Origin of the sequence: Seinonella peptonophila (genome assembly GCF_900129355.1) — a bacterium.
Taxonomy (GTDB): domain Bacteria; phylum Bacillota; class Bacilli; order Thermoactinomycetales; family Thermoactinomycetaceae; genus Seinonella; species Seinonella peptonophila.
The window spans coordinates 865,072-917,212 of the sequence record NZ_FQVL01000001.1; the positions used below are offsets into that span (position 1 = coordinate 865,072).

At 39.6% G+C, this 52,141-nt stretch carries 52 protein-coding genes and 1 other annotated feature (1 of these 53 cut by a window edge); of the genes, 23 read left to right on the forward strand and 29 right to left on the reverse strand.

Annotated features, from left to right (window positions below; translation table 11 throughout):
* From BUB71_RS04165 to BUB71_RS04175, 3 genes are all read right to left on the reverse strand, one after another.
* Positions 1 to 334: the start of a PepSY-associated TM helix domain-containing protein gene (locus BUB71_RS04165; RefSeq protein ID WP_245815511.1), read on the reverse strand. Its footprint begins 1,022 nt before the window's first position; only the first 334 of its 1,356 coding nucleotides appear in the window; its start codon is at positions 332 to 334; its stop codon lies beyond the left edge, outside the window.
* Between the two features lie 110 nt (positions 335 to 444).
* Positions 445 to 1,641 carry an MFS transporter gene (locus BUB71_RS04170; RefSeq protein ID WP_073152401.1) on the reverse strand — a complete coding sequence of 399 codons (1,197 nt, stop codon included), beginning with the start codon at positions 1,639 to 1,641 and terminating at the stop codon, positions 445 to 447.
* Between the two features lie 44 nt (positions 1,642 to 1,685).
* Entirely contained in the window at positions 1,686 to 2,429 is a 744-nt protein-coding gene (locus BUB71_RS04175) for a class I SAM-dependent methyltransferase (RefSeq protein ID WP_073152404.1), read from the reverse strand.
* Between the two features lie 132 nt (positions 2,430 to 2,561).
* Between BUB71_RS04175 and BUB71_RS04180 the strand changes: the two genes are divergently transcribed.
* Positions 2,562 to 3,776 carry an MFS transporter gene (locus BUB71_RS04180; protein WP_073152407.1) on the forward strand — a complete coding sequence of 405 codons (1,215 nt, stop codon included), beginning with the start codon at positions 2,562 to 2,564 and terminating at the stop codon, positions 3,774 to 3,776.
* Between the two features lie 337 nt (positions 3,777 to 4,113).
* Here BUB71_RS04180 and BUB71_RS04185 read toward each other — a convergent pair whose 3' ends face one another.
* A complete protein-coding gene (locus BUB71_RS04185) occupies positions 4,114 to 4,911 on the reverse strand; it encodes a GNAT family N-acetyltransferase (protein WP_073152410.1) in 798 nt (265 codons plus the stop codon).
* Positions 4,912 to 5,623: 712 nt separating this feature from the next.
* Here BUB71_RS04185 and BUB71_RS04190 point away from each other — a divergent pair.
* Both BUB71_RS04190 and BUB71_RS04195 read left to right on the forward strand, forming a co-directional pair.
* The gene (locus tag BUB71_RS04190) at positions 5,624 to 6,058 is read left to right on the forward strand and encodes an Hsp20/alpha crystallin family protein (RefSeq protein ID WP_073152413.1); all 435 of its coding nucleotides are present in this window, start codon (positions 5,624 to 5,626) and stop codon (positions 6,056 to 6,058) included.
* A 472-nt stretch (positions 6,059 to 6,530) separates the two neighbouring features.
* On the forward strand, positions 6,531 to 7,706 hold the full coding sequence (locus BUB71_RS04195) for an endonuclease Q family protein (protein ID WP_073152416.1): 1,176 nt from the start codon (positions 6,531 to 6,533) through the stop codon (positions 7,704 to 7,706).
* Between the two features lie 732 nt (positions 7,707 to 8,438).
* On the opposite strand, the gene leuB is transcribed toward BUB71_RS04195, so the two are convergent.
* The 5 genes from leuB to ilvB form a co-directional block, all read right to left on the reverse strand.
* Positions 8,439 to 9,515, reverse strand: coding sequence for a 3-isopropylmalate dehydrogenase (gene leuB, locus BUB71_RS04200; RefSeq protein WP_073152419.1), 1,077 nt, complete (start codon positions 9,513 to 9,515; stop codon positions 8,439 to 8,441).
* Positions 9,516 to 9,612: 97 nt separating this feature from the next.
* Positions 9,613 to 11,163 carry a 2-isopropylmalate synthase gene (locus BUB71_RS04205; RefSeq protein ID WP_073152423.1) on the reverse strand — a complete coding sequence of 517 codons (1,551 nt, stop codon included), beginning with the start codon at positions 11,161 to 11,163 and terminating at the stop codon, positions 9,613 to 9,615.
* A 130-nt stretch (positions 11,164 to 11,293) separates the two neighbouring features.
* Entirely contained in the window at positions 11,294 to 12,286 is a 993-nt protein-coding gene (ilvC, locus tag BUB71_RS04210; protein ID WP_073152426.1) for a ketol-acid reductoisomerase, read from the reverse strand.
* 23 nt (positions 12,287 to 12,309) lie between these two features.
* Positions 12,310 to 12,807 carry an acetolactate synthase small subunit gene (gene ilvN, locus BUB71_RS04215; protein ID WP_084731083.1) on the reverse strand — a complete coding sequence of 166 codons (498 nt, stop codon included), beginning with the start codon at positions 12,805 to 12,807 and terminating at the stop codon, positions 12,310 to 12,312.
* A 2-nt stretch (positions 12,808 to 12,809) separates the two neighbouring features.
* Positions 12,810 to 14,549 (reverse strand): biosynthetic-type acetolactate synthase large subunit, encoded by a 1,740-nt coding sequence (gene ilvB, locus BUB71_RS04220; protein WP_084731043.1) that lies wholly within the window; start codon positions 14,547 to 14,549, stop codon positions 12,810 to 12,812.
* Positions 14,550 to 15,106: 557 nt separating this feature from the next.
* Between ilvB and BUB71_RS04225 the strand changes: the two genes are divergently transcribed.
* Both BUB71_RS04225 and BUB71_RS04230 read left to right on the forward strand, forming a co-directional pair.
* A complete protein-coding gene (locus BUB71_RS04225) occupies positions 15,107 to 15,523 on the forward strand; it encodes a MarR family winged helix-turn-helix transcriptional regulator (protein WP_073152432.1) in 417 nt (138 codons plus the stop codon).
* Positions 15,524 to 15,583: 60 nt separating this feature from the next.
* The gene (locus tag BUB71_RS04230; protein ID WP_073152436.1) at positions 15,584 to 17,158 is read left to right on the forward strand and encodes a hypothetical protein; all 1,575 of its coding nucleotides are present in this window, start codon (positions 15,584 to 15,586) and stop codon (positions 17,156 to 17,158) included.
* A gap of 41 nt (positions 17,159 to 17,199) precedes the next feature.
* On the opposite strand, the gene rplT is transcribed toward BUB71_RS04230, so the two are convergent.
* The 6 genes from rplT to mqnC all read right to left on the reverse strand — a co-directional run bounded on the left by rplT (position 17,200) and on the right by mqnC (position 21,573).
* Positions 17,200 to 17,553: a 50S ribosomal protein L20 gene (gene rplT, locus BUB71_RS04235; RefSeq protein ID WP_073152439.1), complete on the reverse strand. Its 354-nt coding sequence runs from the start codon at positions 17,551 to 17,553 to the stop codon at positions 17,200 to 17,202.
* Positions 17,554 to 17,577: 24 nt separating this feature from the next.
* The gene (gene rpmI / locus BUB71_RS04240) at positions 17,578 to 17,775 is read right to left on the reverse strand and encodes a 50S ribosomal protein L35 (protein ID WP_073152442.1); all 198 of its coding nucleotides are present in this window, start codon (positions 17,773 to 17,775) and stop codon (positions 17,578 to 17,580) included.
* A gap of 22 nt (positions 17,776 to 17,797) precedes the next feature.
* Positions 17,798 to 18,313 carry a translation initiation factor IF-3 gene (gene infC / locus BUB71_RS04245; protein WP_073152445.1) on the reverse strand — a complete coding sequence of 172 codons (516 nt, stop codon included), beginning with the start codon at positions 18,311 to 18,313 and terminating at the stop codon, positions 17,798 to 17,800.
* 15 nt (positions 18,314 to 18,328) lie between these two features.
* Positions 18,329 to 18,437, reverse strand: a sequence feature (ribosomal protein L20 leader region).
* A 34-nt stretch (positions 18,438 to 18,471) separates the two neighbouring features.
* Positions 18,472 to 19,338: a putative sporulation protein YtxC gene (gene ytxC / locus BUB71_RS04250; protein ID WP_073152449.1), complete on the reverse strand. Its 867-nt coding sequence runs from the start codon at positions 19,336 to 19,338 to the stop codon at positions 18,472 to 18,474.
* 75 nt (positions 19,339 to 19,413) lie between these two features.
* Positions 19,414 to 20,007 (reverse strand): metal-dependent hydrolase, encoded by a 594-nt coding sequence (locus BUB71_RS04255; protein ID WP_073152453.1) that lies wholly within the window; start codon positions 20,005 to 20,007, stop codon positions 19,414 to 19,416.
* 453 nt (positions 20,008 to 20,460) lie between these two features.
* On the reverse strand, positions 20,461 to 21,573 hold the full coding sequence (gene mqnC, locus BUB71_RS04260) for a cyclic dehypoxanthinyl futalosine synthase (protein WP_073152456.1): 1,113 nt from the start codon (positions 21,571 to 21,573) through the stop codon (positions 20,461 to 20,463).
* A 332-nt stretch (positions 21,574 to 21,905) separates the two neighbouring features.
* Here mqnC and BUB71_RS04265 point away from each other — a divergent pair, with 332 nt between their 5' ends.
* Positions 21,906 to 23,255 carry a hemolysin family protein gene (locus BUB71_RS04265; RefSeq protein WP_340148292.1) on the forward strand — a complete coding sequence of 450 codons (1,350 nt, stop codon included), beginning with the start codon at positions 21,906 to 21,908 and terminating at the stop codon, positions 23,253 to 23,255.
* Between the two features lie 22 nt (positions 23,256 to 23,277).
* On the opposite strand, the gene BUB71_RS04270 is transcribed toward BUB71_RS04265, so the two are convergent.
* Together BUB71_RS04270 and BUB71_RS04275 are read right to left on the reverse strand one after the other, a co-directional pair.
* Complete coding sequence (locus tag BUB71_RS04270; protein WP_175552276.1) at positions 23,278 to 24,267, reverse strand: sporulation protein; 990 nt, start codon at positions 24,265 to 24,267, stop codon at positions 23,278 to 23,280.
* Between the two features lie 26 nt (positions 24,268 to 24,293).
* The gene (locus tag BUB71_RS04275; protein WP_073152463.1) at positions 24,294 to 25,484 is read right to left on the reverse strand and encodes a M24 family metallopeptidase; all 1,191 of its coding nucleotides are present in this window, start codon (positions 25,482 to 25,484) and stop codon (positions 24,294 to 24,296) included.
* A 263-nt stretch (positions 25,485 to 25,747) separates the two neighbouring features.
* Here BUB71_RS04275 and BUB71_RS04280 point away from each other — a divergent pair, with 263 nt between their 5' ends.
* From BUB71_RS04280 to pstB (BUB71_RS04300), 5 genes are all read left to right on the forward strand, one after another.
* A complete protein-coding gene (locus BUB71_RS04280) occupies positions 25,748 to 26,638 on the forward strand; it encodes a phosphate ABC transporter substrate-binding protein PstS family protein (protein WP_073152466.1) in 891 nt (296 codons plus the stop codon).
* A 251-nt stretch (positions 26,639 to 26,889) separates the two neighbouring features.
* Complete coding sequence (pstC, locus tag BUB71_RS04285) at positions 26,890 to 27,867, forward strand: phosphate ABC transporter permease subunit PstC (RefSeq protein WP_073152871.1); 978 nt, start codon at positions 26,890 to 26,892, stop codon at positions 27,865 to 27,867.
* Positions 27,867 to 28,757, forward strand: a complete 891-nt coding sequence (pstA, locus tag BUB71_RS04290; RefSeq protein WP_073152469.1) for a phosphate ABC transporter permease PstA — start codon at positions 27,867 to 27,869, stop codon at positions 28,755 to 28,757. Before pstC ends, pstA begins: the two co-directional genes overlap by 1 nt.
* A 90-nt stretch (positions 28,758 to 28,847) precedes the next feature.
* A complete protein-coding gene (pstB, locus tag BUB71_RS04295) occupies positions 28,848 to 29,606 on the forward strand; it encodes a phosphate ABC transporter ATP-binding protein PstB (RefSeq protein ID WP_073152875.1) in 759 nt (252 codons plus the stop codon).
* A 21-nt stretch (positions 29,607 to 29,627) separates the two neighbouring features.
* Complete coding sequence (gene pstB / locus BUB71_RS04300; protein WP_073152879.1) at positions 29,628 to 30,392, forward strand: phosphate ABC transporter ATP-binding protein PstB; 765 nt, start codon at positions 29,628 to 29,630, stop codon at positions 30,390 to 30,392.
* 37 nt (positions 30,393 to 30,429) lie between these two features.
* Here pstB (BUB71_RS04300) and BUB71_RS04305 read toward each other — a convergent pair whose 3' ends face one another.
* Genes BUB71_RS04305 through BUB71_RS04315 form a run of 3 tightly spaced genes read right to left on the reverse strand, consistent with a single transcriptional unit; the run spans position 30,430 to position 32,294 of the window.
* Positions 30,430 to 31,422 (reverse strand): DUF4097 family beta strand repeat-containing protein, encoded by a 993-nt coding sequence (locus tag BUB71_RS04305; protein WP_073152472.1) that lies wholly within the window; start codon positions 31,420 to 31,422, stop codon positions 30,430 to 30,432.
* Complete coding sequence (locus BUB71_RS04310) at positions 31,415 to 31,978, reverse strand: DUF1700 domain-containing protein (RefSeq protein ID WP_073152475.1); 564 nt, start codon at positions 31,976 to 31,978, stop codon at positions 31,415 to 31,417. The genes BUB71_RS04305 and BUB71_RS04310 overlap by 8 nt, the downstream gene beginning before the upstream one ends.
* A complete protein-coding gene (locus BUB71_RS04315; RefSeq protein ID WP_073152478.1) occupies positions 31,965 to 32,294 on the reverse strand; it encodes a PadR family transcriptional regulator in 330 nt (109 codons plus the stop codon). Before BUB71_RS04315 ends, BUB71_RS04310 begins: the two co-directional genes overlap by 14 nt.
* Positions 32,295 to 32,484: 190 nt before the next feature.
* Here BUB71_RS04315 and BUB71_RS04320 point away from each other — a divergent pair, with 190 nt between their 5' ends.
* The 5 genes from BUB71_RS04320 to BUB71_RS19405 all read left to right on the forward strand — a co-directional run bounded on the left by BUB71_RS04320 (position 32,485) and on the right by BUB71_RS19405 (position 35,590).
* Complete coding sequence (locus tag BUB71_RS04320) at positions 32,485 to 32,670, forward strand: gamma-type small acid-soluble spore protein (protein WP_073152481.1); 186 nt, start codon at positions 32,485 to 32,487, stop codon at positions 32,668 to 32,670.
* Positions 32,671 to 33,165: 495 nt separating this feature from the next.
* The gene (locus BUB71_RS04325) at positions 33,166 to 34,077 is read left to right on the forward strand and encodes an alpha/beta hydrolase (RefSeq protein ID WP_073152484.1); all 912 of its coding nucleotides are present in this window, start codon (positions 33,166 to 33,168) and stop codon (positions 34,075 to 34,077) included.
* 422 nt (positions 34,078 to 34,499) lie between these two features.
* A complete protein-coding gene (locus BUB71_RS04330; protein WP_073152487.1) occupies positions 34,500 to 34,853 on the forward strand; it encodes a YflT domain-containing protein in 354 nt (117 codons plus the stop codon).
* 18 nt (positions 34,854 to 34,871) lie between these two features.
* Entirely contained in the window at positions 34,872 to 35,012 is a 141-nt protein-coding gene (locus BUB71_RS19400; protein WP_175552277.1) for a DUF5670 family protein, read from the forward strand.
* A 437-nt stretch (positions 35,013 to 35,449) separates the two neighbouring features.
* Complete coding sequence (locus BUB71_RS19405; protein ID WP_175552278.1) at positions 35,450 to 35,590, forward strand: DUF5670 family protein; 141 nt, start codon at positions 35,450 to 35,452, stop codon at positions 35,588 to 35,590.
* 509 nt (positions 35,591 to 36,099) lie between these two features.
* On the opposite strand, the gene BUB71_RS04335 is transcribed toward BUB71_RS19405, so the two are convergent.
* Positions 36,100 to 36,999 carry an SDR family oxidoreductase gene (locus tag BUB71_RS04335; RefSeq protein ID WP_073152490.1) on the reverse strand — a complete coding sequence of 300 codons (900 nt, stop codon included), beginning with the start codon at positions 36,997 to 36,999 and terminating at the stop codon, positions 36,100 to 36,102.
* 402 nt (positions 37,000 to 37,401) lie between these two features.
* On the opposite strand from BUB71_RS04335, the gene BUB71_RS04340 reads away from it, so the two are divergent.
* Together BUB71_RS04340 and BUB71_RS04345 are read left to right on the forward strand one after the other, a co-directional pair.
* Entirely contained in the window at positions 37,402 to 37,713 is a 312-nt protein-coding gene (locus BUB71_RS04340; RefSeq protein ID WP_073152493.1) for an antibiotic biosynthesis monooxygenase family protein, read from the forward strand.
* Between the two features lie 85 nt (positions 37,714 to 37,798).
* Positions 37,799 to 38,998, forward strand: a complete 1,200-nt coding sequence (locus tag BUB71_RS04345; RefSeq protein ID WP_073152496.1) for a low temperature requirement protein A — start codon at positions 37,799 to 37,801, stop codon at positions 38,996 to 38,998.
* A gap of 2 nt (positions 38,999 to 39,000) precedes the next feature.
* Here the strand turns inward: BUB71_RS04345 and BUB71_RS04350 are convergent, their stop codons facing one another.
* Positions 39,001 to 39,336, reverse strand: a complete 336-nt coding sequence (locus tag BUB71_RS04350) for a winged helix-turn-helix transcriptional regulator (protein WP_073152499.1) — start codon at positions 39,334 to 39,336, stop codon at positions 39,001 to 39,003.
* 343 nt (positions 39,337 to 39,679) lie between these two features.
* Between BUB71_RS04350 and BUB71_RS04355 the strand changes: the two genes are divergently transcribed.
* Positions 39,680 to 40,381, forward strand: a complete 702-nt coding sequence (locus tag BUB71_RS04355) for a hypothetical protein (RefSeq protein ID WP_073152503.1) — start codon at positions 39,680 to 39,682, stop codon at positions 40,379 to 40,381.
* Between the two features lie 278 nt (positions 40,382 to 40,659).
* Here BUB71_RS04355 and BUB71_RS04360 read toward each other — a convergent pair whose 3' ends face one another.
* The 4 genes from BUB71_RS04360 to BUB71_RS19410 form a co-directional block, all read right to left on the reverse strand.
* On the reverse strand, positions 40,660 to 41,700 hold the full coding sequence (locus BUB71_RS04360) for an LLM class flavin-dependent oxidoreductase (protein WP_073152506.1): 1,041 nt from the start codon (positions 41,698 to 41,700) through the stop codon (positions 40,660 to 40,662).
* 133 nt (positions 41,701 to 41,833) lie between these two features.
* Positions 41,834 to 42,880 carry an LLM class flavin-dependent oxidoreductase gene (locus tag BUB71_RS04365; RefSeq protein WP_245815522.1) on the reverse strand — a complete coding sequence of 349 codons (1,047 nt, stop codon included), beginning with the start codon at positions 42,878 to 42,880 and terminating at the stop codon, positions 41,834 to 41,836.
* 255 nt (positions 42,881 to 43,135) lie between these two features.
* Entirely contained in the window at positions 43,136 to 43,396 is a 261-nt protein-coding gene (locus BUB71_RS04370) for a beta/gamma crystallin-related protein (RefSeq protein ID WP_073152513.1), read from the reverse strand.
* A gap of 146 nt (positions 43,397 to 43,542) precedes the next feature.
* On the reverse strand, positions 43,543 to 43,704 hold the full coding sequence (locus BUB71_RS19410; protein WP_175552279.1) for a hypothetical protein: 162 nt from the start codon (positions 43,702 to 43,704) through the stop codon (positions 43,543 to 43,545).
* A gap of 430 nt (positions 43,705 to 44,134) precedes the next feature.
* Between BUB71_RS19410 and BUB71_RS04375 the strand changes: the two genes are divergently transcribed.
* From BUB71_RS04375 to BUB71_RS04385, 3 genes are all read left to right on the forward strand, one after another.
* The gene (locus BUB71_RS04375; RefSeq protein WP_139278969.1) at positions 44,135 to 45,298 is read left to right on the forward strand and encodes a hypothetical protein; all 1,164 of its coding nucleotides are present in this window, start codon (positions 44,135 to 44,137) and stop codon (positions 45,296 to 45,298) included.
* A gap of 295 nt (positions 45,299 to 45,593) precedes the next feature.
* On the forward strand, positions 45,594 to 46,730 hold the full coding sequence (locus BUB71_RS04380; RefSeq protein WP_073152519.1) for a hypothetical protein: 1,137 nt from the start codon (positions 45,594 to 45,596) through the stop codon (positions 46,728 to 46,730).
* 108 nt (positions 46,731 to 46,838) lie between these two features.
* On the forward strand, positions 46,839 to 47,135 hold the full coding sequence (locus tag BUB71_RS04385; RefSeq protein WP_073152523.1) for a hypothetical protein: 297 nt from the start codon (positions 46,839 to 46,841) through the stop codon (positions 47,133 to 47,135).
* Positions 47,136 to 47,357: 222 nt separating this feature from the next.
* Here the strand turns inward: BUB71_RS04385 and BUB71_RS04390 are convergent, their stop codons facing one another.
* Together BUB71_RS04390 and BUB71_RS19415 are read right to left on the reverse strand one after the other, a co-directional pair.
* Positions 47,358 to 47,639 carry a hypothetical protein gene (locus tag BUB71_RS04390; RefSeq protein WP_073152526.1) on the reverse strand — a complete coding sequence of 94 codons (282 nt, stop codon included), beginning with the start codon at positions 47,637 to 47,639 and terminating at the stop codon, positions 47,358 to 47,360.
* A 249-nt stretch (positions 47,640 to 47,888) separates the two neighbouring features.
* Positions 47,889 to 48,056, reverse strand: coding sequence for a hypothetical protein (locus BUB71_RS19415; protein WP_175552280.1), 168 nt, complete (start codon positions 48,054 to 48,056; stop codon positions 47,889 to 47,891).
* Between the two features lie 611 nt (positions 48,057 to 48,667).
* Between BUB71_RS19415 and BUB71_RS04400 the strand changes: the two genes are divergently transcribed.
* Positions 48,668 to 49,909 (forward strand): hypothetical protein, encoded by a 1,242-nt coding sequence (locus tag BUB71_RS04400; protein ID WP_073152532.1) that lies wholly within the window; start codon positions 48,668 to 48,670, stop codon positions 49,907 to 49,909.
* Between the two features lie 189 nt (positions 49,910 to 50,098).
* On the opposite strand, the gene BUB71_RS04405 is transcribed toward BUB71_RS04400, so the two are convergent.
* Positions 50,099 to 51,544, reverse strand: a complete 1,446-nt coding sequence (locus tag BUB71_RS04405; protein WP_139278970.1) for a hypothetical protein — start codon at positions 51,542 to 51,544, stop codon at positions 50,099 to 50,101.
* Between the last annotated feature and the right edge of the window lie 597 nt (positions 51,545 to 52,141).

Below are 52,141 nucleotides of genomic sequence, written 5' to 3' on the forward strand. Positions count from 1 at the left end.
CACTCTTTCCTCCTTGGATCAGTCCAATTTCGGTTGTACGCTTTGGATCATGATAAATTGTAAATGATGTAACTGAGCTTTTTGGATAGCTCTTTTTCACCTTCTTCACTTGCTCAGAAGGGGATAGTGTAGATGAACCTTGTTCATGAACATAATATTTGTCTTTATAGATAATCGATTCAATTTGGGGCTTAAATAAATAAGTCGCCCCACTAATCGCTAATATAATTAAAAATGGAGTAAATATAATTCCAGCATAAAAGTGCCATCTCCAAACGACTTGATAGAAAGAAGTCGATCCTCCTTCTTTTTCTCTTCTCAGCAAATGACCCAAATCCTCTCTCTTAACATTGCTGCCCATTTCGATTTCATATTCTATACAAATAAGTGGGCAATAAAAATAGCCCTTTTGGGCCATAAAAGGTAGCCTTTCAGCACTTCGGATTAATCTGAGAACTCTTTTAGATGAGTCATCTTCTGCTTGATTGAATTTTTTTTATGTCGATAAAATAACCATAAGATTACCAATACACCGATCAGTGTAAAATCTGCAAAGAACCAATAAACGACCGTTACTGGGAAATAATCTAATAATAGCCCTCCTACAAACAGAAAAAAAAATGTTCCGATTCCGTTCGCAACTGCATTATAAACCGCAATCGCCGTTGTTTGAACAGTTTGAGGTGCTAAGTACCCAACCATCTGTACAGAGGCAGGAATAAACAAGCCGATTGAAAAGCCTTGGAGAGATGTAATCCAAGGTACCCAATTTACAGGTATCGCAATTGCATAAGAGTAGTACTGAATCGCGGAAAGAACAGCTGAGGATAATATAATCGGTAGATAACCATATTTGCCAATCAACCTACTCGCCACTTTCATAAAAGGAGCTTCACTTCCCGCCCCTATTAAGAAACAGACACCAACGCCCGCTAATGTACCACCCACAAATTGATAGAAAATGCCAAAAAAGTTGTTATTCGCAAGCATGGGGCCGAGTACACAAAAAGTAGCAACTAAAAAGAGTAAGTAAGCAGGCAAGCGAAATAAAACTCTTAAATCTTGCCACATTTGACTTTGTTCCCTTGGTAAAGGTTCTGCATAGGGGAGATACCAACTGAGCAAAGCTACAATCATTAAGGCAAAGGCATAAAGATAGAATATGGCTAACAGCGAAGTATATCCACCTAACCAACCCATTAACCAAGCAGCCAATGCGAAACTAATGGCGCCCCAGAGACGAAAATCGCCATAATTTTTTTCAATTTTTTTTGTAAAGCTTACAACTAAACTATCTGATAAGGGGTTGATTGCACTCTGAAAGACGGAAAATAGAATAAACAAGAGCATAATAATCGAAAATTGATGTGTAAAAGATAGAAATAGTAAAGTGACAGCACTCATTAACGAAGTGATGATCAAGATCAGATGTGGCTTCTGAAAAAAATCATTGATCAATCCCCAAATCGGCTGAAACACCATTAATAACAGTGGAGAGATCGACATCATGACGCCCATCTCAAGCCCTGAAAAGTGTTGTTCTTTTAAATAAATCCCAAGCATTGGATAAAAAATTCCATATCCAGCGTATAAGAAAAAAAAGAAGGCGCTAATGATAAATGAATGTCTATGATGGGTCATATCCGTCTCTCCCATTGTTGTCATCATTCTTTTTGTTTTCATATTTATTTAAGTATATTTTTCACAGCTGAGATCAATAAAAACATGGGTCTTCGGTTTTCATCTTTCATTTCGGGGATTTCTGCTAGCATTTCTTCAGACGGCCTAGGCTCCTCTACTGCTTGAATCTGAAAACCAACCTGAATTAAATCGTTCAAGTAAGTGGAAATGGTTCGATGATACTTTATAACGTTCTCAGCTAAAAAGGTTGTCTCACGGACTCCCTCTAATTGATAGTGATCAATGGGCCAATGCAATCTGTTTCCATGTTCATCATAGTACCAGTCCTGCTCATTTCGAGAGGTAAAAATTGGATGCTCAACTGAAAAGACAAAGATACCACCAGGTTTTAAATATGAAAAAACCTTTTTACATATTTCTTCAAAAGACTTAACATAATGAAAAGCCAAGGAACTGATGATAACATCAAATTGTTCAGCAGAAAAATGGATATCTTCCAATGGCATATTTAGATACGAAATATAGGGATCATCTGTCATTTCTCGAGCTTTATGCAACATTTTTTCTGAAATATCGACACCGATTACTGAATTCGCTTTCTGCTCACGAGCATAACGACAGTGCCAACCAAACCCACACCCCAAATCAAGCACATTTTGGTTTTCTAAATTGGGCAACAAAGACTTAAATACATACCATTCCCCTGCTCCTGAAAGCCCTTTAACTGATCGAACCATTTTTTTATATTCAGAAAAAAAATTTGGATCATCATACTTATTTTGCTTCATGGTTATTGTCTCCTTATACATTTGTTATCCATTTTAATCATTAACTAATATCAAAATCTTCCATTTTATAACACTCGATTAGCAATAAATATTTTACTATATTAACGCTTATGATGGGGAGTTAATATAAAGATGAAGTCTTTTACATTATTAAAAAATAAGCCCTTTCTGCTTATATGGATATCAGAAATATTTGGCGTATTAGGCTTTTCCATGTTTCTCATCACCCTTTCATGGTATGTCGTGGATCAACTTCACCTTTCTCAAAATCTTGGTTTAGTATTTGCCGTCTCGTCCGTTCCTCGTCTTTTTACAATGGCACTAGGTGGCGTTTTAGCAGATAAAGTGCAAAAATCACAGATTATGTTTGTGAGTGGAATGGTTCAAACAGCTTTATTAGGTATTCTACTCTTTTTATTTATAAATGGTTCGTTAACCTTTACATCGATACTCATCATCTCTTTCTGTTCTGGTTTTACAGATGGTATTTTTTATCCTGCTCTCTCATCTTCTATCCCCAACCTTGTTAAAAAGGCAGAGTTACAATCTGCAAATACATTGATTCATAGTACACAGGAGTTTGTCTTCTTGATCGGGCCAGTGATCGCAGGTATGCTTATTTCTTATTATTCTTATGCAGCAACTTTTGGGGTTGGTATGATTGCAATGTTTATTCATGCAATCACAGTTCATCCTGCTATTATCCAAGATCCAAAGCCGAATCACTCAGACAAAGGAATTCACTTTATAAATGAGTTTCGAGAAGGGCTACATTATGTGTTTGAATCCCCCATCTACAAAACGGGTATTTCAATCGTCATTGTAGTAAATCTCTTTGTGTTTGGCCCTATTCTATTAAGCTTCCCCATCATTACAAAAGAATTATCAGGAACTGCTCTACAACTGAGCTTTCTAGAAAGTGGATTTTCGATTGGCTCATTAATTGCTACCTTATTTTTACTCTTTGTAGCACTACAAAAAAAACGTGGCAAATGGATATTCTTTTTTCTATTTTCAAGCCTTCTATGCCTACTTATATTTAGTCAAGTAGAAAGTTTATATATCTTAATTTTCATGGGAAGTCTCATTGCCTTTAGTGCTTTTATGGTATTTTTACCCACAGACGTGATCATTCAAGAACGAACTGATCCTGCAAAAATGGGACGGGTAATGGGGATCGTCTTCCTATCGCAAACCGCTTTTGACCCGATCAGTCAATCGATTATATCTTTTCTAATGACCGCAGGATATTCGATTCGTACTATCTTATCTTTTTCAGCCGTCATTGGTCTTCTGGTTAGCTTCTTGATTCTTTTTCGAGCAAAAGCCTGGCGTTCTCTTCAATAATAAACGAATGATATGGAGAAATAAGATCGGATAATGAAAATGAGCGAAGGTGTAGATGACATAGATAACCTCCAAGAGATTGATATTGTGTTAAATTTCTACATAATAATATTTTATAATCTAATAAAAAGAAAGCCCGAATAGGGTGTATTTTGAAAGGTTACAATTGTCGGGTATCAGGTGAGCTGGGCCTGCCAAAGTAGCGCGGAGCCGGATGACGAATTACATAAACTTGCATAAAAAAGGAGGGATGGAGAGAAGTAGTTAAAATTAGACAGGTCATATGTGATAGAGCGAACCAGATAGCCCGCTCTATCAATTATCTTACGTCACTTTATCATAAATAATCTTCTGTTTTCCTAGCAACATAATAGTAAATAGATTCATCTGAAAATCGATTCTTCAGTAAGTCAAATACTTCCCAATTCAAATGTAAAAGTTGATGAAAGATGGATCTAGTAAAGAATCGCCAAGAGTGCGTCTCTTTATTTGAACGAATCGTTGAAAAATTGGATGGAATTGGGATTAGAACATAAGTAGATTTATTTAGAATTTCTGGCTCCAATTGATCTTGTGTTCGATTTTTATGATCAATCATATAAGTATGATTGATACTAGTATCAAGCTGTTCAGCGAGATGACTTGACTGTGTATGAGTAATATTCCAATGTGCTAAAAAACGATCAATTGGTAGTTTTGATTGATTATTTTCATAGCAATTTATAAGATATTCGGTAACAACAGCCCCCATCTTATGTAGATATAGATGAGCATTGATGCTTTCTAATGGCTCAAATGTCCAGATTATTTCATCATATCCTAATTCTAATGCTTCTAACTGGAGGCGCTTCATCAATGCCTCTCCAATTTTTTGTTGTCGATAATCAGAGCGTACACCGATATTCTGTAAGATCAGATATACTTGTTTTTGCTGGTAACCAGGAAAGCTATAGAGATAGCCTACACATTGATCCTTCACATAAGCACCAAGAATAATTCCGCCATGTGCTGCTATAAATTTCATATGATCTAATGCGACTTCCCCATCATCTGGCCATAGCGCTTTGCGTAATTTCGCAAGATTCTTTAATTCTTTATATGTGTTGACTTTTCGTATTTCCACATTATGGATCATCTATCATCACCACTTTATGCTCCTCTCAAAGAAAAAGTGAGCTTCACCTCACTTTATCATTCATTATATTCATTCCGATTCAGCTATTCAAAAGATCGATAACTATCCTTTATAATGAAGGAAATATGGGGTACTGGGTTAATTGTCTTGACGCAACAACTTTCAATAAAGTAATATTTAGATATTCAAGGTAGTTTACCCGTATTTCGGGTTTCGCATATGCGGAGAGACCGGAGGCATTCATGACCTAGCGTTCTCGTAATCAGCACGGAACGGGATATGAATTCTTAGGAGCCCATATGGTCAAGCGATGTACTTAGCCGGCTGAAGCCGGCGACAATGACTTTCGAATATTTTTCACGGCCCCTGCTTAGATACCTCCTCGAATCCCATGGATATGGGCTTCAATCATCAAGGGGAGGACTGGACAGAACGAACACAGAATCTGTCTGGTACCGATACGGGCATCCCTTGTCGTTTTGCTATGTAACGATTGAACGTATGGTCGTCGCATTTTAAAAACAGCAATGGGACTGTTCGGGCACAGCGCCGTGCGAAGAGACAGGTCGACCCTGAGGGGTCGGCCTGTTCTCATTTTTTAATGACCTCCTTTTCATAACTTTTTGATTAACATTTCATCAAATGTGTGAATATCCTGATCTATATTCGACAGACTATAGATCGTATTCAACTTTAGACTGGAGGTAATCGAATGTCACTTGTACCTTATGACCGCTTTAGACGTCTTGACCAAATTAGAAGAGAGTTTGATCGTTTTTTCTCTGAAATGCCATCTATTTTTAATAATGAAAATATGGGTTCGATCCGAATTGATCTTCATGAAACAGCAGATGAAATCGTAGCAACATGCGATATACCTGGCTTAGAAAAAAAGGAAGATGTATCCATCCATATTGATCATCAATTACTACAAATTGATGGAGCAATCCATCGATCAAATGACATACATGAAGAAAACCTGCATCGCAAAGAGCGATATATAGGTCGCTTTCACCGTTCCGTCACCTTACCCAGCCCTGTATCACATGAAGGTGTAAAAGCTACGTACCGTAATGGGGTGCTTGAAGTTCATATGCCAAAAATAAAAAGAGATGAGCAGCAACAAATCGATATCGAATTTCATTGATCATTCACTATCGAGTGACATATTCAATCCAAGTAAAATAAAAAAGATTTGGGTGCTTATGATTACCATAGGAGATATATTCCTTCTAAGGAGACAGCAATAAATGGATTGCAGCCTGATGGGTGAGAAAGAAAGAGCACAGACAGAAGCAGCGAGCGAGCAAGAGAGAGTCGAAAAGCTGCAAAAGCACTAGCAGAGGCTCAAGAAAGGGCGAGAAACAGCCGAGAAAATAATTGTTGTGTTGCTACTGATTTCAGGGAGGTGAAGGATATGATCTTTCACCTCCCCTCCTATGTAAAAGTGATTTGACCCGAATCCTACAAGATGCAGCTAAAATATCGACATCATTTTAAGGGATCATGATCGTACACTTGCCTCCAATTGCTAATCCAGTATATCGTTGAAAATAGAAGATTTCATGATCTTGGACCATAGACTATAAAGCATTTTTATATGTAAGGTAGGAAAATATATGAATCATTCTGATCATTTTCACCACTATTTTGCCGATTTACATATCCACATTGGGCGTACACAGTCAAATCGACCAGTCAAAATCACCGGATCGCGCTCCCTTACTTTTTCAGCAATTCTGCAAGAAGCGACTCAAAGAAAAGGGCTACAGCTTATTGGTATCATCGATGCACAGGTTCCAGAAGTACAAGCAGAGATTGAAAGTAGCATTCAACAAGGTATCTTTTTAGAACATCCTGATGGTGGAATCTGTCACGAACAGACAACCTGTCTACTGGGCGCCGAAATTGAAATTCGTGAACCTGGCATGTCACCCGCACATGTACTCGCTTATCTTCCATCCCTAGCTCAAATGAAAAGTTTCACAAGCTGGCTTTCAAAACACATGAAAAATGTCCATCTCAGCACACAGCGACTGTATCAACCAGCTTATATCCTGCTGGAGAAAGTGGAGGAACTGGGCGGTATCTTGATTCCAGCTCATATTTTCACACCTTTTAAAAGCATTCTTGGAAGTGCAACTAACTCCATTCGCAATATTTTTCCCATCCATCGTTTAATTGCAGTTGAATTAGGTCTTAGCAGTGATACAGAAATGGCTGATCAACTATCTGAGCTTCAGTCACTCACCTTTCTCACCAATTCAGATGCTCATTCATTGAATAAAATGGGTCGTGAATATCAACAAATTCGGATGAGAGAAGCAAGTTTTAAAGAGTGGGTACTTGCTCTACAGAGAAAAAATAATCGAGCGATCATTGCTAACTACGGATTAAATCCAAAGCTAGGGAAATATTATCAAACCTGTTGTGCTACATGTTATCAACCCTGGCCAATAAACAATGATCAATGTACAAACTGTGGTAGCAAAAAGAAGATTCATGGTGTCGCAGACCGAATTCGTCAACTCGCAGATCAACCCAGTCTGTCACCTGTTTATCGCCCCCCTTATCACTACCAGATTCCACTTGAATTCTTACCCACAGTGGGACCAAAGACACGTGAAAAAATGCTTTCAGAAATAGGCACTGAGATGGAAATCCTCCATTTTGCCTCTCTCGAGCAAATATCTTCATCCGTCGGTGAGCGCATTGCTACCATGATCAAACAGATTCGCGCAGGGAACATCTCCCTACAGGCAGGTGGTGCTGGTCGTTATGGACGGATTGAGTAGTAAATGTATATAATAAATACTATAAAATAGGAGAATTCACACTCTAAACCTCGCATCATTCGCTCAATAGACTAATTGGAGAGGTGAGCTTATGATTCGTTTAGAAAAATGTGAACACTGTGGTACCGATAAATGCCAATGCCCAGATTGCGATTGCCGCAAATAAACAAAGAAGGGCACAATCGCCCTTCTTTGCTTGAGTTCCTTTTCCTCTTTGAGGTACAATTTATTTTAGAAGATCACAAAAAATCTATTTAATAATCTGTTTCAATCCACCTACACATCTAATGGATAATGACCTCTATTTTCAAGTAGGAGGTGGAAACATGATTCGTTTAGAGAAATGTGAACACTGTGGCACCGATAAATGCACCTGCTAATAACATATGTCCAATACTTACAAAAGTAAGTGTTGGACATTTTAGCTTGTAAACAAAGTCTAGTGATCGGCTCGTGATCGCGCCTTTCGGCGACGCTCCTACCCAGGCTTGCAAAGAAGTGTGACTGTCGCATTCTGTCAGCCTTCGCGGCCGGGCAAAACTCGTCTCCTTCAGCATACGTCTGCGGCGACTCAAACAGTTTGCCCGAAGTGAAAACGCCGCTTCAGCTGTCATTCCGCTAAGTTGCGTCCGAAATGGAGCTTTGCCGATCATCTCTCCACTCGCTCAAAAAGTTTACTGCAGTCTGATTTTAGCTTGTAGAAGATCGTTTCTTTCAGCAAATGAATTTTCCTTACTTACTTAACGCTGCTACAACCCGATCACCAAACTCTTGGGTACTCACAGATTCTTCATTCTCCGCAGCAAGATCAGCTGTACGAACCTGACTTAATACTTTTTGTACAGCCGATTCAATTTTTTGTGCTGCTGTTTCCATACCTAGTGAATGACGTAACAAGAGAGCGGCTGAAAGAATCGTAGCGGCAGGGTTTGCGATCCCTTTTCCTGCAATATCAGGCGCTGATCCATGCACGGGTTCATACATCCCTTTTGTCCCTTCACCAAGACTAGCTGAAGGAAGTAATCCAATTGATCCTGTCAACATGGCAGCCTCATCACTCAGAATATCGCCAAACATATTTTCCGTCACAATCACATCAAAGGATGAAGGTCGGAGTAATAACTGCATCGCACAGTTATCGACAAGCATATGATTCACCTGAACATCAGGATACTCAGGAGCGATTCGTTCCACAATCTCCCGCCAAAATCTAGAGCTTTCTAGCACATTTGCCTTATCAACAGAAGTGAGATGTTTTTTACGGTTTTGAGCAATTGAAAATGCTTGATGGACAATACGTTCAATTTCATGCTCATGATATATTAGTAAATCTGAAGCAAATTCACCTTGAGCAGTCTTTTCTCTCTTTTTCTCTCCAAAATAGATGCCGCCTGTCAGCTCTCTTACAACGATTAAATCTACCCCAGATAATACTTCTGCTTTTAGTGTTGAGCGTGCTTCCATTCCTGAAATCAATGTGACAGGCCTTAAATTTGAATAAAGCCCTAATTCCTTTCGAAGTCCTAATAAGGCTTTTTCAGGTCGTAAATGCGATGGATTCTGATCCCATTTCGGTCCTCCAACTGCTCCTAATAAAACTGCATCAGCTAAGCGAGCAGTAGTCAATGTATTATCAGGGAGTGGCTCACCAAATTTATCAATAGCAATACCACCTGCATACACTTCAGAAAACTCAAACTGCACTGATTCAGTTCGCTCAATCTGTTTTAATACTTTTACCGCTTCAGCAACAATTTCAGGGCCAATTCCATCTCCTGGAATTAAAGCAATTTGATATGTAGTTTTCATAATGAAACTCCTTTGTTAAGAAATGAAAATCCCCACCTTCATCAAGTGTAGTAAAAGAGGCGGGGAATCGTGAGCATATATATGAAAAAGAGAAAACTTACGCTTCTAATTCAAGCTGTTGCTGATTCTTTTTTTTTCGGCGCAATAATCGATTGATTGCATCTACATAAGCTCGGGCACTTGCGTCTAAGATATCAGTGCTTACCCCACGTCCAATTACTGTTAGTTGATCCTGTTTCAACAGTACTGAAACTTCACCTAAAGCATCTTTTCCTTGTGTAACACCATGTATGCGGAAGTCAGCTAATTCTACCTCCTCATCAACATCAACCATCCGATCAATCGTCTTAAAGATGGCATCGATAGAGCCATTTCCACATGCTGCCTCTTCAATGATCTGATCTTCCCCCTGTTTGCGAAGGCGCACTGTTGCAGTGGGAACCGAGTGACTACCATAAGAGAGATGAAATGACTCCAACTGAAAAAGTTCTTCCCCTTTATGAACTCGTTCTTCAACAAGTGCAATCAAGTCTTCATCCGTTATAGACTTTTTACGATCTGCTAATTCCTTAAAACGTTTAAACAAAACATTGATCCGTTCGTCTGACTGTGGATACCCTAATTGCTCCAAACGCACTCGGAAAGCATGTCGCCCCGAATGTTTGCCCATCGTGAATGGAACCTCTTCTTTACCAATCGAGGACGGAGACATAATCTCATACGTTCCACGATGTTTTAAGACACCATCTTGGTGAATGCCAGATTCATGGTCAAAAGCATTTTCACCAACAATTGCTTTATTTCCTGGGACATACATTCCTGTTAATTTACTTACCAAACGACTTGTACGAGCTATTTCTTCATGACGGAAAGTCGTCTTCACTTGATAAAAATCTTCACGTGTACGAATTGCCATGACAACCTCTTCGATCGCAGCATTTCCCGCACGTTCGCCAATTCCATTAATCGTTCCTTCAATCTGCGTTACACCTGCTTTGATCGCTGCCAAACTATTTGCTACTGCCATTCCTAAATCATCATGACAATGAGCGCTTAAAATAATCTCATCAGTACGAGGAACTTCTTGACGAATATAGCGGAACATCTCGGCATATTCGTCTGGATCTAGATACCCTACTGTATCGGGCAAATTGATCACTTTTGCACCTTCACGAATGGCACAATCGACTACTTGAGCAAGAAAATCACGCTCTGTTCTTCCTGCGTCTTCTGCTGAAAATTCAATCCGAGAGAAAAATTGACGTGCATAGCTCAATGAACCGCGGATTGATTCAAGTAATTCATCCTTACTTTTTCCCAATTTATATTGCCGATGTAAGGGCGATGTAGCAATAAAAATATGCAATGTAGGATTTTCAGCATCTTTCAAAGACTCCCATGCTGCATCGATATCACCTTTCACTGCTCGAGAAAGGCTACACACAGAAGCATTTCTGACTACTTTCGCCACTTCTCGCACGGCATTCAAATCACCTGGAGAGGCAGCTGAAAAACCAGCTTCAATTACGTTCACACCCAGTCGTTCCAGTTGTAGAGCAATCTCCACCTTTTCATCTATACTTAAATTGACTCCTGGTGACTGTTCGCCATCACGCAATGTGGTGTCAAAAATTTGGATTGTTCGCACCTTTCTTTACCTCCCCTTATGATTTTTGAATATTGTTAATCATTTCTGATTTCTGAGTACTGCTGTGAGAAGCAGCCGCTCTCACTGCTCTGCACTTGAAAAAGCGGCTTCACTTACTCACTTTTACCGACTACTTAGACTCGACCCAGACCATCATTTCCCGCAATTTAGCGCCTACTTGTTCTAATTCTTGGCTTTGTTCTTGTTTACGCTTTTCTGCAAACCAAGGACGACCCTGTTCATTTTCAGCGATAAATTTCTTAGCAAAGGTACCATTTTGAATATCAGTTAGTACATCTTTCATCGCTTGTCGACTTGCATCGCCAATCACTCGTGGTCCGCTGACATAGTCTCCATATTCAGCCGTATTACTGATTGAATCACGCATACCTGTCAAACCTTTTTCATACATCAAGTCAACGATCAACTTGAGCTCATGCATACATTCAAAGTAAGCAATTTCTGGTTGATACCCAGCTTCAAGCAGCGTTTGGAAGCCATTCTTTACGAGTTCAGAAACGCCACCACAAAGCACAGCCTGCTCACCAAAGAGATCAGTTTCTGTCTCTTCTTTAAATGTGGTTTCTAACACACCAGCCCGTGTTGCTCCAATCCCTTGTGCATAAGCAAGCGCCAAGTCCTTCGCTTTTCCTGTCGCATCTTGTTGAACAGCAATCAATGCTGGAACACCAAAACCTTCCACAAAAACACGGCGCACAAGATGACCAGGACCTTTTGGAGCTGCTAAAACAACATCCACATTAGATGGAGGGATAATCTGTTCAAAGTGAATATTAAATCCGTGTGCGAAGAAGAGAGCATCTCCTTCATTTAGATGATCTTTAATCTGCTCTTCATATACTTGTTTTTGTAATTCATCAGGTAATAAGATTTGAATAACTTGAGCACGTTTCGCTGCTTCATCTACAGTAAAAACATCGAAACCATCTTGCTCTGCTTGATCCCAAGACTTTCCAGGACGGAGACCGATGATGACCTTAACTCCGCTATCCCGTAGATTCTGAGCATGGGCATGCCCTTGACTTCCATAACCTATGATAGCAACAGTCTTTCCTTGTAAATGTGTTAAATCAGCATCCTGTTTATAATAGATTTTTGCCATTTCTTCATCCTCCAGTTATTGATCTATACCATTGCTTTGGATCGGGCACTGCTTCGAGGTAAAGCAGTAACCCCTGTACGTGCTACTTCTTTAATTCCATAAGGTCTTAATAACTCTAATAATGAGTCTAACTTTGCTCGATCGCCGGTCGCTTGCACCATCATCGAGTTAGCACCTACATCAACGATTGAAGCGCGAAAAGGCTCTACAATACTATTGATCTCTGCTCGATTTGAGGAATTTGCTCCCACTTTGACCAATAACAACTCCCGGACGACCGATTCATCGAACGCAAGGTCTTGGATTTTAATCACATCAATCAATTTGTGTAATTGCTTTGAAACTTGTTCCATTGTTCGATCATCCGCATATGTGACAATCACCATTCTGGAGAGCCCAGGCTCTTCAGAGCCTCCAACGCTAATACTTTCAATATTAAAATTGCGTTGACCCAATAGACTAGATACCCGAGCCAGGACACGAGGTTGATCGTTCACCAAGACAGAGAGAATATGCTTCATCATTAATCCTCATCCCCCATTATCATCTCTTCCAGACTAGTACCCGCTGCCACCATTGGATATACATTTTCATGTGGAGTAACCCAAAAATCGACAACTGCTGGCCCAGGATGACGTAGTGCTTCTTGCCAAACCTGTTTTGCCTCTTCTGGGTTATGGGCTCGCCAACCTTTTACACCATATGCTTCTGCTAATTTTACAAAGTCTGGGCTGCCCCCAATATCGACCTCACTATAGCGTTGACCATGGAAAAGCTCTTGCCACTGACGAACCATTCCCAAATTGCGATTATTGATCACGGCCACTTTTACAGGGATTTTTTCAAGAGCGATTACCGCCAGTTCTTGGGCAGTCATCTGAAAACCGCCATCACCTGTTACCGCAATCACGGTTCGATCAGGATACGCTAATTGCGCCCCAACCGCTGCTGGGAATCCAAAGCCCATCGTACCCAAACCTCCAGAACTCAACAAGGAGCGCGGATGCACAAAACGATAATACTGCGCAACCCACATCTGGTGCTGCCCAACATCAGTTGTGACAATCGCTTCACCATGTGTTGTTTCATGGAGATGTGAAATCACCCATTGTGGTTTTAAGGTGTCATCATCTTGTTTATATTGAAGTGGATATTTTTCTTTCCATTGCTCAATCTGTTGTAACCAAGCCGAAGAATCAGCACTTGGCAACCCTTCATTTGCAGCTGTCAACACATTTTTAATATCACCAACAATTGGGATATAGGTATCTACGTTTTTGCCAATCTCAGCAGGATCAATATCAATATGAACAATTTTCGCATTTGGAGCAAACTTATCAATTCGACCCATTGTAACCCGATCGTCAAATCGGTTGCCCACACCTATGAGCAGATCACACCCAAGTAGACAGTGGTTAGCGGCATAGGTACCGTGCATACCAGGCATTCCTAAAAAGAGCGAATGTACTCCTGAGAAACCACCGATTCCCATTAAAGTCGTTGTAACAGGGATCATTGATCCTTCAGCAAAGCGAACCAATTCTTCTGTCGCACCAGAAGATATAACACCGCCACCTGCGATAATAACAGGTTTTTTTGCCCCTGCAATTGCCTGATGCAATTTCTTAATTTGAAGTGGGTGTGGTTCTGTTGTAGGTTGAAATCCGCGAATGTGGACGGTCTCTGGATAATAGAAAGATGCTTTTGCATTAGAGACATCCTTTGGAATATCGATCAAAACAGGCCCAGGACGCCCACCTGCTGCGATCGTAAATGCTTCTTTTATAATTCGGGGTAATTCGTTTACATCACGTACCAGATAGTTATGTTTCGTAATCGGCATCGTAATCCCTGTAATATCAGCCTCTTGAAACGCATCCGTACCAAGTAAGTTTTGTGCCACATTCCCTGTAATACAAACAAGTGGTATGGAATCCATCATCGCTGTTGCGATACCTGTCACTAAATTCGTCGCTCCTGGGCCTGAGGTTGCAATGACCACCCCTGGTTTCCCCGTTGCTCTTGCATAACCATCTGCAGCATGAATTGCCCCTTGCTCGTGACGTGCCAACAGATGCTTCACATGTCCATCATAGAGCGAGTCATAAATAGGGAGGACAGCCCCACCCGGATAGCCAAAAACCCGATCGACACCCTCAGCCACCAAACAACGCAATAAAATCTCAGACCCTGTATATTCGCGATCCATCTCTGCACTCTTCTCTTTCATTGGACTATTCTTCATCTCTGTCTGGGAAGTCATGCATACTCTCCTCCCTTTTTAATATCATTTTCCCAAAAATAAGAAAAAACCTTTCCATCCCCCTTATCAGGTATTTACCTGATTGGGACGAATAAGGTTTCGCGGTACCACCCAACTTTATCGCAATTCTCACGAATCGCAACCTCCACGAGTATGGGACAATTAAGCTCCATACTCTATCGATAACGGCGATATAGCCGGCAGCGTTCTACTGAGCAAAGCTGTTCGACACCCAACTCCGAGGTGAGAGATAGACAAATGCGGTTCCGGTTCCACCGACCCCGGACTCTCTGAATCACACATCTTGTATATCTATGTCCTCTTCATCATCTGTATAATCATCATATTGTTTTTGCAATAAGTAAATGACTGATTGAATGTATTTGATGTTATCAGATGAACGTCACTTTGTAAACCAATTTCGCCAAAAAAATGAATGAAACTTTTATCAAGCATATTATTACCCATACAATGTTTGAAAATCGCCAAATCTATGAATATAATACTTTATAATCATATAACTTTATGATTAAATTCGGAATAATGAGGTTTCACATATGCATAATCGAATCGACCTATTTCTAGAGCTTGAACATGTCTTTCGTCTCTTTTTTCGGCAATATCGCAAAGACTTAAATAAGCTTATCGGGGATACGATGACGGGTACAGAATATAGCTTCCTCTATCATCTATCTACCAAAAGCCCCCAAATTGTTACAGAACTTTCTCAAGAATTCCATGTCTCTGTCAGTCACATTACTCATATTATTGATCAATTAGAAAGTAAAGAACTTGTTTTTCGAAGGCGATCGCAAACAGACAAACGCGTCGTCGAAATTCATATCTCTGAACAAGGAAATTCATGCGTGAATGAAATTAGCCAACGCAAGCATGAGTATATCGCTGCTCAATTTTCGAAATTAACAACCAATGAATTGGTCAAATTAACCCAATTATTTAAGAAAATGATGTAATGATGGTATAATCAAGATAATCCAAAGGTTTCTAGATTCCCATAAAGGAGGGAAGAAAAAGTGTCATACTTTTCACCATTACCACATGAAATTACCACCAATCCTTCACTTCCGCTTGATCAGAAGCCTCACATTCAAACGATTCGAAGTGCCCTGAGAGATCGAATAAATAGATTCCGTAGGGAAAGAAATAACCGCATCGAACGACTAACCAAGTATGAATATGGACAAAAAGCAGTGGTTCGCTATCTGAATACCCATCTATATGACTATTTACAAGCTTTTTATCGAAAGATGCCCTATCAAGAAATGATGAAAACACCCCACTACGTAGCGATTTATAATACCATCCATAATGAGCTTTATCAAATGTTTGAGCAATACGAAATCCCAAAATTCCAAGCAGACGCAGGAAAAGAAAATACTGGAATCACTCACCCAGAAATGGTGCTAAACGCCTGGAATAAACATCGAGCAGAGCTTATCCGACATCCAAATGAAGTCCCTCCTGAACTAAAAGATTCTCTCTTTCCAGAGTTGCGAAAGCTAGAAGAGCCTCTTTGGGAATTGCTCGCGGATGAATTAATGGCTCGTTGGGATGATGCTTATAGTCCAACCCACAATATGTCCAAAAATGAGTGGAGAAATTATTTACACCGAGATATCAGCAAGGAAACCTGGATGAAAAAACAACCTGCCAACTACGAAGAGAGTGAATGGGAACAATTGTATCCAAGAAACTGGATGAATCATGAATGGTATAACATTGACAGTGAGTTACAAACAGGTTCCTTTTTCGATCAGTTATCTATAGATGATCAGACAAAAGCAAATTATCAAAAACAAGTCCAGAAATTTAGTCGATTATTTACGACTCCTCAAGACCGCAGAAGACAATGGATGCGAGTTAGCCCTGCTAATCTTTTAAATCAAAAAGGACTCATGGCAGGTGTACTCCAAACATCCAATACACCAATGGGTACCAATTTGGGGCACACTTTTGCGCTGTATCTGGCTACTCGACATCTTGGCAAAACACCAAAGCAAATATATGCCAGAAAACGATTACTTGATAAGCCTGATGAAGCAGAAGCGGATGCTTTTATCCAACATCTTGATAATGAACTAAAAAAAGTGGCCATTCGTATGCGAAAACTACATCGTCTCTCTAGCAATCGTCCAATATGGCGGGCCTATCGCAAATTAGAACTTCTCTATAAAGGTGATCCGATTCCAAATACACCAGAGGCACTGCAACAAGCTGCAAAATTTCATAAAGTCGGTATCGATCCTACGAGTCCAGTTGTACAAAATAACTTACGAAGTGCTCGCTATTACTATAGTCCTGGGGATAATGGTTATTTACACCCCCATCTCCCGCAGGAAGATCCTGCTTTATCACATGAAAATATGGTAATCATTCCATCTGCTTTGCGCCGACTCAAACGAAGAAAAATCCGCAGAGAGTTCTTAGAAAATCGACTACCACTTTATTTCTTAGAAAATGAACTTTATCCTGAAAGAGGGGATGTTGCCGCTGCCCGAGAAATGAGGCGACAAGGACTTGATGATGCTGTTGAGAACTCGAATCCTTCTCGATTTATGGAAAAGAGAGAAAATGCACGAACAAGATAAAGCCCCAGCCATTATGCTAAGCTGGGGTTTTCTATTTTGATTTAAATCGCTTTGCGTGCTACATCAGCTAACTGCGCAAATGCTCGTGGATCAGATACAGCTAATTCAGCTAACATCTTGCGGTTGATCTCCACTCCTGCTGACTTTAACCCAAACATTAATTTATTATAGGAAAGTCCGTTCAGTCTTGATGCTGCATTAATCCTGGTAATCCAAAGGCGGCGAAAATCACGCTTTCTTTGACGACGGTCACGATATGCATACATCAGCGACTTCATCACCTGTTCTTTTGCAGTACGGAAAAGGCGATGCTTGGAGCCAAAATATCCTTTTGCTAATTTTAATACTTTTTTGCGACGGGCACGAGATACTGTACCACCTTTTACTCTCGCCATCTGCGATTCCTCCTATTTCCTATGCTAACCAATCAGGCTTTTAATTCGCTTCACATCACTTTTATGCATAAGTGTCGCTTTGCGCAATTTGCGTTTTTGTTTTGGAGATTTCGCTAAAAACATATGATTGGTATACCCATGATTCCGACGAACTTTACCAGTGCCTGTTTTCCGAAAACGTTTTGTTGCTGCGCTTTTTGTCTTCATTTTCTGCTTTGCCATTATGAAAACGCCTCCTTTTCACTTACTGTTTGGGGCTTAATACCATGATCATCTGACGGCCTTCTAGCCGTGGTTGACGCTCAACATCAGAGCAATCATTGACTTCTTTTGCAATTCGATCCAAAATACGGCGACCTAGCTCTTGATGTGTGATTTCACGACCACGAAAACGAATCGCTAATTTCACTTTATCTCCGTTACTTAGGAACTTACGAACGTTTTTCAACTTAGTATTTACATCATGTTCCTCAATCGAAGGGCTAAGACGAATCTCTTTGATCTGTGTTGTCTTTTGATTCTTACGTGCCTCTTTTTCTCGCTTACTCTGCTCATAACGATACTTTCCATAATCAATGATCTTACAAACTGGTGGTTTTGCTTGTGGAGCTACATTCACCAAATCCAAATTAGCTTCTGCTGCTAATTTAAGTGCCTCACGTAACGGTTTGATCCCTAACTGGTCACCATCGGCTCCGATTAAACGAACATCGCGGGCGCGAATTGCTTCGTTAACCTGATGTTGTTCCCTGCTGATCATTTGCCACCTCCATTAAAAAAAATAAAAAAAGGGGTGCATATGCACCCACTATCATCCTATCAAGTAACCCAGTAACAACCTGTAGTGTTGACTAGGTGAGAAGCGGGTGCTTCTGCTTTTTACATACGGAATATCTTAACATGACTATTTTTCTTTTGTCAAGAATGTGGAGACAGATTCCCATCCTTTGAGACCCCACATTTTATACAACCAGTACAAAGTGTAATTCTCTCTTCAAAAATCTGAATCAAGGTTCGAATCACATTTGCTTCATTTTGCTTGGTATGTAAAATAATTTGTTCAGGCGATGTAGAAAGAAGGGCACTAACAATATAATCTTCATAAGAATACGCATGTGAAAGTTCAATCGTTTCACGCAGCGCCTGATCAATCTCATTATATTGTAGCGGAGTTCCATCATTTCTAAACAATTTAAATTTGCCATCCATTTGATGAATCACATGAACGAGATCATAGGTTGGAGTTTGCACTGAAACGAAATATCGCAGTAACTGGATAAATTCCTTATACTCTCGATCAAGAATAAACTCCTCTACTACTTCTTGAATTAATTTTTCAATGGACTGACGATACACATGGAAACGAAAATAGATAAAACCATCCAATGCTAGATGCTCTTCTGTTTTTAAGTAGTCAGTCAAAGCATCGGTTAACTTCATAATCCAATGTTCCACAGATTTTCGGCGAGTCATCAATCGAGCCTCAACTTGATCAAGCTCTGAGTGAATCGATTCAGGTAATCGTTTGCTCAATTTTTTATGAATCCAATCGTGTTCCCAACACTCATAAAAAAAAGTTGCTAAACAAGATGCTAATTCTTGACGTAGCACTTCTTTTTCAGTGGGTTTACAATGATGATCATGGAAAAAAAAGAGCAAGCGGTTTTTTTGATTTTCTACATCGAGTGAACATGGAAGAAAACGTGCTTGTAATTCTGTAATTTTTGCTTGAAGATTGGTTGTTAATATTTCTGAAATCGACTCCGCACGTGGGATCGTTATCAAATAGGACAGCTACCCCACTCCCCTTTTCCAATTGATGGTATCTAGTATATGGGGTTAGGGTAGCAGTTATACACATCAAAGCAAGAGATAGACAAAACCACAAATCGCAAACAAGTAAGAGAGATGACCTAACCACTCATCAAAGGTTTTTCCTGTCCGAATCTCTATTCCGATTTGCTTCAAACTAAAGCGTTGCGACCATGGCCAGAGAAAAGGAACTCCTGAAACGGTCAGCATATCAGCAATAATATGGGATAAATAGCCTACAATACCAGCGATCGCATATTGTGACCAGGCTAGCTCCAAAACCCAAGCAACAAAAATGCAGGCGATTAACGAGTGAGTCAATGTGCGATGTGGAACAAGTGATGAGATAATTAAAAAAACGCCGATTAATAAAATCCACAACGGGACGGCAGGTACCATTCTTTGATAGGCAATCAACAAAAGACCAATTGCAATTAAGGCAAAAATACGCACAGAATTACTTACTTTGGCAAAAAAGAAACGATTAATTTTACTACTTTCGGTATCAATATCGGGAACGAGGGCAGCCACTCCCGAAATGGCAACGGTGAATACGAGGTCTAGCCAATTGTTTACATTTGTCAACTGAGCAACTGCAACTCCTGAGGCTAAACCAATCGCAAGATGTGTTTTCCCTGTCATCGTAATTTGTACTCCTAATTAACATTATGTTTCGACTATTCGATTTTCCATATAGACAACTAATCAGTATTTATGCAATTGATATACTTATTATATATCTATAATATACAACCCTACAAGTAAAAAAGAGAAAAACTCCCCCATACAGAGGAGTTACAGCTTGTAGACAAAGTAAAAGTTCCGTCAATATTTCACGCTTCGCCTCCATTTCAGGCTGCGAAGAAGTCTTCAAGGCGCCTCGACTACTTGCTCAGGGCGGTATCAACTCGGCTAACGCCTCAAACAGTACTACCGCCTATTCTTCGCTTCATAGTCGAGGCTTTGTAGCGCCTGAAAGTCGCTCCGCAGCGAAATATTGACTTCACGATTTCTCCTTCTTCTACCCAATTGTACGACATCGTCTTTTTAGCATATAGGTTTTTCATCAGTCTGAAACTCCCCTATACAGTGGAGTTAGTTTTGCATGATAAAATCCTTATCTACGGTTTCATGCTCATCGAATTTATGCAGGATTTGATAATGCGTATTTCTCTGTGCCGGCATCTTACCTGCTTGTCGAATCAGTTCAAGCGTACGATTAATATTTACTTTATATGTTGTACCAGCGGCAGAGACGACATTCTCTTCAATCATGGTACTACCAAAATCATCACAACCATATTGTAATGAAAGTTTTCCTACCTCTGGTCCCATCGTAACCCAAGATGATTGAAAGTGCGGAACGTTATCTAGCATAAGTCGGCTGATCGCAACTGCTTTTAAATATTCATCAGACCCCAGTTTTTCGCGTTTTAGATTGGTGAAATCCGGCTGAAAGGTCCAGACGATAAAAGCAAGGAATCCCTTGGTCTCATCTTGAGCTTGACGAATCCGCAGAAGATGTTTTACCCGTTCCTCTAATGTTTCGCCAAACCCGATCACCATTGTCGCAGTTGTTGTCATGCCATTTCGCTGTGCTGTTTGCATGACATCCATCCAATCTCGCCAAGATCCTTTTAAACGACTGATTTTACTACGGATACGATCATCTAATATTTCCGCTCCACCACCTGGAAGCGAATCCAAACCAGCTTCATGCAACTGCCGAACAACTTCATCTAATGGAAGACCTGATACCTCTTTCATTTTCTGAATCTCAGCAGGAGAGAACGAGTGCATATGAATCTGTGGATAATGCCGCTTAATTTTCCGCAATAAATCTAGATAATAGGAAAATGGGAGATCTGGGTGTGTACCCCCTTGCATCAAGATTTCTGTCCCACCAACTGCTAACGTTTCGGCAATTTTTTCTAAGATTATCTCGTCATCTAATACATATCCTTCATCAGAACCAGGAGCTCGATAAAAAGCGCAAAATCGGCAATAAGTATCACAAATATTGGTATAGTTTATGTTACGACCAATAACAAATGTCGTGATTGGATTAGGATTCCATTTTTTCATTACCTGATTGGCAGCCCAACCTAATTTCTCGATTTGATCACTTTCCCAAAGCTGTACACCTTCTTCTAAATTCAGTCGCTCTCCTGACAATGCTCGATCAAGAATCATATCGATTGTTGACATATTGTATCCTCCAATCTCTGTACCGTTCGTAACGCTCTATTTCATCATATCACTTTTCAACCATGCAGATAGTGGCTCTTTATTGAACCATTTTTCAATTAACCTCTACATCAGTCGATGTTTTTTGCTATAATATCTTTGAATAACAATATTTTCTTATATTAATAGAATAATAGACGGTATAATCCCTAAATGATTGACATATTTTTATCAGGGGTTTTCAATTTTAATAAAGAGAGGTGAAGGTTCCAGCATTCATAGTTCTAAACGCATCGTTTTGGACTTCGTAATAAACATTGTACTTGTTAGAACCAACAAGCGATGAGGTTTGAGTGCTGGTTCAGTTCTATTTGGAAGATGACATTGGTATTGCCATGTTACAACTGTTGCTAGTCCCTTTCTTAGTCCTACTAAACGGCTTCTTTGTTGCTGCGGAATTTGCGATTGTTAAAGTACGCACAACACAGATTGCACATTATCAAAATCGGAAAGGGAGAATGGCCAATCGAATTGTCGAAAGGCTGGATGCCTATCTATCTGCGACACAATTAGGCATTACTTTAGCTTCACTCGGATTGGGCTGGGCTGGAGAACCTGCCATAAAAATATTACTTCAACCCATTCTTCTCTATTTTAAAATCCCCGGATGGATTCAACATGCCATTTCTTTTTCAGTTGCATTCGCGATCATCACTTTTTTACACATCGTGATCGGGGAAATGGCTCCTAAGTCGCTTGCGATTCGTGCCGCCGAAAAAGTGACGCTATGGGTAGCAGTACCATTACACTGGTTTTATCAAACATTTCGGCCTTTTATATATGTACTCAATAGCTCTGCTAATTTCACACTGCGTTTAATCGGAGTGAAGGAGCTAAACGAATCTCATCAAGCGCACACTGAAGAAGAAATACGTATGTTAATTGAACAAAGCCATCAAAGCGGTATCATCGATCAAACAGAACGAATCCTCTTTGACAATGTATTTGATTTCACGGAACGAGTAGCCAGAGAAGTTATGGTACCTCGGGTAAACATGATCTGCCTTTATGAAGACGATCCACTTGATGAAACCATACAAATTATTAAAAAAAGCAGGCAAACTCGTTTTCCCCTTTGCGGTGAAGATAAAGATGATATCAAGGGCATTATTCATATCCGCGATGTTTATGAGAAATTGCTCGATCAAGATGAGTTTGAGCTGATCGAACTTGCACGTCCGACAGTTCTTGTACCAGAAACGATGGAGCTTAAAGATATTCTAAAAAATCTTCAAAAAAACCATGTTGAAATGGCAATTGTAGTTGACGAATATGGTGGAACATCAGGGATCGTAACAACCGAGGATATCATCGAAGAAATATTTGGCGAGATTCAAGACGAGTTTGATGATGAGAAGCCCTTTTTCCAAGAAGAAGGACTTCATACCTCTATCGATTCTCGACTACTCATCAATGACGTCAATGAGTATTTTCAGATTGACATCGAGGATGCAGATAATGACACGATTGGTGGATGGTTATTTTCTCAGCTTGGCAAGGTTCCAGCAGTAGGTGATCAAGTCTCATTTAGAGAGTTTATGTTTACTGTTCAAGAGGTTAGTCATATCCGCATTACACGGATTCTGGTTTCTTCTAAAAACAATCAAGCATTACCTGCTCCAGAATTAAAAGCGGTCGAATAAAGACCGCTTTTTTATTAAGAGTCTAATCATCATCTTCCTCAAAGAAGTCATCCAAGAAAACATCTCGAAAAAGCTCATCATATTCTTCATCTTTCATAGTCGCATAAATCTTCTCTACTTCTATATCCCCCGATTCAATCTTAGGAATATTCGTTTTTTCCTCTTTTGCGCGCTCTTGTGCTAACCAATCGTCTATCGAAACCTTTCCTTTTAGCCAAGCTCCAATGGCTCCCACTTTTTGGGACAACCGCTTATGATGATATTGATAATAAAAATATTTATCTCTAGAAAAGGCATATGGATGAGCAATCATTTCCTGCAAACTTTCACGTATCAGCTCTTTTAACTGACTCATGCTCTCTAGCTTATCCTTATCAATTAAAATTTCACGCTTTACTTCTTTTTCCATTAAGTAATTATATAGGACTGATTCTAGTAAAATACGCAAACCTTTATCATCTGAAACGATCACCATTCGAATCTCTTTGATCACATCTGTAAAAAGACGATTTGGCTGAAAGCGAAATTCTTGTAAATAGCCATCAAATCGACGTGAATTTGATCGTTCTTCAAAACCAAGCCCTTCTAGCGCAGTAATGAATGAACGTAAATGATAGTGAGGATGAAGCTTAATCAATACGCGTTCAGATGAATCTTGTTTACCAGAAACTTTTAAATGAACAACAAGATAATGAATCACTGATTCCCAAGAAAGGATCGAATTCGAAGTAGGTTTGAATGAAAAAGGAAAGATTTTTTTTGTAGCTGGCTGAATGATAAAGGGTTGATGAATTTCCATTCTCTCAATCGGGCAAATCACTTCTTGCTCATCTAAGTATAGACTAACTTGATAATCAATATCGATCTGTTCAAATTCATATTCAATCATTCCTCCTTCGATAATCAAATAGCCTGTAAAACTCTCCCCCATCATAATCTCGTCTTTTTCTAAGACGAGATCGATCTGTGCAAACTCGCTTCCCCATTTCGCTGACAATTGTCTAAAGAGCAATGCAAACATACCTCCCAAAATAACCGCTAAATGGTGATAATGTCTTCTGGTGTTTCCGTGAGAGGATGTAATCCATCAGTTTCCACAACATATGAATTTTCAATTCCAACAACACCAATACCTGGAAAAGTAAATTTAGGTTCAATCGCAATCACCATACCTGGCTCAAAAGATAATGAAAAACCTTTTGCTAGGATTGGTAATTCATCAATCTCCAACCCAATTCCATGTCCCAAAAATTTTACTTGATCTGCTCCAAATCCCATAAAATGCTCTCCCAAACCCTCTTCTGTCGCAATTTCCAGCGCGTGTAGGTATGGGACTTCCCAAGCCATTCCCGGTTTTATCAGCGATTCGACCCTGCGCAAGATTTTACCTGAAGTATGATAGGCGTGTTCTAACTGCTCAGATAGACAACCGATCACAGCCACTCTTGTTTGATCGATCAAATAACCTTCAGTTGTTGCACCTATATCAATTAGGATCGGCTGATTCGCTTCAATTTGATGCATACTCGCACTCTGCGGATGCGCAACTGACAACCCTAAACCGCTGGCTGGACCATCAAAAAAGCTAGGCACAGTTGCTCGTTCACCAGCGGCAACCATCCCAAGTACCAACTCCTGATTATAACCTCTAACACGGTATAAATTATAATTTCCTTGTTTTCTCAAGTGATATTCAATTTCTGCTACCAGATCAAGTTCAGTCATACCAACTTTTAAGAACTGTGGAATTTGTCGCATGACAGCATCTACTTTTTTAGCGGATTGGCGAATATTCTCTAACTCATATGTCGACTTAACCGCTCGTATCCTTCGGATTACCATCGTCAATCGTTCAATTGAAACTTGATGAAAACCCTGTTTACAATCATTCACCCATTTATAAGGGGTTACATCTTCAGCAATCCCTAATCGTTCGATCCTTCCATATTTCTGTTCAATTTGTTGGCCTATTTCCTTTAATTTTCCCATTTCATCAACAGGAAAGATAGTCTCTTGCAATACTCGTTCCTTACTTTTTTTTATATAAAAGGTCGGCTCTCCCTGCTTTGGAACAAAGACAGCACCGTTTTGTAATGATCCAGCAAAATAAAGACGATCTGTATGATGAGTAATTAGCGCTCCATCCAGTTTTAAAACCTGTAATGCCTGTTGTAATCGAGATAGACGAAGTTTCAATTCATCTTGTGGTATGGTTGGTAGTTTATTCATTTGTATCGCTCCTCTGGTTCAACCTGATCAACATAATTGATTAAACACAATACATAAACGATCTATCGAAATGGGAATTGCATGCTTCATTTATTATAGCATGCCTCTACTATCGTTTCTCTATTTTAAATTTTATTAACATTAATTAAATCGATCTTTACATTTCTTTAACAATAGATTCATTTAGAAACAAAAGATAGAGTGTATTGTTAAAGACAGATAGAGAAAAGATTAATCGATGTAATCGAGGGGGACTCATCTATATGTTAAAGAAAGTGATAGGTATAGGAAGTATTCTTGCCCTAACAATAGGTAGTTTGATCGGGTGTAGCGGGCAAGGATCAACACAGGGACAATTAACAGGAAATCTGACTTCAGTCGGTTCAACTGCTATGCAACCTGTTGTTGAAGAATTAGCAAAAGATTTTATGTCAAAAAACACTGGCGTACAAGTAACTGTACAAGGTGGAGGGAGTGGACAGGGGTTATCTGCAGCAATGAATGATACTGCAGATATTGGAAACTCTGACGTTTTTGCTGAAGAAAAAGATAAAATCGACCCTAAAAAAGTAACTGATCATAAAGTATTTGTAGTAGGGATGGGCCCAGTTGTGAATAAAGAAGTGGGTATCGATCAATTAACACAGGATCAATTAATTAAAATTTTCACTGGAAAAATAACTAACTGGAAAGATATTGGAGGCAAAGATCAAAAAATCGTTTTGGTCAATCGACCAGAAAGCTCAGGTACACGAGCTACATTTGCAAAATGGGCGCTAAATGGTGCAAAAGAGTTTCGTGGTCAAGGCGGAATTGAAGAAGATTCTTCTGGCACGGTTAAAAAGATTGTAAGTGAAACGCCTGGAGCGATTGGTTATCTTGCTTTCTCCTACTTTGACGATAAAGTAAAACCTCTTAAATTAGATGGTGTTGAACCAACAAATGAAAATGTTTATACAAATAAGTGGAAAATTTGGGCTTATGAACACATGTATACGAACAACAATGGTAAGAAAAAAGAAATTGAAGAAGCATTTATCAAACATATTCTGACCCCAGAGGTACAAACAGGAGTTGTAAGCAAATTAGGATATATTCCAGTAACGGAGATGAAAGTGGATCGAGATGCTGCTGGAAATATTAAAAATAAATAACCTTAAGTTGAGAAAACTGAGTATATAAAAGTAGAACATGAATTCTTACAGAAAATGGTTCGCAATGTAGCCGACTTTCAGGCGATACAAAGCCACGACTGTGTAGCGAAGAATAGGCGGTAGTACTGTTTGAGGCGATAGCCGAGTTGATACCGCCCTGAGCAAGCAGTCGTGGCGCCTTGAATACATCTTCGTAGCTTGAACTGGAGGCGAAATGCGTAACCTTGACTCTACAATATCAGAGTAATTTCATGACAGAAAGGATTCGGCGCATGGAGCAAGTAACCAACCTGCCCAATAAAAAGCTGGAAGAAACCTCTCTTGCTGAGGAATTACGTTCTCCTGCTAAAAAATTGATTCGAATAGAACAGCGAGGGAGGATCTATACTCTTCTTAGTGCGTGGATTTTAATTATTACATTATTTTCACTGCTTTTCTTCATCACTTCTAAAGGGATTATGCCATTTATTCATGGCGAAATCACGTTGCAAAATTTCTTTTCGACTCATTGGGGTCCAACAAGCGCCGAGCCAGGCGGACCTTTCTTTGGATCGATCAATTTCATTTTAGGATCACTCATGGTTACACTACTTTCAGCACTCATTAGTGCCCCTTTGGGTATTGGGGCAGCTATCTTTATGACTGAGATTTCACCAAAATTTGGTCGGAAAATCCTTCAACCGGCAATCGAAATACTGGTAGGAATTCCTTCTGTCGTTTATGGATTTATCGGACTTACCCTAATTGTTCCATTTATTCGAAACACGACTGGTAGTATAGGATTTAGTCTGCTAGCAGGTGTAATTGTACTATCTGTCATGATTCTACCAACAATTGTCAGCATGAGTGTTGATACAATTCAATCGATTCCTCAATCATTGCGCGAAGGTTCATATGCACTTGGTGCCACTCGATGGCAGACCATTTCTCGACTCTTGGTTCGCACATCACTTCCAGGGCTTATGACAGGTGTAATTTTAGGGATGGCGCGTGCCTTTGGAGAAGCACTAGCCGTACAAATGGTAATCGGTAATTCACCTAATCTACCTTTCCAACTCATGAAACCAATCAGCACACTTACAAGTGTAATTACACTAAACATGGGCAACACCGTTCAAGGCACCCCTTACAACAGCGTCCTATGGTCGATGGCACTTATCTTATTACTTATGACACTCTTCTTTATTCTATTGATCCGCCTGATGACACAAAGGGGGAAACAAGGCTAATGAATGCAAAACTAACCGATCGGATTGCTACTATCTGCTTTTATCTAATTGCCTTTCTGATCCTTAGTGTACTCGCAATTTTGATTGGTTTCATTCTTTATCAAGGACTTCATGTAATTGATTGGACCTTTATCACACAACCCCCCGGTTCGATCTTAACCGGTGGCGGCGGTGTAGCGCCTCAATTATTTAACTCGTTTTATCTTTTGGTTCTTACGATGCTAATCACGATTCCCATCGGTCTTGGCGGTGGTATCTACATGGCTGAATATGCTAAGCCAGGAAAATGGACACAAATGATTCGATTAAGCATTGAAGTCTTATCATCACTTCCTTCAATTGTTGTTGGATTATTTGGTTTGCTATTATTTGTCCAACTTACAGGTTGGGGATTTTCTTTGCTCTCTGGTGCCCTTGCGCTCTCAGTATTTAACCTTCCGCTGATGGTACGAGTCGTTGAACAAGCGATATCAGCTGTCCCTAAGGAGCAAACAGAAGCAAGTTTAGCCTTAGGTGTGACCCACTGGCAGACGATCATGAAAGTTATCTTGCCTGCTGCACTACCAGGGATTATAACAGGCTTCATTCTTGCATCAGGTCGCGTATTTGGAGAAGCAGCCGCACTTTTGTTTACAGCAGGTATGACATCACCTGTACTCGATTTTACAAATTGGGACCCTTCTTCGCCTACTTCACCGCTCAACCCATTACGCCCCGCGTCTACTTTAGCGGTTCATATCTGGAAAATTAATTCCGAGAGCATTGTCTCGGACGCAAGCAAAATTGCCGCTGGTTCTTCAGCTTTACTGATTATCGGTGTGCTGATCTTTAATCTAAGCGCACGCTTTTTAGGACAATGGTTTTATAAAAAATTAACCTCAACTCGTTAATTTTTCACTACTAAGGAGGAGTTTTACTTGACCAGTCAAGCGGTTTTTCAGTTTCAAACAGCTCAAGAGAATATTCATCCGTTACCGCAGATGGAACAAGTGACCCAACTCGAAGCCAAACAAGTAAATGTATTTTACGGATCAAAACATGCTGTGAAGGATATTCATCTCTCACTTTATAAAAATTCTGTTACTGCTTTTATCGGTCCATCCGGTTGTGGAAAATCAACATTCCTCCGCTGCTTAAATCGTATGAATGATACGATTCCATCCGCTAAGGTTACAGGTGAAATCATGATTGATGGAATCAATATGAATCAGTCGGAACTGAATGCAACACAAATTCGGCGTCATATTGGAATGGTCTTTCAAAAGCCAAATCCATTTATGAAATCGATCTTTGAAAACATTGCTTTCGCACCACGTCTATATGGGGCTTCAAAGGCAGAATGCAAACAGCTTGTTGAGGAAAGTCTGCAAAAAGTAGGTCTATGGGATGAGGTGAAGGATCGACTTCATCACTCTGCACTTGAATTATCGGGTGGACAACAACAGAGGCTCTGCATTGCACGGGCGATTGCCATGAAACCTTCAATCATATTGCTCGATGAACCAACATCTGCACTTGATCCCATTTCCACAAGCAAAATCGAACAACTCATTCTTGAACTAAAGAAAGACTTCACCATCGCAATTGTAACCCACAATATGCAACAAGCAGCTCGAATCTCAGATTACACGGCGTTCTTTTATATGGGTGACTTAATCGAATTTAACCATACCAATCAACTCTTTCATCAACCATCCCAACAAGCAACAATAGATTATTTAACAGGCCGTTTTGGATAAATCAATTTCTTCTTGATAGGAATGATTTTTGTGACAGCAAAAATTGAAGTGCATGATTTTAACCTATTTTATGGAAAAAACCAAGCACTCCATGATCTTAACTTTCAATTAAATGAACGAGAGGTAACGGCTTTTATCGGTCCATCTGGTTGTGGAAAATCAACTTTTCTGCGTAGTATCAATCGCATGAATGACTTGATCCCCAATGTCAAGGTAAGAGGTCAAATCAAAATCGATCAACAAAATGTTTATGATCCTCATCAAGACTTAGTTGAACTTCGTAAACATGTGGGCATGGTATTTCAGCAACCCAATCCATTTCCACTCTCAATCTATGATAATGTCGTCTATGGTCCACGAATTCATGGGATTAGCAAAAAAGCAGAGTTGAATGAAATCGTCGAACGAACGTTAAAACAGGCAAATCTATGGGATGAGGTAAAAGATCGTTTAGATGCTCCTGCACTAGGTTTATCGGGAGGCCAGCAACAAAGACTCGTGATTGCTAGAGTCTTAGCCATACAACCTGATATCATCTTAATGGATGAACCTGCATCCGCACTTGATCCCATTTCTACAGAACGGCTTGAAGAGTTGATCATCCAGCTCAAAGAATCATATACGATTGTAATCGTAACTCATAATATGCAACAAGCACAGCGAATTTCTGATCAAACCGCTTTCTTCCTCAATGGTTATGTGGTTGAATTTGCCCAGACACAGCGGCTCTTTCAACAACCTACACAACAGAAGACAGCTGAATATATCGCCGGACAGTTTGGATAACGTGGAAAAAGCTACACCATAGGAGGTGTAGCTTTTTTTATTTCAACCGAATGTCACCATTGGTCGTGATTACATCAAGCGAAGGGCTATCGGGTTTTACCTGTCCAATACTGCCTTTAATCGAGTGGGAAGGAGCATCTTCAGAATTGGTTATTTGAGTGCTACTAATCGGATACACACTCTTGATGTTACCCACTAAGGAATCAAGTGACACCTGTAAGACAGTTGGTGGTGTAATTGCCCCGATAGTGATATCACCATTTGTTGATTGGACACTATTTTTACCCTTAAACTGTGTCAATTGATCAACTTGGATAGTGCCATTCGTTGATTCTAAATCTAAAGTTGCATCAACTTTATTGATATTGATTGCTCCGCTACTACTTTGACCTGTTACTTGATGACCTTGATAATCTTGTAAATGAATTTCCCCATTTACTGTTTGCATATTTAATGATTCAGCCTTTACTTGCTTGAATCCAATATCTCCATTTTGAGATGTTCCTTCAATCTTCTTCGCTTGAAGATTGGAAAGAGCTAATGCTCCATTGGTTGTTTCTATCTCAATTTGATTTGCTTGTAATAATAAATCAGATTTTATTTCTCCATTTACTGTCTGTAAACGCACTGTTTCAAATGCTTTTTTGGGTAAAAATACTTTTAATTCAAGATTCTGATTGACGCCAAAATCAAATTTCAACCCTTTATCTTCAGTATAATCAACTTGAACAACTAGATTCTCCCCTTCAGACAATGTTATTAGATCAACTTGATCTTTCTTCATAATGGAACCCTTCAACTCCATTTTTACTTGATCACTATTACTCTCTAATATTTGGATATCTGAAAGTTCACTATTAATTTTAATATTTTTCGTCTCTTTCCCATTACTTATTTTTTGTATGTGAATAGGCTTTGCGTCTGCTTTGATTCGTTTTAATAATGGAGCCGCTCCTTGAGACAAAATCACAACTGTTCCAATCATCCCTACAATCAATAAGGCAAGACCTACTTTGATAACATTACTCATTTTTTTGCACTCCCCTGATGAGACGTAGATTCGACTGAAGATAGTTTGTAAACCAACGATAGAATGCTTTAGAAAAACGAATAACCCCAGCTCCAAGCATGAGTCCAATTCCAGCCAACATAAAAGTAATAAAAATTCCGAGCAAGGATAATAGCCAGTCATGTATCCAAATAGCAGAGCCAATCATAGCAAATGGGGTCAAAATGAGCGCAACCGATACAACCATCAAAGCTAATAAAACCCCAATAACTGCAAGGAAAGGCCCGATGACAAAAATCAGATTAAAAAAACCTAAACCCAAAGTTTTAAATACGGCTCTCAATAAATTAGCATATGAATTTTTCTCTTTGGCTTGTCCAAGATAATAATCAGCGAGCAACTCCTTAGATAATTTTCTAGGACTACCTAGTGACGCCAAAATTTCTTGTTCTTCTTTTCCTTCGAACTGAGCATGTTGAAAATGTTCCTCGTAATCAGCTAAAATCTCTTCCCTTTCAGTTGCTGGTAATTTTTCCAAACGTCGTTGTAATTCATTAAAAAAGTCATCCTTCGTCACTCTTGGTTCCCTCCTCAATCAAACGATTAACCCCTGTTGAAAATAATTCCCATTCTTTAATCAGCACTTCAATGTATGTTTTCCCTGATTCTGTTAATTGATAATATTTTCTTGGAGGACCTTCTTGAGATTCAAGCAGATAAGTAGTAAAATATCCATCTTTTGTTAATCGCCTTAGTAATGGATAAATCGTTCCTTCTGCAATCAAGAATTGTTCTGAAATTTTATTTACTAATTCATATCCGTACCGATCTTTTTTCAAAGTGAGAACCAGTACGCATAACGTCAACACCCCTTTTTTAAACTGCACATTCATCAATATCACATCCAATGTTTATCAGCTATTGTATATAACAAGGTACCTGTTTAATAACATTATACAAACAAGTACTAAACATTGCAAGGTACCTATTGAAAAAAACCTAAAATTAATTCCATTTATTAACAAAACAAACTTAGTAAGTCTTTTTGATTCTTGTACATACTAGTTACTGGAGGTGGTACAGATGGCATTTCAAAATAAATCATCTAAAGCTGCTGAAACAAACGTACAAAAAGTACGTCAGCAAAATCAACAATCGACTCAAGGTAATACTGCTAACGAATTTGCTTCTGAAATTACAGATAGCCAAAAAGTTCGTCAGCAAAACCAACAATCTGAGTCAAACAAAAGCCAGTCTATTCAACCTTAGTATCACTTCCTAGAGTATCACTTCTTTACCAGATTCCATCTGCTAAAAAGTAGATGGAATCTTTATATTTCTTATCGAAACAACAAGTGTAACATAATGTTATAATATTATGATAAAAATCATTAGTGAGAAGCACTATAATAACTGGCGAGAACCACGCTGATTATGCTCAACACGTAGCTGTTGGAAATTACCGCATATTGAACTAAGGTTATTGCGGTGATCGGCGACATCAGCAAGGGCACCAAGCCCCATGTTGAAGAGCTTTGAATCACGAACGGGATGCTGTGTGCGTGGTTACTGTTGCTACGGAGTAGCATAGTTCCTCAAAATAGGAACTTTTGTGATGACCTCTGTGCAGATCGTCGGTTCACTAGCCTTCGCACCACGATCCTTGCAATCGTTGCGAGATAGGTGAATGAAATGCAGTAGATCCTCAAACCCGATTGCCGTATCACACAACTGGCTTAATATTAACATCTATGGAGAGATATCATGATTTCTGAAAAAGCGATTCAACGTATGAAACTTTATCATCTACTTGGGGAATTACCGCTTCGATCACGGGAGATATCTGTCGAAGATATCTTGATAGAAGAAAGAGAGCATTACGATTTAGAAAAGCTTTTGCTCGATCTGAATGGAATTGAACTTGTTCCAGCCTATTTTGTTAAACCAAAACATCTTCCAGCAAAAACACCAACTATTCTTTTTAATCATTCCCATGGTGGATTTTATCAATTAGGGAAAAATGAATTATTAGAAGGAAATGTTTACCTTCAGGCCCCTCCCTATGCAGAAGTATTAGCCAGGGAAGGATATTCAACACTGTGTATTGATGCTTGGGGCTTTGGCGAAAGAGCTGGAAAAACAGAGAGCGAAATCTTTAAAGAAATGCTCTGGTCTGGACAAATCATGTGGGGAATGATGGTTTACGATAGTCTAAAAGCAATTGATTATCTTGTTTCAAGACAGGATGTCGACAATGAACGTATCGGTACACTTGGAATGTCAATGGGTAGTACAATGGCATGGTGGATTGCTGCATTAGACACAAGAATAAAGGTTTGTGTGGATATTTGCTGTTTAACTGATTTTCAAGCTTTAATTGACAGTAGAGGATTAGATGAACATGGAATTTATTATTATGTTCCTCATTTAATTAGGAACTTTACAACATCTCAGATTAACGCCCTTATCTCGCCACGACCACATCTAAGCCTAGCTGGTAATTATGATAAATTGACGCCACTTGATGGGTTAAAGCGGATTGATAAAGACTTAAAAGCAATCTATGAAAGCGATAATGCTTCTGAGTCTTGGAAATTACAACGATATGATTCAGGGCATCTGGAAACGAAAGAAATGCGTTCTGAAGTGCTTTCATTTTTACATAGATGGTTGTAATCAATAACTTGAAAGATTAATAGTTTAAAGATTATGGCAACTCTTCAAGCTGCCCTATTTATTTCAATTTCTCCCCAGCATCAATCTACAGATGAAGTCCTCGGTCTTTTCTATTCTTTCCCAGATTCCATCTGCTAAAAAGTAGATGGAATCTTTATATTCATCCATAGATGAAAATGAATCACTCTAGGCTCTGTTTAACGATTTTCTATCTGTCAGACTCCTTCTCTTATTAAATCTTTTAGCACATGCTAGAAATTGTATGATATTTCTTTGAATATCTCTCTATATGAAGCTTTTTTATAAAAATTAGTTTAAATCGATAGTAGAAGGGTAAATTTTTTTACAACCAGCCATAATAAAGGTTGGAAAATCATCCAAAAGCACCCTAGAGTGTTAAATCTTTGAAGGAGGAATTCAACATGAGTAGACCATTACTTCAAGAATTCAGCAAAGATGAACATCTTATATCCGAGGTGCATCGCTTAAAATCACAGGGAGTTAAACAAGAAGATCTATATATTCTCACACATGATCATGATCGAACCTCACGGATCGCTGAGAAAGCAGATGTAAATACGATTGGGATTTCCGAAACAGGTGTTGGTACGGCTATCCAAAATCTGTTCCGTAAAAAAGGGGATGCATTACGTAATGAAATGATTGAGATGGGATTTGATTCCACCGAAGTGGAAGTGTTGGAAGACCATCTGGATAAAGGCCGGATTCTTTTAATCGTTGACACAACGCCTTATTCACAATCGTTATTTCACTAACAGATAGGAGATGATGTCATGCTCTGGTCAATTGTATGTTTCTTGATCGCAGTCTGGTTGATCCTATTCTTGACGAAAAATGTTTTTGGTGGTTTCGTTCACTTATTACTAGGCATCGCAGCAGTACTCCTCATTATTAAACTAGTTGAATATATTTAAAACCACTCATTACGCTGATCCAAATACACATAGCAGCAATATTAATAGCGGAATATTAGCAATATAAAAATAAATGCATGCAATCGAGCTATCTGTAACCACTCATTCTATTTCCCTCACTCCCATGACCTTCGCATCCTTAGATGCATGCTGTTCCAGATGATAGGCAGGAACAGCATGCTTTTTTTCAATTATCTCGCTAAAAATTAGTTTAAATTAATAGTACAAGGGTAAACTTTTTACAACAAGTAATAACAAAAGTTAGGTCTTTATCCAAAAAAACCTATCTTGTTAAATTTTTTAAGTTAATTGAGAAAGAATTAAACAACATTAGGGCGAAAGTTATTGAATATATTAGATAAATGTCATATCCATTTACCATCAACACAATTCCTTATTCACAATCACTTTTTTATTAACACATAGGAGATGATGCCATGCTTTGGTCGATTATATGTTTCCTGATTGTAGTTTGGTTGGTACTATTCTTAACGAAAAATCTTTTTAAAGGACTTGTCCATCTATTGCTAGGTGCCGCAGCAATCTTACTCATCATTAAGCTATTTCAATTTATCTAAAAAGGCACAATACGGAGCACAAGGGATAGAGGCATAAATACATACCAAGCTATCCCTGAAACCAAGCATGTTGTTCCTGTTATATTCTAGGACAGCATGCTTTTTATGAAAGAGCATCTACTCCATTTATCTAGTAAAAAATGACCTTGGGAAATAGGATAGTTCAAATTGAGAAATATCATTTTCATGGCGTAAGGTATTTATAGAAAATATCCGCAAAATTTATAAACATAATTTCAACTGCACCCTTTATCTTACTTAAAAACGGCTAAATTATTGATCGCTCATGGTCTTGGAGTTACACTCGTTCCAGAGATGGTCGCAAACAAAACATCTGAAAGGAATCCACATCATATAAAGCTCGCGTCTACCCCCCACGAACACTTGGATTTGTCTATCGAAAAAGTCATTATCTTCTCCAATCAGCAAAAAATCTATTAGAAATGCAAGAGATATTATTATCACAACCTTGACTAAGGATCAAAGATATTCCGTTTTTTTATCTCTCATTACGTCGTAACCATTTCTCCACCATTAATATGAATAACTTCGCCTGTCACATAGTTTGAATCCTCAGAAGCAAGATAAACATAAGCTGGTGCTAATTCAAACGGCTGACCAGCTCTTTTCATTGGCGTTTCTGCACCAAAGGTTTCAATATGTTTTGCCGGATATGAAGAAGGATTTAAAGGAGTCCAGATCGGTCCTGGGGCAACTGCATTGACACGAATACATTTTTTCACAAGGTTTAAGGCGAGTGATCGAGTAAAAGAGACAATTGCACCCTTGGTAGAAGAATAATCAATTAAAGTAGGTTCTCCCCGATAAGCTGTAACCGAAGTAGTATTGATAATACAACTTCCTTTTTTCATATAGGGCAAAGCTGCTTTTGTTAGATAAAAAAAGGGGAAAATGTTTGTCTCAAATGTTTTACGCAACTGCTTTGCACTTATATCCATAAGATCTTTTTGTGGATATTGCACACCATGATTATTGACAACAATATCAACCTTCCCAAATAATTCCACAGTCTTATTCACAATATATGTAGAATGTTCTTCTTTTCGCAAATCACCAGGAATCAGTATACAATGTCGCCCAAGCTCCTCAATTCTATTTTTCGTAAATTCCGCATCAATATGTTCATCAAGATAAGCAATTACTATGTCAGCACCTTCTTTAGCATAAGCGACAGCTACTGCTCTTCCAATTCCACTATCTCCACCAGTAATGATTGCTACTTGGTCACAAAGTTTATTTGTACCCACATAATGAGGATTTTCAAAAATCGGTGGAGGGTCGAGCAAGTATTCATATCCTGGTTGCCTCATTTGATGCTGTGGAGGGAAGGTTCGTGGTACCTTTTTACATTTCTTTATTTTCCCGATAGGCGGATAATGAGGATACATCATAAGACTCCCTTCATCTTATTTTTTAAAGTCTATTCGACAAAATTTTATGTATGATCCATGAATGATTACCCCAAGATCTGAAATCATTTTAAATTTTTTCAAGAACATAAAATACATTTTACATATGATATTTGTTATTCATTTCAATAAAAAGATATATTCAATTCTGCGGGCTATAAAAAATGTTTAATCAATCATCTAACTTACTTCCTTATAAATTTACTTTAGATGTTTTGACCAGAGAAAACAAAATAAACCGAATATACGGAAAATTATTGATCCATTTCTCTGTTTAAAATGAAACAGTTACTTTCAGGTGCCTACTTACAATCTTTTTTCACACTCAATATAATCAAAAGTGGTAAGTAAATCTTTAAATTTGCAAAAGGAGTCTATTACATGACTATTGAAATCATTCGTTACCGCATTCCAGATGAGCATAAAAAATCTTTTATTCAAGCCTACCAAGATGCGGGAAAATATCTAGAAGAATCCCCAAATTGCCTAGGATTTGAAATCATCCAAGGAGTTGAAGAACCTGAACGATTTATTGTTCGGATTCATTGGGACTCACTGGATGGACATCTTCAATCTTTTCGACAAAGCCCCCAATTTCAAGCTTTTTTCCAACATGTCCGTCCTTTTTTCCAATCAATTGAGGAAATGAAGCATTATGAACAAATTAATATTCATTCCACTTTCAAAAAATAATTTTCCACATGATCAGACCAAAATCCAATTTATGGTCTGATCTTTTTGTATTTTTAAACTTTAGTGAAAAGAGGATGTATAAGTAATGTTTAACCTACATCGAGAAATTTGGTGGAAAAAACCTGATCTGCAAACTGACAAAGATCCTAATAGAAAAACATCATGGCTTGAATTATTCTATGATCTTATTTTTGTTTCGTTGATTGCTAATAGTAGTCATATTTTTGCAAACAACTTATCTTTACAAGGGTTTCGTGATTTTATTATCTTGTTTACATCGGTTTGGCTATTATGGGAAAACTCAACCTTTTATAATGAAAGGTTTGAAGTAAATGATGTTCGACATCGAATCTTTACATTTTGCAAAATGATTCCCTTGGCACTGCTTGCTTATTCTATGCATGACCCATTGAAAAGTCAATATCTACTTTTTGTCTGTTCATTTCTTGCAGTTCGCATGATCCTAGTCTATATGTGGCTCAGTGCGGGTAAAGCTAATGCTTCAGTTCGAGCGCATACCATTCAATCTTCCTGTATTCATATTGGTTCTTCTAGTCTTTGGATTGCTTCGCTCTTTCTTCCGAATTCTGGGAAGTTTCCTCTATTATTTATCGCAATCGCTATTGATTATCTGGTTTCATTAGGGACATTGCGTTTTACAGATCGCTTACCTCAAATCAGTCGCTCTCATCTACCTGAGCGATTTGGATTATTTACGTTACTAGTGATAGCAGAGATTATTATGGGGGTCATCTCTGGAGCCTCTTCACAACATCAACTCACCTGGAAGACTGGGATCCTTAGTATCCAAGGACTGTTTCTCGCCTTTATTATTTGGTGGTCCTATTTTGATCTCATCATTTTTGTCTCGTTTAAGCAAACGATGATAAATATTATAATTTGGACCCGACTTCATCTACCTTTGACGATTTCTATCACTTGCATGGGTACAAGCATGTTACATTTGATCAGTCGTACTCACCAATCAATCGCTAATTATCATTGGTTGCTTGCAGGGTCTGTCTCTTGCTTTCTTTTCATACTTTTTCTTTTAATTATAGTAAGCGATCATTCATCAGCTGCTAATGAGATGAATTTAGAATTCCAACACCGACGCAAGGTATTAATCTATGGGAATTTATTTGCATCCCTTATTTCCTTACTATCTGGATTCATTGCAAAAGATCTACCCTCAACTGTGTATATTTCTATATTCATTTTTTTGATTTTATTCCAGTGTGTACATGGTCTATATATTTGGGTAAGAGCACAACAAGGGAAATAATATTATAGTTTAAGTTGCCAGTTATTTTGTCTTATCCGATTTTCTCCCCACCTACACATGGTTGAGAGTACAGATTTGAGGCTATTCCCGTAATCGGTTAAACTGTACTCTACTTTAGGTGGATTCTGCTCATAATCTTTGCGAAAAATAAGACCATCTTTCTCTAATTGTCTTAGTTGTTCAGTCAGTACTTTCTGTGATATATCAGGAATTTTGCGCTTTAATTCTGCGAATCGCAATGTATGATCAACTAGATGATAAAGAATCAGCGTTTTCCATTTGCCACTTAAAACTTCCAATGTTGCTTCTATCGAACAATTAAATCTTTTGGGTTCCATAATTGATCACCTATTCATCACTATATTAAAAACAATACTTTGATTTTTTTGCCCTTTCTACTTATTATTTCAATCAATAGGGTCTTTTCTTTCATAAACATAAAAATCTAATAAGAAAACTTGGGACTGCGAATTCATCATTACAAGTTATGGACAAATAGAAGCTATCTCTTAATTCAATTTATGATAGATAGTATCCTATCATTAATGATTATACTATTTTCTCCTTTCTAGATTATTTTAATTTCTTATAGTTGTAGGCGTTTTCATTCAAAGAAAGTTTAGTGTATAATCCCATTGGAATAATTTATTATATTCTAGTAACAGGATCGGAGAATAGTTTATGTCAACTAACTGGAACATGCTAGCTGCGATCGGGCAGTTAATTGGAGCAGGAGCAACTTTAATCGGTTCATTGGGAGCCATTTGTGCAGCTTATTATAGTGCTAAATTACTCAAGGAAACTAAAAAATCTCAAAAAGAAAGTATAGAATTAGCATCAGCTCAAGTTAAGCTTACAGAAAAACAGTCAGAACTTGATCTTCGACTCTCTTGGAATATTGACCAAGAGAATGCTCTTCTGGTTATACGAGCAATTAATATTAAATCAATACCTGTAGAAATTGAGGCGGTACGACTTAGTCTTTTCTCTGTTGATAATGAGCATCCCATTGAGTTACCTTCAGAAGAACACTCAAGACCTCAGTTATTGAATTCTGGTCAGAAAAAAACAATATGTCTGACACCACAATCATTATTTGATTATTGTAGTCATATATATAGAGACAATTTTAGTAATCACCTTTTAGATTCTGATGCAGGAAAACCTGAGTTTACATTGACTTCATCTTTCATGGACTCTGTAGGTACTTCACATGAACTCACAATTGATTTCCAATTATTCATAGAAAAAGGTAAAATCCAATACAAATGCTATGATAAAGATAAAGATGATATTCTTTGTTTAGATATTACGAAACAACTAGCAAAAAATATTCTGGATCATGTCACACGCGAACACTATTTAGATTTGCAGAGAATTTAGGGATTATACTACTAATAGCGCCAATTCAACTATTTCCTGTTGTAACAAGTCGTTAAAGGTTCAAATACATGAGATAAGAACATTGTGGATATATTTTCCTAGAGGTTAGATTGTCTAGGAATGATAAATCTATTAGTTATACTCAATAGTTCAATGAGTAAATATCTCTGTTGCCCCTGATCACTAAAGAAAAAAACATTCATTAGCTTTCTATTAAAATGAAGCACTTTATACATTAAGAAAAGTGCTTCATGATTGTGAAGATGGAAATGCGCTTATCATCCTCTGAAGTTCGGCAATACTAATTCAGCAACTTGATATGCTTCTTCTAAATTCGGAACACCTGAAAACACAAAGGTACTTACACCTATATCAATATACTCTTGTAAGCAGCTCGTTACGGAATCAGGATCACCAACGACGGCAACCGGTCCTAGATGCAATAATTGTGTTCCAGCCCATAAATGCTCTGTTAAATGTAACGAACCACTCTCCTCAATCGCACTCGTTCTTCTCTTTATACAATCAGACTCATTATTCAATAACGTCTTTTTAAATTGTTCAATTTGGTCTGTGCTGACATGTTTAATCATATTGTTGGCGATTTCCCAAGCATGCTCTTCTCTTTCTCGAACAATTATATACATGCACATCCCAAATCGAATCTCCCGATTATATTTCTTTGCCTTTTGGCTAACAATATCTACAATTTCTTTGGCCTTTTCTGGTGTCTCGCCAAATAATAAATAGACATCTGCATACTTTGCTGCAATCGTAAGAGCGATCTCAGATGTCCCACTCATATAAATGGGTGGATGTGGTTCTTGAACAGGAGGAAACTGTAATTTTGCAGCGTTTACAGAGATATATTTACCCTCATAAGTCACTTCTTGTCCTGACATAAGTCGGTTAAATATTTCAAGGAATTCTCCTGTATGTTCATATCTTTGATCATGGTTGAGAAAAACTCCATCTGCTTCTAATTCATGAGAAGAAATACCAGAAACAATATTGAAAGAAACTCTACCTTGAAACATTCGATCAAATGTAGCCGCCATCCTTGCTAACACAGAAGGGGTAATGGAACTTGGGCGCTGAGCTAAGAGAAACCGAGCATGTTTCGTTAAACTTGCTACAGCAGAAGCACTCACCCAAGCATCTTCGCAGTGACTTCCTGATCCTAAAAACATTGCATCATATCCTAAAAAATCAATTGCCTGTGCGACTTGTTGCAGATACGAATGATCAGTGCCACGAGTTTTTCCTTCTCCGATATATCTTCGATCTCCCTGTGTTGGCAACCACCAAATGATTTCCATATAATACCTCCGCACTTCATTACTTCAGGTAAATCTTATGTTACTAAAATAAAAACAATATTCTTCCTCGTCTGAATATATTTAAGTGATGTGAACAAACACTCTTTCCTTCTGTTTTACAAACTTTCTTCCATCATCCAAATTTTTTACGCAACTTTGGTAAAACAAGTTCTGCAATTCGATAGGATTCTTCTAGGTGGGGAATTCCCACTATAGCAAAAATCTCCGTACCCATTTCTACATACCTATGTAAGGATTCCATCACCGAATCCGGATTACCTACGACTGCAAATGGTCCAATATTTACTAATGATGTACCTGCCCACAAATGGTCATCAATCATTAATGATGCATTTTCTTCCATGATTTTTGTTTGACGATTCCGACCCTGAGAATCAAATTTAGTGGATAATATTTGATTAAACTGTTTAATGTCTTCTATACGAATATGCTTGATTAATTCATTTGCAGCCTCCCAAGCATCCTCTTCTTTCTCACGCACAATTATATAGAGCCCAAGCGCAAACCGAACATTCCGGTTATATTTCTGAGCTTTTTTACGAACTGACTTAAATAATTCTTTCGTCTCATTGTATGGCTCTCCAAACGTTAAATAAATATCTCCATATTTAGCTGCAACGGACTGACCCACATCAGAGGCACCCACACAAAAGATTTCCGGATGTGACGGTTGAGGGGGAAATAATAATTGTGCTTCTTCTGCTCGAATATACTGACCCTGAAAATTTACTTTTTTTCCGCCTAACAATGCTTTAAAAACCTCTAAAAATTCGCCTGTATACTCATACCTTTGATCATGACTCAAAAAAACACCATCTTTTGCCAGTTCTTCTGGAGATGCCCCCGAAACAATATTTAACGCAATTCGACTTTCGGAAATTCGATGAAAAGTAGCTGCCATACGAGCCGCAGTAAACGGGGAAATCACACTCGGTCGAAGTGCAATCAGAAATTTAGATTTTTGGGTTGAATGAATGAGAGAAGATGCCGTTACCCACGGGTCGTCACAGTAACTACCTGTACCTAAATACATTCCATCATATCCTAGAGAATCAACTGTTTTCGCAACCTGTTCTAAATACTCAAGGTTTGTATTGTTGTTTCTCTTATCAGCCCCAAAATAACGACTATCACCTAAAGTTGGTAACCAATATAACACTTCCAAAATGAAATCATCCTCCAGCAGTTTCACACCATCATATTATGAATTTATCAACGAAATTTCCCTATAACAAATATTGTTTCTATTACTCTCTTCCTTTTTCATATCATTCTTTTCACAAAGCCTTACTTCAAAAATAACGAATTTTCATCTTAATGATCCCCCAAAAAAACTGACTCAAATCCTACTAATAGGAATAAAAGTCAGTTTATCCTAAATATCACAACATCTCGTTAAAAACGAGCGTTGCAACTACTCAAACTTTACACTTGAAATGATATCATTGAAGTTAGCTGAATCTACTAGGTTGCGAAGCCGATCTCCACCATATAAAACCAATGATCTACCTTGGTAATTTGCATGTTCATACAGAGTCACCTTATTGACTGTGTAATCTACCTTAATCGAAGAAGCTAAATCATTAAAATCAGAGATAAAATCTACATTTCCCATAATGGTCTTTTGCCTACCCCCAAAGTCCACATGTTCATACAAAATAATACCTCCAGCCATGAAAACGCCTCCTTTAAAGGTAAGATTACATTTATTATCATTCCCATTATCGATATGTTCCAAACAGAATAATCCAAAAATTATCAATATTAATAAATATATTGTTTCGCGATGCGATGATTCGAGTATTTGATCCAATTTCTCAATCAACAAAATATACCAGTCACAGTTTTGTTGATTTGCTCGTTTACCTCGTCTTCAGTGAATATCTTAATTTCTGTACCTGTATCTTTAACATCTTCGGCAGGATTCGTATTTTGTAACGCTAAGTTTTCCGTGTTGACATGTAAATCATCTTCTTTGCTCATTAACTTTTAATATCTTCAAACGGTTTGGACATAAAAAACATGATAGTTTAACGAATTATCGACGGTCTTATTTTTATCTCATTACACGCATTACAAAATTTTTATATGCGATTTTTTTGATAGCCCTCGTGGAAATTTTCGCTATTATATTATAAAAATTAAATAATAGAAGAACACTATTAATAAAAAAATTAACTATATAATTTTGTTTTGTCATACAATTTATATGATATAATATTTAACAAATCATATACCCATCTTACAACCAACACAGAATTTTGGTTGTAATCCAGTTTACTGGAGCAATCACCCTCTAAAACAGAAAGAGGTGGAAACCTCAGTCACAGGTTGTTTCAGAACGCTAGATGGGTTAATCGTCAACCCTCACATGGATGGAGGTACAGTGAACTTCCAGGACAGGGGAGGCGGGATGATTTCCCGTTTCCTCAGAAGTAACAAATGGTTCACACGTAATGTGATCCTGACAATCCTGGGGTCTTCAATCTTTGCCTCAGGTTACGTGTTCACCTTTCAGGGAACAAACAACCTGATCGGCAAGAATTTAGGGCTTGACTTCGTAGCACCGTTGGTGCTCTGGCTCTACATCGTAGGAGAATGCTCCACAATCATCAGTGGGGTTCTGATCCGCCGGTACAACGCAAAGGTTGTTACACAGACGGCGGTCATCTGCATGGCATTAGGAGCCTGGGCTTGCGCTCACGCCACCTACTCGCTGCTGACCATGGCGGCGGCTTATGCCTTGTATTCAGCAGCGCATTTCGCTGCTTTTACCGCCATCGCGACAATATGTCGCATGTCGATGCCAGCTGAAGTCAATCAGCAGCGGCGTGGAGGGAGCGTCTACGGTGGAGCAAGCTACATTCTCGCTTCTCTATCGGGCTACGCGATCCCGCTTGTCATGACCTCTGTAGGTGTCTGGGAGCGGGTGTCCATTGGCATCTCTCTTCCCATCCTGCTCATTCTCTGGTTCGTCAAACTGCCAGAGAATATGCAGCCTTCAACAGAGTATTCGCTCACGGTTCGCGGGTTCGCTAGGGAGCTGTTCGACTTCGGATCGCTCCGCGTGGTGTGGCCGCACTCTGTCATCATTGTGGCGAACACCATTCTGCTCATCTTCCTTCCACTCACTGCGGGTACAGATGCTGGAACTCTGCTGTTCTGGTATTTCCTAACCTGTGGTGTCGCGGGGATCTTCTTCCCTATCCTGATAGCAGAGCGCAAGAGCGATTGGCTGTCCAGTCAGTGCAGTTTTCTCTTCGCTGGGAGCTCGATGGTTTTACTCTTCTTCGGAGGGGGGAACTACCTGCTCAATCTCTCTGCTGTTATTCTGCTCGGACTGTCCATCGGGCTGAGTCGAGTTGCCACCTCGCAGCTCGGCGCAGACGATGCTCAGCTCTCTGGAAGAGGCGTTTCGACCTTCTACAGTGCTGGTATCAAGTTTGGCCAGCTCATAGGCAGCGCACTAGGTCTTCTGCGCCCCTGGCTCGGTGATTGGTTCTGGTGGACTCCAATCCCGCTGCTCGTTGCTGCATTCGTCTACATGACGATTCAGAAGCGACAGCGCAACTGTTAAGCACGCATTATAATTACAACTAAACATGAACGGTAAGATAGAAAACAACAACAATTAAATAGCAAACGTTAAATAACAACTACAACTAAATAGCAGCAATAACAACAATAAAATAATAACAGCATATTGCAGATCCATGTGATGTGATTGACGAGAAATCCTTCGTTCCGAGCCATGGTTAGCTTAATAGCTAGCCTAATTGGCTTGTCAAAAAGGTTATGATGACACGGTTCCGCTATCAAAAATGGCAAACTAAAATATCTGGATGATTGATCCAATAGTAAAGGGGGATAATATGAGTTTTCGACTTAAAATACCGATTCCTTCAACTGGAACTTTAGGAGATGGTCAGATTACAAGCGATATTTATTTGCGGACCATCTTCACAGATCGTGACAGCTCTGCTCTTTTTACCGTAATGTTAGGCTATGCTGAACAAATACTAGGGAATAATCCACAAATCGTTAAGAACGCAACAATATATCAAGATAAACGATTTCTTGACGCATACGAAGTAGGGCAGGTAATCGCGGGAAAGGATGTGAATCCTGATCATCGCATCGATACTCGTCTAATTGGAAGAAGAGATAATCATCCGTTGCAGAGTAGAGTGATGAATAATTTCCCTCGACAATTCCCGGATATACCAAAAGAATGTAACCCTCTGGATAAAAACTATGATCCTACTCAATTGCATCTTATGTTTATCGGCTTTATGAGTGCTTTTGTAGAAAGAGAAGATGAACAAAAACAGATAGATTCATTATTAAAGGAATATGGGGGATCAAGTTTACATTTTCTATCATCATCTTACCAAATAGGGAGGGAGTTTGCCCGTTCCCATTTAAATTGTTTAGGTTTAGTTCATAAAGTATTACAACAAATCGTTTCCGCAGATCGAGCTGATCTCTTATATCTTATGTTTCATGAACCGACTTTGAAACAGATCATCAACATGTCCCCAGATGCTCGTAAAATCTGTGAAATAGGTTCAGCCATATTATCTCCTCATGAGCATCAATCTGCTGACCATATTGGACCAATCAATCTCGAAGCGATCCCTCCATTTAAAATGGTAGGAGGAATAAGAAAACCAGCGCTTGAAGAAATCGAGCCAATAAAAAAGATTCGTCAATGGAGAGAGAAGTCACCTAAAGCAGTTCCAAATATTCCTCATGGATTTAGAGGAGCTGTTGAGCAAGGTGATTTGGCTAGTATTCGTGTTTTTGGTAGAGGGGTCAATAAATTTGCTCGTGGGAAAAGTGTGAATATCCCTAATAAAAAACAAGTTTTACTGCCTTATTACTTAACCAATACAGAGGGTAGCTGGTCAATCCCATCTTTGGAAACTGCTGGATACGAGTTTGCTGATCACCAGTGTTCCAAAACAAATATGATTGAAAATATGAGAAGAAGCGATAAAGGAAGATAATGCAAATAGAGTGATAGGGACTCTTTATCGTTCGAATGAGAAATAACATTGGAACACAACAATATAGTCGATATTCTTTGAAGAATGGATGCTAGAGAGAGGGATATTATGGATAACAACCATCTCATTTCTACCCAGTTTCTCCCCAAAGGTATGAACATTACAGGAATACTAGAATCCGGTTTGCGAATTTCTGGACCCGCAATTGGAAATCGATTTTTAGGAAGCCACAATTCTACTTTAACCTCTTCTATAACTAATAAATCATCCGAGTCCTTAAATGGTTATATCATTTTAGTACCAGATGGAGATAAAATAGAACAATCGGTACCTTTTATTGCTTTAAATGATCCAAAAATAAATAGGATTGATTTATGCCAATATAATCCTGCCAAAGATACATGAACACAGCTCTGTTCAGTATCAGGAGATTCATTCATTTTTGCAGGAAGACGAAAAATAGAGGTTCTACATAGACCTTTGGTCGTGACCGTTCCGCTGATGCAGCTCCGCAAATGGACCATCAGATCACTTATGTAAGATCACCTTCTTAGATCATTATATAGCATAAATAAACTCGTCTACTCCTTTCTATAGACGGATTTTTAGATTATAGATCAAGCTATTTTAAGCAACTGTGATAAGCCCTATTTCTTTCCTCAAATGCTGTTCGAGTTGCTTCAACTGTTCTTTATTCCCATACTCCAATTGATATAAATCATCCTCGATCCGTACAAATAACATACATTCTCCAGCAAATGGATGATCGTATGGATTCCACAACCATTGTACTTCCTCAAGCTCTGATTTAATCTCGTCAAAGCATTCGTACTTCTTCTTCATTCGGTTCAGACGATCAGTAAAGGCTTTATTGATTCGCTCGTTTACTTCATCCTCGGCAAAGGTCATAATTTCTTGACCTGTATTGATTACATTCTCGGCAGGATTTGTATTTTGTAACTCTCATTTATTTTCATTTGACATATAAATCATCTCCTTACTCATTAGCTTTTAATGTCATAGATGGATTGGAAGCAAAAAACACGACAGTTTAATGACGTATCGGAGGTCACTTTTAAACGCAGAAGAACCGTGCCTCCCTACTCTTACTTACGAGTAGGTATGACACGGGCTTCTATGTCTGCCTTGCAGATCCAGTTACTTCGTCCTTCCTAGGCAGTATGCAACCACTATCGCCGCGACGATGACGAGTGATTGAATTACACCAAAGATGACCGCACCCACCTCGAAAAAGACTTCTTCAAGACCTACCAGTCCGAGAAGGAGGATGCCCATGACTACCTTCAGAAACTTACGATCACTCACACTATCCTCCGAGTAACGGGTCGCTTTGTTTGAGTCCACTTATGTCCCCATCAGGGCTTCAATATCGTGGACATATCGTTGTTATTAATATTTAATCACATATTTACACTTCAAAAAATATAGTAATCACTATTTTCCATTCAACTCTTTAATTTGTGGAGGTAAAGATTCCAGATTCCTCACTGGAAACACATGGTGTTTACAGGATGGATGAAAGATTTCCTTAAAACCATACGCTCTCAAATCGGACAAAAGCGGATAATCGCTAGGTGCATCTGCCGTCAGCCGAACAATCTTCCCTTCCCATTTCCGGCAACTTGCATGCTTCGAATTATGAGAAGAAATCACCCTGTATAAAGCATCTCTCTTTAATGACTCATTCATGGTTCCTTCAAGATGAGACTGAAAAAAGTGATACTGATTTCTTTGCAGAAATGGCAATTCCTCGACCATTTAAATGTGACAAGATAGACTATAATAAGATTAATTAAGTGCAATTCCAGTCAAATCAACGTATAAACCGATACGTTGAATCCGCAATATGCTTCATCGCGGAGCGTTTGGGTTTTCTAGGAACCTCAAAGCCCTAGCCGGAGAAAAAGGAAGGCATCATGCGTAAGATGCTACTATTCGTCCTCGGCCTAAGCATGCTGTTCGCAGCATTCAATGGTTTTTTTAAAGCGCCTCTCAGTCGAGCCATGGCAGAAGCCGGGTTAAAAGATGAGGTCCATTGGATCGAAGGGGGATACTCGAGTGGTGTCCTTTGTGGGAGCATTATTTACGCCATGGCGAAGAATAAAAAGGTGGTGAACTGGCTCATCTGGGGTTCCGGTCTGATGGTACTTTCCATACAGGGATTCGGATTCCTACTGTGGCTTTCACCAACGTACTGGTGGATCTTGCTTCTGCTGCGCACGATGTCCGGGATTGTGATCTCGATTGTCTTCGCGTCGGTGTCAGAGATGTATCATAGATCGCTTCCTGTAGCTGACAATGCGCATCGGTTGGGCATCGCAATGCGAGTCTATCTCAATGTGGTCATTTGGGAACTGTTTGGCATCCTCGGTTACTGGGTGATCGATCGAGAGATCCCGCTGATCGTGTGGGCACTTTGCGGTGAGATGTTCCCTCTTACGATTTTTTTCCTCGCTTGGCTGAAGCGGGAGGATCTGAGTCGAGAAAAGAGGGTTAAGCCACAGAGCATAGATCCGCAACTAAACGGACAGCCCCAGATCAATTGGTATAAGCTCCTACTGTTGTCAATTGGGGTACTACTCCCCTTTGCCATCGTAGAAGAGCTGACGCTGGTCATAATACCGCTTTATATCGAGTCAGAGTGGGTGAAGTTTATCCTTCTCGGGTCGACCTGTGGTATGTTCCTTGGCCAATTGATAGCTGCGATGGCGCCACCGAAGTGGAACCGACAGCTGATCTACGGGAGCCTGCTTGTGTTGACATGCTCCTTCGTGCTGTTAGCGATCACCGAAGCGTCGGAGATCGTCTTCCTAGCGCTTCTGTTGATTAGCATGATGCACAATATGGTGACGAACATCGTCGGACAGACGCTATTCAAGCTGAAGACCGGCAAGTCGCTGGTCATCGGTATTCCTTCAATCGTGAACGGGATCGGCTATACTGTGGCCACCTTCGGCTTCGGTTCGCTCGCCGTCCATGTAGGGTACCAAGCGATTTGGGGCTGCATGCTCCTGCTCTTGCCCTTCTCTACGACCACAGTGCATTATGGCCGCTCATATCTGAAGAGCGAGAATTACAGTTATGCCTCATGGATCGTCGCGTTGGCCATTCGCTATGTAGTTTGGAGGCGATGGCTGACGCTCAGTGTCCAAGGGTAGATAGGGATACCTTAGCGAGAACGTATACCAAAGACCCCAGTCGCGCGTCATACGCTGTTGACAGGGGTTTTTGGTTTGCATTTTTTGCAGTGGATTGTTTAGTTGGGAACAGTAATTTTCACCCCTCTATCTTGTTTCGCAACAAGACAGAAGGGTGAAAGCCGTGTAAAACGACTCACCGCCCGCACCTCACTTGAGCACTGACTTGGACATGGAGGCAAGTTGCCGCTTTGCGACAACCATGAAGGCGTTGTAAATAACGATCACGCTAATTGCTGCCATGGGGGTCGGCAGCAACATCACCGCTCCCGCTGACAGCAGGAGTTGACCTACCATACGCGCGAGAGAATTGAGAAAGAGGGTCTGCATCTTACCTGCTCCTTGAAGGGCAAGCTCCAACACGGCGTTCAGGGAACAGGTATACCAACCAGCGGCACCCAATCCGAAGAACGCGAGCAGATAGAGTCCGCTCTCCATTCCTACCTTTGGAGGCAAGTAGATGAGGCTGAGAACGGCGACCACCAGCAGGCTTGCCGGGAAGCAATACCTAACCAGCAGGCGGCTGGAGTATGCTGTGCAGAGTTTGCGATCAGTGTCGTACTCCATCCGGAGAGCCTTAATCTGGGTGGGATTCTTTTTCGCGCTACCCATCAGGGTGGCCACTCTCGCATGCATGACAGTTCCTGCTGCCAAGCCGACTGAACCGATGAGCGGTGGAAAGATCATCGTCCAGAGCCGATAGGCAGACAGTACTGCCACCCCCAATGGATCGATGAGGAAAATCATGAGGAATGGAAACGAGCGATAGCAGGTCTCCTTCAACATCATGTTTCCGCCGCTTTCACCCCACAACTGAGCTTGTACGTCGCGAGTCAGGCGCCAGCTTGCTTTCACCTGGTTCAACGCATTCCTTCGAAAGCGCATCCAGAGGTAAGCGATTCCGACGATCTGGGCGGTGATTGTTCCCACCGTCGAGCCGACCAGCCCCCATCCTGCCCCGACGATCAGCAGTGGATCGAGGATCAGGTTTACCCCGAAGATCAAAATCGCCCCGTTTCGAGCATCGTTCGCCTGCCCCACACATCGTAGTGCGACGGCTAAGCACCAGCGAGTGCCTGTGAGGATGAAAAAGCTTCCTCCTGTCAGCACAAAGTAGCTCATAGCCTCGGAATTAACGATGCCCAACCGATGGAGCCAGGACTCAGGGAGGAACTCGGGAACAATGGCGAAGGTCACTCCTAGCAGAACGCCGACACTGGCAATCGTACCCAGCGCCTGGTTCATGAAAGCGCGCGCTCGCGTAGTCTCCTGTTGTGCTTGGATCATCAAAGCTTGCGCCCGCGTAGTCTCCCGTTTCGCATGGAGCATGAAAGCCTTTGCCCGTGCTCTCTTACGTTGAGACTGGAGCATAAAGGCTCTTGCCCGCAGTTTTGCCTGTCGCTCCTCGGCTTCTCGCATCTTTTTTTCAAGCACCTCTGCAGCGCCGAGGTATCCAGGAATAACGGTGAGCATAGCTCCAGCGTTGATCCCAGTCCAGATGGCGCCGAAAATGAGCAAGAACGTGCCAATCTTACTCGACACGCTTACAGCCCATGCCCCGATGAAAATCGGGTAAAGTGTATCTGTAATGCCCAAGAGGTAATCCGCTCCTCTTTCGAGGAACGTGGCTCGGGTCTCTTGTTTGAGCTTACTAGTGAGCTTAGCTCGCTTCATCATGACTCCCTGTCAGCGGCCAATCGTTGCGGGCTCATCTATCAGGACTCCAACCTCGATGAATGAAGTCGGTCGCTTCAAGACGATTTCTTGAAGTTCAGCTAGGTGTTTCTAGTTGTACAAAATTTTCGAGTATTTCTTTCTACATTATCTTATAGGTTAATCTAATAAATCAATAAGAGAAAATCTGATATTTCTCAGATTCTGACGAGGACTTTTTTGTCCGCTACATATGGATATGAGTATTTGTGACCATAAATCCCCCTTCTAACTTGTTTCTCAATGAGATAGAAGGGGGAAAAACATTTAAGTTTAATACGACTAACACGTATACCTACCGTCCTGTTTTGGAGTAGATTAAATTTTTTAAACTTTTTAATAAAGATACCTTAGCAATACAGTCAACTAAAAATATTAATTCTCCTCAATAATCGCGCACAAATTGTTGAAGAAGTCACTTTATACTACTGGCTATAAACATTGAGGCATCTTGGTTCATAAAAATACGATTTCCGCGAT

Excerpts from the sequence above, each read along its gene's own strand:
- rplT (WP_073152439.1), bottom strand. The coding sequence starts at position 17,553 with ATGGCGAGAGTAAAAGGTGGTACAGTATCTCGTGCCCGTCGCAAAAAA.
- BUB71_RS04195 (WP_073152416.1), top strand. The coding sequence starts at position 6,531 with ATGAATCATTCTGATCATTTTCACCACTATTTTGCCGATTTACATATC.
- BUB71_RS04255 (WP_073152453.1), bottom strand. The coding sequence starts at position 20,007 with ATGACAGGGAAAACACATCTTGCGATTGGTTTAGCCTCAGGAGTTGCA.
- infC (WP_073152445.1), bottom strand. The coding sequence starts at position 18,313 with ATGATCAGCAGGGAACAACATCAGGTTAACGAAGCAATTCGCGCCCGC.
- leuB (WP_073152419.1), bottom strand. The coding sequence starts at position 9,515 with ATGAAAACTACATATCAAATTGCTTTAATTCCAGGAGATGGAATTGGC.
- ilvB (WP_084731043.1), bottom strand. The coding sequence starts at position 14,549 with ATGACTTCCCAGACAGAGATGAAGAATAGTCCAATGAAAGAGAAGAGT.
- BUB71_RS04275 (WP_073152463.1), bottom strand. The coding sequence starts at position 25,484 with ATGAATAAACTACCAACCATACCACAAGATGAATTGAAACTTCGTCTA.
- BUB71_RS04180 (WP_073152407.1), top strand. The coding sequence starts at position 2,562 with ATGAAGTCTTTTACATTATTAAAAAATAAGCCCTTTCTGCTTATATGG.
- BUB71_RS04185 (WP_073152410.1), bottom strand. The coding sequence starts at position 4,911 with ATGATCCATAATGTGGAAATACGAAAAGTCAACACATATAAAGAATTA.
- BUB71_RS04320 (WP_073152481.1), top strand. The coding sequence starts at position 32,485 with ATGGCATTTCAAAATAAATCATCTAAAGCTGCTGAAACAAACGTACAA.
- mqnC (WP_073152456.1), bottom strand. The coding sequence starts at position 21,573 with ATGTCAACAATCGATATGATTCTTGATCGAGCATTGTCAGGAGAGCGA.
- BUB71_RS04375 (WP_139278969.1), top strand. The coding sequence starts at position 44,135 with ATGATTTCCCGTTTCCTCAGAAGTAACAAATGGTTCACACGTAATGTG.
- BUB71_RS04175 (WP_073152404.1), bottom strand. The coding sequence starts at position 2,429 with ATGAAGCAAAATAAGTATGATGATCCAAATTTTTTTTCTGAATATAAA.
- pstB (WP_073152875.1), top strand. The coding sequence starts at position 28,848 with ATGGAACAAGTGACCCAACTCGAAGCCAAACAAGTAAATGTATTTTAC.
- BUB71_RS04350 (WP_073152499.1), bottom strand. The coding sequence starts at position 39,336 with ATGGAACCCAAAAGATTTAATTGTTCGATAGAAGCAACATTGGAAGTT.
- pstC (WP_073152871.1), top strand. The coding sequence starts at position 26,890 with ATGACAGAAAGGATTCGGCGCATGGAGCAAGTAACCAACCTGCCCAAT.
- BUB71_RS04345 (WP_073152496.1), top strand. The coding sequence starts at position 37,799 with ATGTTTAACCTACATCGAGAAATTTGGTGGAAAAAACCTGATCTGCAA.
- BUB71_RS19400 (WP_175552277.1), top strand. The coding sequence starts at position 34,872 with ATGCTCTGGTCAATTGTATGTTTCTTGATCGCAGTCTGGTTGATCCTA.
- BUB71_RS04330 (WP_073152487.1), top strand. The coding sequence starts at position 34,500 with ATGAGTAGACCATTACTTCAAGAATTCAGCAAAGATGAACATCTTATA.
- BUB71_RS04325 (WP_073152484.1), top strand. The coding sequence starts at position 33,166 with ATGATTTCTGAAAAAGCGATTCAACGTATGAAACTTTATCATCTACTT.
- BUB71_RS04225 (WP_073152432.1), top strand. The coding sequence starts at position 15,107 with ATGCATAATCGAATCGACCTATTTCTAGAGCTTGAACATGTCTTTCGT.
- BUB71_RS04360 (WP_073152506.1), bottom strand. The coding sequence starts at position 41,700 with ATGGAAATCATTTGGTGGTTGCCAACACAGGGAGATCGAAGATATATC.
- BUB71_RS04380 (WP_073152519.1), top strand. The coding sequence starts at position 45,594 with ATGAGTTTTCGACTTAAAATACCGATTCCTTCAACTGGAACTTTAGGA.
- BUB71_RS19405 (WP_175552278.1), top strand. The coding sequence starts at position 35,450 with ATGCTTTGGTCGATTATATGTTTCCTGATTGTAGTTTGGTTGGTACTA.
- BUB71_RS04400 (WP_073152532.1), top strand. The coding sequence starts at position 48,668 with ATGCGTAAGATGCTACTATTCGTCCTCGGCCTAAGCATGCTGTTCGCA.
- BUB71_RS04355 (WP_073152503.1), top strand. The coding sequence starts at position 39,680 with ATGTCAACTAACTGGAACATGCTAGCTGCGATCGGGCAGTTAATTGGA.
- BUB71_RS04315 (WP_073152478.1), bottom strand. The coding sequence starts at position 32,294 with ATGAATGTGCAGTTTAAAAAAGGGGTGTTGACGTTATGCGTACTGGTT.
- pstA (WP_073152469.1), top strand. The coding sequence starts at position 27,867 with ATGAATGCAAAACTAACCGATCGGATTGCTACTATCTGCTTTTATCTA.
- BUB71_RS04280 (WP_073152466.1), top strand. The coding sequence starts at position 25,748 with ATGTTAAAGAAAGTGATAGGTATAGGAAGTATTCTTGCCCTAACAATA.
- BUB71_RS19410 (WP_175552279.1), bottom strand. The coding sequence starts at position 43,704 with ATGAGCAAAGAAGATGATTTACATGTCAACACGGAAAACTTAGCGTTA.
- ilvC (WP_073152426.1), bottom strand. The coding sequence starts at position 12,286 with ATGGCAAAAATCTATTATAAACAGGATGCTGATTTAACACATTTACAA.
- BUB71_RS04385 (WP_073152523.1), top strand. The coding sequence starts at position 46,839 with ATGGATAACAACCATCTCATTTCTACCCAGTTTCTCCCCAAAGGTATG.
- pstB (WP_073152879.1), top strand. The coding sequence starts at position 29,628 with ATGATTTTTGTGACAGCAAAAATTGAAGTGCATGATTTTAACCTATTT.
- BUB71_RS04390 (WP_073152526.1), bottom strand. The coding sequence starts at position 47,639 with ATGACCTTTGCCGAGGATGAAGTAAACGAGCGAATCAATAAAGCCTTT.
- BUB71_RS04335 (WP_073152490.1), bottom strand. The coding sequence starts at position 36,999 with ATGTATCCTCATTATCCGCCTATCGGGAAAATAAAGAAATGTAAAAAG.
- BUB71_RS04170 (WP_073152401.1), bottom strand. The coding sequence starts at position 1,641 with ATGACCCATCATAGACATTCATTTATCATTAGCGCCTTCTTTTTTTTC.
- BUB71_RS04305 (WP_073152472.1), bottom strand. The coding sequence starts at position 31,422 with ATGAGTAATGTTATCAAAGTAGGTCTTGCCTTATTGATTGTAGGGATG.
- BUB71_RS04190 (WP_073152413.1), top strand. The coding sequence starts at position 5,624 with ATGTCACTTGTACCTTATGACCGCTTTAGACGTCTTGACCAAATTAGA.
- BUB71_RS04340 (WP_073152493.1), top strand. The coding sequence starts at position 37,402 with ATGACTATTGAAATCATTCGTTACCGCATTCCAGATGAGCATAAAAAA.
- ilvN (WP_084731083.1), bottom strand. The coding sequence starts at position 12,807 with ATGAAGCATATTCTCTCTGTCTTGGTGAACGATCAACCTCGTGTCCTG.
- BUB71_RS04370 (WP_073152513.1), bottom strand. The coding sequence starts at position 43,396 with ATGGCTGGAGGTATTATTTTGTATGAACATGTGGACTTTGGGGGTAGG.
- rpmI (WP_073152442.1), bottom strand. The coding sequence starts at position 17,775 with ATGGCAAAGCAGAAAATGAAGACAAAAAGCGCAGCAACAAAACGTTTT.